Annotated in this window: 49 protein-coding genes and 1 tRNA gene (2 of these 50 running past the window's edge); 38 read left to right on the top strand and 12 right to left on the bottom strand. The window is 32.8% G+C overall.

The genetic code is table 11. The features are described 5' to 3' along the window. A protein-coding gene (locus tag Q0783_RS04715; RefSeq protein ID WP_298893676.1) for a zincin-like metallopeptidase toxin domain-containing protein crosses the window boundary here: on the bottom strand, positions 1–2,216 show its 5' portion. Its footprint begins 328 nt before the window's first position; the window shows 2,216 of its 2,544 coding nt (coding positions 1–2,216); its start codon is at positions 2,214–2,216; its stop codon lies beyond the left edge, outside the window. 137 nt (positions 2,217–2,353) lie between these two features. Beyond that, positions 2,354–6,082 carry a hypothetical protein gene (locus tag Q0783_RS04710; RefSeq protein WP_298893674.1) on the bottom strand — a complete coding sequence of 1,243 codons (3,729 nt, stop codon included), beginning with the start codon at positions 6,080–6,082 and terminating at the stop codon, positions 2,354–2,356. Positions 6,083–6,430: 348 nt separating this feature from the next. Between Q0783_RS04710 and Q0783_RS04705 the strand changes: the two genes are divergently transcribed. The 4 genes from Q0783_RS04705 to Q0783_RS04690 all read left to right on the top strand — a co-directional run bounded on the left by Q0783_RS04705 (position 6,431) and on the right by Q0783_RS04690 (position 10,171). After that, positions 6,431–7,240: a S24 family peptidase gene (locus Q0783_RS04705; RefSeq protein WP_298755565.1), complete on the top strand. Its 810-nt coding sequence runs from the start codon at positions 6,431–6,433 to the stop codon at positions 7,238–7,240. After that, positions 7,241–7,621: a ribonuclease P protein component gene (rnpA, locus tag Q0783_RS04700; protein ID WP_298893672.1), complete on the top strand. Its 381-nt coding sequence runs from the start codon at positions 7,241–7,243 to the stop codon at positions 7,619–7,621. Between the two features lie 12 nt (positions 7,622–7,633). Then, positions 7,634–9,268: a S41 family peptidase gene (locus Q0783_RS04695; protein ID WP_298893670.1), complete on the top strand. Its 1,635-nt coding sequence runs from the start codon at positions 7,634–7,636 to the stop codon at positions 9,266–9,268. 66 nt (positions 9,269–9,334) lie between these two features. Next, complete coding sequence (locus Q0783_RS04690; RefSeq protein ID WP_298755557.1) at positions 9,335–10,171, top strand: OmpA family protein; 837 nt, start codon at positions 9,335–9,337, stop codon at positions 10,169–10,171. Between the two features lie 46 nt (positions 10,172–10,217). Here Q0783_RS04690 and Q0783_RS18370 read toward each other — a convergent pair whose 3' ends face one another. The 3 genes from Q0783_RS18370 to rpiB are packed head-to-tail and all read right to left on the bottom strand — an operon-like array spanning position 10,218 to position 11,313. Continuing rightward, positions 10,218–10,421 (bottom strand): VOC family protein, encoded by a 204-nt coding sequence (locus Q0783_RS18370; RefSeq protein ID WP_366915432.1) that lies wholly within the window; start codon positions 10,419–10,421, stop codon positions 10,218–10,220. Position 10,422: 1 nt separating this feature from the next. Then, on the bottom strand, positions 10,423–10,869 hold the full coding sequence (locus Q0783_RS04680; RefSeq protein WP_298893666.1) for a GNAT family N-acetyltransferase: 447 nt from the start codon (positions 10,867–10,869) through the stop codon (positions 10,423–10,425). A 9-nt stretch (positions 10,870–10,878) separates the two neighbouring features. Then, the gene (rpiB, locus tag Q0783_RS04675; protein WP_298893663.1) at positions 10,879–11,313 is read right to left on the bottom strand and encodes a ribose 5-phosphate isomerase B; all 435 of its coding nucleotides are present in this window, start codon (positions 11,311–11,313) and stop codon (positions 10,879–10,881) included. A 714-nt stretch (positions 11,314–12,027) separates the two neighbouring features. Here rpiB and rnr point away from each other — a divergent pair. The 6 genes from rnr to Q0783_RS04645 all read left to right on the top strand — a co-directional run bounded on the left by rnr (position 12,028) and on the right by Q0783_RS04645 (position 17,497). Continuing rightward, entirely contained in the window at positions 12,028–14,214 is a 2,187-nt protein-coding gene (rnr, locus tag Q0783_RS04670; protein WP_298893661.1) for a ribonuclease R, read from the top strand. A 53-nt stretch (positions 14,215–14,267) separates the two neighbouring features. Continuing rightward, on the top strand, positions 14,268–14,561 hold the full coding sequence (locus Q0783_RS04665; protein ID WP_230934624.1) for a heavy metal-binding domain-containing protein: 294 nt from the start codon (positions 14,268–14,270) through the stop codon (positions 14,559–14,561). Between the two features lie 83 nt (positions 14,562–14,644). Next, complete coding sequence (locus tag Q0783_RS04660; RefSeq protein ID WP_298893659.1) at positions 14,645–15,319, top strand: head GIN domain-containing protein; 675 nt, start codon at positions 14,645–14,647, stop codon at positions 15,317–15,319. 65 nt (positions 15,320–15,384) lie between these two features. After that, the gene (locus Q0783_RS04655) at positions 15,385–16,071 is read left to right on the top strand and encodes a LysE family transporter (protein WP_230934622.1); all 687 of its coding nucleotides are present in this window, start codon (positions 15,385–15,387) and stop codon (positions 16,069–16,071) included. Between the two features lie 95 nt (positions 16,072–16,166). Then, the gene (locus tag Q0783_RS04650; protein WP_298893657.1) at positions 16,167–16,613 is read left to right on the top strand and encodes a hypothetical protein; all 447 of its coding nucleotides are present in this window, start codon (positions 16,167–16,169) and stop codon (positions 16,611–16,613) included. A gap of 14 nt (positions 16,614–16,627) precedes the next feature. Continuing rightward, the gene (locus Q0783_RS04645; protein ID WP_298893655.1) at positions 16,628–17,497 is read left to right on the top strand and encodes a hypothetical protein; all 870 of its coding nucleotides are present in this window, start codon (positions 16,628–16,630) and stop codon (positions 17,495–17,497) included. A 39-nt stretch (positions 17,498–17,536) separates the two neighbouring features. Here the strand turns inward: Q0783_RS04645 and Q0783_RS04640 are convergent. After that, a tRNA-Cys gene (locus Q0783_RS04640) sits at positions 17,537–17,607 on the bottom strand. Positions 17,608–17,675: 68 nt separating this feature from the next. Next, complete coding sequence (folB, locus tag Q0783_RS04635; RefSeq protein ID WP_298893653.1) at positions 17,676–18,038, bottom strand: dihydroneopterin aldolase; 363 nt, start codon at positions 18,036–18,038, stop codon at positions 17,676–17,678. A 111-nt stretch (positions 18,039–18,149) separates the two neighbouring features. Between folB and Q0783_RS04630 the strand changes: the two genes are divergently transcribed. From Q0783_RS04630 to Q0783_RS04615, 4 genes are all read left to right on the top strand, one after another. Next, positions 18,150–20,153, top strand: a complete 2,004-nt coding sequence (locus tag Q0783_RS04630; protein WP_298893651.1) for a glutamine--tRNA ligase/YqeY domain fusion protein — start codon at positions 18,150–18,152, stop codon at positions 20,151–20,153. An 88-nt stretch (positions 20,154–20,241) separates the two neighbouring features. Next, positions 20,242–20,733, top strand: coding sequence for a DUF1761 domain-containing protein (locus Q0783_RS04625; RefSeq protein ID WP_298755514.1), 492 nt, complete (start codon positions 20,242–20,244; stop codon positions 20,731–20,733). Between the two features lie 67 nt (positions 20,734–20,800). After that, positions 20,801–21,958, top strand: a complete 1,158-nt coding sequence (locus Q0783_RS04620) for a GNAT family N-acetyltransferase (RefSeq protein WP_298893649.1) — start codon at positions 20,801–20,803, stop codon at positions 21,956–21,958. Between the two features lie 59 nt (positions 21,959–22,017). Next, positions 22,018–22,518, top strand: a complete 501-nt coding sequence (locus Q0783_RS04615) for a hypothetical protein (RefSeq protein WP_298893647.1) — start codon at positions 22,018–22,020, stop codon at positions 22,516–22,518. Between the two features lie 61 nt (positions 22,519–22,579). Here the strand turns inward: Q0783_RS04615 and Q0783_RS04610 are convergent, their stop codons facing one another. Beyond that, positions 22,580–23,506, bottom strand: coding sequence for an SPFH domain-containing protein (locus Q0783_RS04610; protein WP_298893645.1), 927 nt, complete (start codon positions 23,504–23,506; stop codon positions 22,580–22,582). A 76-nt stretch (positions 23,507–23,582) separates the two neighbouring features. On the opposite strand from Q0783_RS04610, the gene Q0783_RS04605 reads away from it, so the two are divergent. Continuing rightward, positions 23,583–24,266, top strand: coding sequence for an outer membrane beta-barrel protein (locus Q0783_RS04605; RefSeq protein WP_298893643.1), 684 nt, complete (start codon positions 23,583–23,585; stop codon positions 24,264–24,266). 38 nt (positions 24,267–24,304) lie between these two features. On the opposite strand, the gene gltX is transcribed toward Q0783_RS04605, so the two are convergent. Both gltX and Q0783_RS04595 read right to left on the bottom strand, forming a co-directional pair. Then, complete coding sequence (gltX, locus tag Q0783_RS04600; RefSeq protein WP_298893641.1) at positions 24,305–25,816, bottom strand: glutamate--tRNA ligase; 1,512 nt, start codon at positions 25,814–25,816, stop codon at positions 24,305–24,307. A gap of 320 nt (positions 25,817–26,136) precedes the next feature. Next, positions 26,137–27,177, bottom strand: a complete 1,041-nt coding sequence (locus Q0783_RS04595; protein WP_298893639.1) for an alkane 1-monooxygenase — start codon at positions 27,175–27,177, stop codon at positions 26,137–26,139. 121 nt (positions 27,178–27,298) lie between these two features. Here Q0783_RS04595 and Q0783_RS04590 point away from each other — a divergent pair, with 121 nt between their 5' ends. From Q0783_RS04590 to Q0783_RS04525, 14 genes are all read left to right on the top strand, one after another. After that, on the top strand, positions 27,299–30,790 hold the full coding sequence (locus Q0783_RS04590; RefSeq protein WP_298893637.1) for a DUF4175 family protein: 3,492 nt from the start codon (positions 27,299–27,301) through the stop codon (positions 30,788–30,790). Then, on the top strand, positions 30,783–31,193 hold the full coding sequence (gene ybeY, locus Q0783_RS04585) for an rRNA maturation RNase YbeY (RefSeq protein ID WP_298893635.1): 411 nt from the start codon (positions 30,783–30,785) through the stop codon (positions 31,191–31,193). Before Q0783_RS04590 ends, ybeY begins: the two co-directional genes overlap by 8 nt. 77 nt (positions 31,194–31,270) lie before the next feature. Then, positions 31,271–33,142 (top strand): tRNA uridine-5-carboxymethylaminomethyl(34) synthesis enzyme MnmG, encoded by a 1,872-nt coding sequence (gene mnmG, locus Q0783_RS04580; RefSeq protein WP_298893633.1) that lies wholly within the window; start codon positions 31,271–31,273, stop codon positions 33,140–33,142. A gap of 57 nt (positions 33,143–33,199) precedes the next feature. Further along, a complete protein-coding gene (locus Q0783_RS04575; protein ID WP_298893631.1) occupies positions 33,200–34,060 on the top strand; it encodes a class I SAM-dependent methyltransferase in 861 nt (286 codons plus the stop codon). A 218-nt stretch (positions 34,061–34,278) separates the two neighbouring features. Next, entirely contained in the window at positions 34,279–34,797 is a 519-nt protein-coding gene (locus Q0783_RS04570) for an OmpH family outer membrane protein (protein WP_298893629.1), read from the top strand. Between the two features lie 384 nt (positions 34,798–35,181). Then, the gene (locus tag Q0783_RS04565; protein WP_298755480.1) at positions 35,182–35,697 is read left to right on the top strand and encodes an RNA polymerase sigma factor; all 516 of its coding nucleotides are present in this window, start codon (positions 35,182–35,184) and stop codon (positions 35,695–35,697) included. Between the two features lie 52 nt (positions 35,698–35,749). Beyond that, positions 35,750–36,661 (top strand): FecR family protein, encoded by a 912-nt coding sequence (locus Q0783_RS04560; protein WP_298893627.1) that lies wholly within the window; start codon positions 35,750–35,752, stop codon positions 36,659–36,661. Next, positions 36,658–39,024, top strand: a complete 2,367-nt coding sequence (locus Q0783_RS04555) for a TonB-dependent receptor plug domain-containing protein (protein WP_298893625.1) — start codon at positions 36,658–36,660, stop codon at positions 39,022–39,024. Before Q0783_RS04560 ends, Q0783_RS04555 begins: the two co-directional genes overlap by 4 nt. A gap of 213 nt (positions 39,025–39,237) precedes the next feature. Continuing rightward, positions 39,238–41,613: a TonB-dependent receptor gene (locus Q0783_RS04550; protein ID WP_298893623.1), complete on the top strand. Its 2,376-nt coding sequence runs from the start codon at positions 39,238–39,240 to the stop codon at positions 41,611–41,613. Positions 41,614–41,617: 4 nt separating this feature from the next. After that, a complete protein-coding gene (locus tag Q0783_RS04545) occupies positions 41,618–42,463 on the top strand; it encodes a DUF4249 domain-containing protein (protein ID WP_298893621.1) in 846 nt (281 codons plus the stop codon). Between the two features lie 102 nt (positions 42,464–42,565). Further along, positions 42,566–43,099, top strand: coding sequence for a sigma-70 family RNA polymerase sigma factor (locus Q0783_RS04540; RefSeq protein WP_298893619.1), 534 nt, complete (start codon positions 42,566–42,568; stop codon positions 43,097–43,099). Positions 43,100–43,101: 2 nt separating this feature from the next. Beyond that, positions 43,102–43,647, top strand: coding sequence for a hypothetical protein (locus Q0783_RS04535; protein WP_298893617.1), 546 nt, complete (start codon positions 43,102–43,104; stop codon positions 43,645–43,647). Further along, positions 43,625–44,713 carry a hypothetical protein gene (locus tag Q0783_RS04530; protein ID WP_298893612.1) on the top strand — a complete coding sequence of 363 codons (1,089 nt, stop codon included), beginning with the start codon at positions 43,625–43,627 and terminating at the stop codon, positions 44,711–44,713. The genes Q0783_RS04535 and Q0783_RS04530 overlap by 23 nt, the downstream gene beginning before the upstream one ends. A 20-nt stretch (positions 44,714–44,733) precedes the next feature. Beyond that, a complete protein-coding gene (locus Q0783_RS04525) occupies positions 44,734–45,405 on the top strand; it encodes a hypothetical protein (protein WP_298893610.1) in 672 nt (223 codons plus the stop codon). On the opposite strand, the gene Q0783_RS04520 is transcribed toward Q0783_RS04525, so the two are convergent. Then, a complete protein-coding gene (locus tag Q0783_RS04520; RefSeq protein ID WP_298893608.1) occupies positions 45,398–46,549 on the bottom strand; it encodes a DNA polymerase III subunit delta' in 1,152 nt (383 codons plus the stop codon). The two genes, Q0783_RS04525 and Q0783_RS04520, sit on opposite strands and share 8 nt — an antisense overlap. 193 nt (positions 46,550–46,742) lie before the next feature. Between Q0783_RS04520 and Q0783_RS04515 the strand changes: the two genes are divergently transcribed. The 4 genes from Q0783_RS04515 to Q0783_RS04500 all read left to right on the top strand — a co-directional run bounded on the left by Q0783_RS04515 (position 46,743) and on the right by Q0783_RS04500 (position 51,748). Continuing rightward, the gene (locus Q0783_RS04515) at positions 46,743–47,813 is read left to right on the top strand and encodes a DUF2652 domain-containing protein (RefSeq protein WP_298893606.1); all 1,071 of its coding nucleotides are present in this window, start codon (positions 46,743–46,745) and stop codon (positions 47,811–47,813) included. 14 nt (positions 47,814–47,827) lie between these two features. Continuing rightward, positions 47,828–49,015, top strand: a complete 1,188-nt coding sequence (locus Q0783_RS04510; protein ID WP_298893604.1) for a phosphoglycerate kinase — start codon at positions 47,828–47,830, stop codon at positions 49,013–49,015. Between the two features lie 136 nt (positions 49,016–49,151). Continuing rightward, entirely contained in the window at positions 49,152–50,753 is a 1,602-nt protein-coding gene (locus Q0783_RS04505) for a LysM peptidoglycan-binding domain-containing protein (RefSeq protein ID WP_298893603.1), read from the top strand. A 20-nt stretch (positions 50,754–50,773) separates the two neighbouring features. After that, positions 50,774–51,748: a DUF4837 family protein gene (locus Q0783_RS04500; protein WP_298893602.1), complete on the top strand. Its 975-nt coding sequence runs from the start codon at positions 50,774–50,776 to the stop codon at positions 51,746–51,748. A gap of 55 nt (positions 51,749–51,803) precedes the next feature. On the opposite strand, the gene tatA is transcribed toward Q0783_RS04500, so the two are convergent. Further along, positions 51,804–51,995: a twin-arginine translocase TatA/TatE family subunit gene (gene tatA / locus Q0783_RS04495; protein WP_298755457.1), complete on the bottom strand. Its 192-nt coding sequence runs from the start codon at positions 51,993–51,995 to the stop codon at positions 51,804–51,806. 115 nt (positions 51,996–52,110) lie between these two features. Here tatA and Q0783_RS04490 point away from each other — a divergent pair, with 115 nt between their 5' ends. The 5 genes in view from Q0783_RS04490 to rfbB are tightly spaced (at most 28 nt apart) and all read left to right on the top strand, a layout consistent with a single transcriptional unit that may run on beyond the window. Next, on the top strand, positions 52,111–52,977 hold the full coding sequence (locus tag Q0783_RS04490; protein WP_298893600.1) for a M23 family metallopeptidase: 867 nt from the start codon (positions 52,111–52,113) through the stop codon (positions 52,975–52,977). Continuing rightward, positions 52,977–54,479: a GH3 auxin-responsive promoter family protein gene (locus Q0783_RS04485; protein ID WP_298893599.1), complete on the top strand. Its 1,503-nt coding sequence runs from the start codon at positions 52,977–52,979 to the stop codon at positions 54,477–54,479. Before Q0783_RS04490 ends, Q0783_RS04485 begins: the two co-directional genes overlap by 1 nt. A 28-nt stretch (positions 54,480–54,507) precedes the next feature. Beyond that, positions 54,508–56,196: a hypothetical protein gene (locus tag Q0783_RS04480; RefSeq protein ID WP_298893597.1), complete on the top strand. Its 1,689-nt coding sequence runs from the start codon at positions 54,508–54,510 to the stop codon at positions 56,194–56,196. A gap of 8 nt (positions 56,197–56,204) precedes the next feature. After that, the gene (locus Q0783_RS04475; protein ID WP_298893595.1) at positions 56,205–57,260 is read left to right on the top strand and encodes a hypothetical protein; all 1,056 of its coding nucleotides are present in this window, start codon (positions 56,205–56,207) and stop codon (positions 57,258–57,260) included. Beyond that, positions 57,238–57,671, top strand: partial view of a dTDP-glucose 4,6-dehydratase gene (gene rfbB, locus Q0783_RS04470; RefSeq protein ID WP_298893593.1) — the start only. It continues 595 nt past the right edge of the window; the window shows 434 of its 1,029 coding nt (coding positions 1–434); it begins with the start codon at positions 57,238–57,240; its stop codon lies beyond the right edge, outside the window. The genes Q0783_RS04475 and rfbB overlap by 23 nt, the downstream gene beginning before the upstream one ends.

The following is a 57,671-nucleotide window of genomic DNA, read 5'->3' as shown; positions in this document are numbered from 1 at the left end:
GTTTTAAGCATTACGGGATTAAATAGCTTTGTAAGTTGTTTATTTTTTACTTTACCCAGTTTTGTAAGTTTCAAGTCATCTTCCAAGAAGAGTGTAATCCCTTTTTGTTTTAATGTCCCTTTTAATTTTCTTACCTGAGATGCCTTTAGTACTTTTCCTCCAAAATTACCCAACTTAGCTGGTTTTGCCAACAAATCTAGATCATCAATCAAACCATCTACATCCTCAACACCTTCTCGTGTAGCTCTTTCAACTAACTCATCTTCATATTTTAAAAGATCGTCTGCACTCTTACGTAAGCCACTCTTTATAGCTGCGGTAAGTTCACCTCCTAAAGATAGCATTTCTAACCAAAATAAAAAGGTACTGAGTTCTTTCCAAAAAGGCGATTTCTTTAAATCTGCCAGTTTTATCAACGCATTTACCGTGCCACTACTTATCTCAATAGCGCCAGAAGCTAAGCGTATCTTTGAAACCACACTGGCATACTTCCTTGCTTTATCAAATTTGTTAAACCTAGACGCCACTTTAGCGATCTTAGATAAATGCCTAAACTTAGCAATATTACCAACACCAGATAATGTGGTTATAATATCTACACCATATTCTATGCCAGTTACAACATTACTCCAAAAACTTTTATCTTCATTGGCTTTTAAGAAAAATGCTGGAATATACTTTGGTATTGGAATAGCGCTTTCTTGCTCGACATCTACAAGCATTAATGGATGGAAATAATGGTAGGTATAATTATTCTGTTCTTCTACTAATTGATTAATTGCCTTGCCTGCCCCAGGGTCAAACACGCTAATAACATTATCTACCCAAGTTTCATCCTCGGTCACATAAATATTGTTATTAGAAATAAAATCAAAATTCTTGTTGCTACTATAAAACCCTATGAATTTTTCGGATTTATAAGGTATTGGTAATGGACCATCGCTAGCTTTAAATAAAGTATTATCTAAATCTGTAAATGTACTTTTTGCCCATGTGTCGTATAAAAACCAAATTAAAGAGACAAAATTCTCGCCATCCATTCCTTTATAAAGTATAGAAAAACGTGTTTCTTTGTTTTCTCTTTCTTTAATAAGTTTTAGCAAAAATGCATCTGGACTGGAAGATGTTTCTAGCAACCCTTTAAGTAAGTGCAACACAATATCTTCTGTATCTAGACCTATGTTGTTTATTGAGCCTTCTAAAACTTTATCTAGAACAGTCCATAAGAAATCTTTATCTAATTTCTTAAAATGAAAGGTTGGTACATAGTACAAAACCTCTAATATTTTATTATTGTTTCTTGTATTCAATAAATCATCCACAAAACTTGTATAGTCGTCAAAAAAAGTTTGCCTCTCCCTAGTTACATCAAAGTCATCTAACTCGTTGAAATAATAAAATATAGTGGCATTCAAAAATAAAAGCTGCGCTCCAAAATGATTGAATTTTAGCTCTAAAACAGGATCTCCTAAAAAGCTATTGTTTGGCACTACTTTTTCATAATAGTTATATCTTATTTTTGTTTGTCTGCAGTTAAGATCAATTTTAGGGAAAAGATGCATTAAACCTGGTTTTTGATTCTTAATAAATTCAACCTTTCTTTTGGCTAAAGAAATATTATTATATGCTCTAGAATATCCTGTGGGATCTAGTTCTGCCCAAACCGTCTCAAGCTTTTCTCCAGAGTAACCTTCTGCATCCTTAAATTGAAAAGAATATTCTCCTGAAGGATTGTTTTTTAAATCTTTAGGATGGTATGTAATTTGTTCAGGTAATACCACCACTTCCTTTAAAGGTAAATAAATACACTTTTCTAACTCTGAACTGTAATAAAATGTATAACCCACTTTTACTTCTGTAAAAGACAAAGGGTTATTAACATGCCAATCTCCATAAGGTAGTTTCTTATATTGATAATGGTCTTCTCCATCTATTTCAATTGGTTTTCTTATATAATATTCTATTTCATCATTAGATATTGTTCTTAAATACAACCTTGAATAATACGCATTATAAAGGTGTTGTAATGTATAATAACCATCGTGGTTTCTTATCTTTTCCTTATCCACATAGATATAATCTTCCTCATGAAATGGAGCATTTAAATCAAAATCTTCTGTAATAATAATCGCAGGTCTATGCGTAGTTTTAGCCTCTCTTTCTTCATCTTGCCTCGTATATCTCAGATATTCAATTATTTTATTAAAATCACTCATGATTTTCTTTTTTATTGTTAAACATTCAGTTATAACAAACCTCACCCTACCCCTCTCTCAATGTCTTTGAGAGAGGGTTGGTTTTGGTATGCTGAAACAAGTTCAGCAGTAACAAAGGGGGTAAGGATGTTAAGTTATTAGGCTAATTCGTCTATAGCATTCTTGATAGATTGCATTGAGATTTGCGCTACAACTTGTCTTGGTGTGTCATCAGTATTTAACTGTAAATAACCATTAACGATATCTACATTTTCAATATGGCGTTCGCCATCACTTTCAGAAATACCAATAGCAGCATCGTTTAATTCAAACTGTTGCGATTGTGGTACCTCATCTGGATTTTCAAAATCAGAAAGATCATCAAGATACGGCAAGGCTTTATTGACGTTTAAACCAATACTTTGTGCCTGTAAGATGGTAAGAGCCGTTGGTACTCTGGTTGCCCAAGCTTTACCAAGTTTCTCACCTTCTGGCTGACGTAATTCTTCAACAAGAGATAAGTACAACTCATCTTCTATCACAGGAACTTCACCACCATTCCAGATTTGACCAGTTTGCATGTAATAACGAACTGCTTCTTCAAAACCTGGACGCACTGTTACAATCACTCTTGCCATACCTGCTTGCATGAAGTTTCTAAATAATGGATCGTTAGACTCATCATATTGGTATAAGCTTGTCCAATCTTGACGATTGCCCCAATAGTAAGGATACAAGTTGTAAGACATGATATCCCACTCAAAAGCTTGCTCCATAAACTTCACAAATGCCGCGTAGTTATCTAAGGCTTGATTTACATTAACCTCTAAATTACCAAAGGTTGCAGCTCCACCACCTGTAGTTGAAAATAAATTAGACTTTCCGTAGGTGTTTTGCGCACTTGGGTTTTGGTCTATTAAATAAGAAATGCAGTTTTTACGTAAGATCTTATTTTCAAACTCACGATAGAATCCTGGATTAGTCCCTTTAATCTCAATACCATTAGCTTTTTCTTCAGCTAACTTTTCATTGAAGGCTGCTAACGCATCTTCATAAGCATCAATAATTGCTTTGAAAGTTTCTTGTTTCCACTTATTCTCGTACTCGGTTGTTAACTCACATTTTACAGATGCAGATACATCGCCACTAATATGGTTTCCTAAAGTATAAGATACTGGAACCTCATTCACATAGTCATTAATACTTTGATTTAAAGTTAATGTTCGGCTTAAGAAACGTCCTGTGAATTTATCGGTAGCATTACCAATAGTTAATGATAATATATTTCCTTGGGTATCATAATCACTCGATGCATTAAAAATACCTGTAGCATAAAACGCTTTATATCCTTCAGGAATTTTAATTTTACCATTTCCTGAATTAGATTCGGTATGCGCTAATGAAGATCCTCCTGTTAGGTTAATATTAAACGATTCTCCAACAGAGATATACTGTTTAGGTTTTGCATTGTGTTCTACATTATACTTTCCTGCCCAATACTTTAATTTTGCATCGGTAAGCATTGTAAAATCTTTAAGGTTTTGAGTTGTAGACGTTCTTGGGTCTGTAGGTTCTATTAATCCATTTTCATTTTGGTTATTTGCGCCTCTCATTCCTAATTTATGTAATTTTCCTGGTTGAGGTACCATGAATTCAAACATCAAACGTTTACCATAGTTTATGATTTGGTTTTTAAAGACCTTATCGACCCAACGGAATACACCTACAACATGCTTATCACCTTTTCGGTTATCAAAACCATGTGCATTATTTTCTTCGAACTCTTCTACGATTTTTTCAATACGTTCTTCTTTAACTTTGGTTACAATTCTATCAAGTGCACGTTCAGTAATTTCTTTAGAGTTTGTAACAGCTTGTAGCGTACTTTGTTCTTTAGAATTATGTGTTGCATAATTAGCATTAGCAAATAATTGAAGACTATCTGTAGGGCTATAATTAACACCAGCCGAAGCACTAAAGTCTTTACTGTTTGCAATCACTTTTGATACTTCATTTTGCATTTCAAAACGCTCTGTAGATGTAGTATCTGTTAATTGCTCTCTTTCTGTTTCTGTAGAACTTGTAAGCGTATCTTCTTTACGACGTAAACGTCTTGTGCTACGCTCCTTAAACTCTCGCGCCATCACATTTTCGATATGAGCAACATCACCTTCAACATAACCTTGAGTAGATTGCTCTACTTTGTTATAATCGGCAATACCTAATTGTTTTACACCAAAACCACTAGGTACAAAAGGTGTTTCATTAGATGTGCCGGGGTTTGGAGGATTGTCATTATCATTTGGATCGACAATATCTCCAATCAAAACACCAGAAGTACATGTTCTTAGTACAAAATCTGGTGTGTTAAACGTTTTAACTACACCATTTGTAAATGTGATAGTACCAGAAAATGAGACTAATTGTGGTTGATCTGAATGGCGTGGTGATCCAATATCCATATTTCTTAAGAAAATAGTATTTCCTAATCTAATAACCGTATAAGAGACGTCACCATTATTGGTAAAGTCTTCGTCTGTACGCTCTAAAGTATAATCAAAGCTTGCGACTTGCCATGACGCATCAGGAACAACTATAGATAAATCTGCATTGTGAATAGTTGGTAAAAATAATTTTCTTACTGCCTTTGAACACAATTGAAAACTAAAATCAGACGACGTGTTTGTTGTATCTACGGGAACAACAACACCACCTATACTCACAAGTGTTGTATCTTCATCTTCAGTGTTTTCTACAATCGTATCGTCGTTTCCAGAAATGACATCTTGTATATGTCCATCAATATCTGTAAAACCTTCATAATCTTCTGCAAATGTATCAAATGAAGATTGCTCAATACGTTCCATAACACCTGGAGTTTCTCCAGAAGTTGAAGCCACCAAATCAGAAAGCGTTTCGAAACTTTCTGGGCTTAATTTAGATTGTAAATACTCGTAATCTAATTCTTTTTTGAACTCAAATGTAAATTCTGGTAACTCTGGTTCGGGTAATGAATCGGGTTGGTTACAAGGATCATTTGGATCATAATCAACATTTGGGTCTTTTATTCCGCACCATCTTTTCTTTTCATTTTCAATATCTATTGTGTATTGATCTAAAATAGGCTTAATCTGTTTTTGATAGTCTTTTTGAGCAGCCTCTAAAGCTTTAGACTTTTCTTTCTGATACGCCTTTTCAACACGCTTTAATTCTTTAGATAGTAACGCTAACTCTTGGTTGTGTAATTCTGCTTGGGCAATACGTTGCTGTCTTGCCATTGAACCTGTTGGAACCGACTTAACTGTTTGTGTATCTTTTGTTGCAATTTTCTTTTCTTGGCTTGCTTTGTCAATGTCACCATCTCCAAATAAAGCTTTTGGTAATACAACTTTAGCGTTGATTAAGTCTTTTAATTGGTCCTTATCGCCTTTATAATTAGAAAGCACATGATTAGCAATTAAAAGTTGAATAATTGTTTCTTTCGCGTAGAATGTTTCCTGCGTTAGTGTTTGATAAAATAAATTGTCCCATAACCTCCCTAGAACTTCACTCTCCCTAAGATTAGAAACACCTTCCATTAGCTTCAAAAGTTCATCTAGATTATAAGATAATCGGTTTTTTGCGATCCAAACGGATAATTCATATAGTTTGGTATCTATTTCTTTTATTCCATCCACTGATAATGGTTGAAATGAATTGGCGACCACTTTCATGGCTTGCCATTTTTCTGCAGCATCGGTTAAGGTCGCTGCAGCTGCATCAAATTCTCCTTTTTTAACAGCTGCATCTCTAAAAACAAACCCGTCTTGAGGTTTATTGTCATCTGTTAATTCAGGTGCTCTCATTGATACAAATCGAAAGAGCGTGTTTTTAATTTCTGTACTCATTTTTAATTTTTTAAAGTTTATACTTGTTTTATTAAGTTCAATTAAGAACTGTTATTGTTTCGCTTTTCTAACAGTTTACCTCAATTGTAAAGCCTTAATAACTAAGGCATAAACTTTCATCGTATTCCAACATTTTGTTGAATACGTAACCATCATAGATTTTAATAAGACGTCTTTGTGATTTAAAATCTGAAGAAAACGCTAATAAAATCACACAAATGTTTGATTTTTAACTAATTTTAGTATCTTAGCATTTAAATAGAGTACAAATATAAAACATTTTACAAATTAAAACAAACAAAATGCAAAATAATTTTGTAAAAAGTTAGATGTATTAATATTAAAATTATGGAACAGATCGACGAGAAAATCACCGCCATTATTAACCACTTTCATTTAAATAATTATGCGTTTTCTAAACGTATTGGTGTTACCGGAACTACTATAGATAGTATTGTTAATGGTAGACCTCAACAAGATGGTTCACGTAAAAAAACTAAGCCAGGTTATGATGTACTTTCTGCGATTATTGATGAGTTTGATATCAATCCTGATTATCTTTTCGGAAAAAGCAAGGTGATGTTAAAATCTGAGCTCCCAAACACTCCAACATATTCTGGAATGCCACAAGTAATTTCTACAACGCCTCAAGGTGAAGAAAATGTAGTTTATGTTCCTGCTAAAGCTAGGGCTGGATATTTGGATGGTTATGGCGATGCTGAATATATAGAAACCTTACCAGCATTTCATATGCCACAACTATCAAATGGCACGTTTAGATGTTTTGAGGTACAAGGTAATTCTATGGTGCGTACATTTTTTGATGGTGATATGGTTTTTGGACGTTATGTTGAAGACTTTAACGACATTAAAGACGGTCGTGTTTATGTAATTATTAGTAAAAATGATGGTGTTGTTTTAAAGCGTGTGATTAACCGTATTCAAGAACGTGGGAAATTGATTCTTAAAAGCGACAATAAAGATGGTAATTATCCAACATATACTATTAATGCCGAAGATATTATGGAGATTTGGTACGTTACAATGTTCGCTTCAAAGCAAATGCCAGAACCTGTAGATGTTTATGATAGACTCCATCAATTAGAAAGTCAAATTGTAGACCTACAACAACTCATTTCACAAAACTCTAAAAACTAGATGTCATTTTCTTATTCGAAAAAAGAAAAACTTAAAAGTAAAAAATTGATAGAGCAGTTGTTTTCTGAAGGAAAATCAATCTCTACTTATCCGTTGCGTCTCGTATATCTAGAAACAACATTTGACGAGGAGGCTATTCAATTTAAAACTGGAGTTTCTGTAAGCAAACGGTATTTTAAAAATGCTGTAGACAGAAATCGTATCAAACGCTTACTTAGAGAAGCCTATCGCCTTAATAAAGCTGAGTATTTTAACAACATTTTATCGTCTTATGCGTTAATGATTTTGTACATTGGTAAGGATGGAACGGATTTTGATTCCGTAGAAACAAAAATGAAAGAACTTTTAGATGCTTTTTCTAAAAAGGTGTCCCAACAATAAATGATTAAAATCATGAGAAAACTACTACACAAACGGATTTTAATTCCGCTACTAGCATTCACCATATTTTTTAGTGGAACCGCTTTTAAAAGCGATTTTTTCGAAATTGCTAAACAAATAGAAATATTTACAACGCTCTTTAAAGAGCTAAATATGAACTATGTAGATGAAACCAATCCTGGAGATCTCATGGATACCGCAATTAAGAGTATGCTTGCCGATCTAGATCCATACACTAATTATTACAATGAACAAGATGTTGAAGCATCACGAATAAATAATGCTGGTGACTATACAGGTATTGGCGCGAATGTGTTAACCTTAAAAGATAAATTAGTAATTGTTGAACCTTATAAAGATTATGCTGCTGATAAAGCTGGACTTAAAGCTGGTGACGAAATTATAAAGGTTGATAATGTTGTGGTTGCCGATTTTAAAGATGACGCAGGAAACCTACTCCAAGGTGCAGCTGGAACTTCTGTAAATGTGACTTACATCAGACAAGGAAAAACCGAAACAGCAACCATACAAAGAGAAGCTGTAGATATTCATGCTGTACCGCATTATTCTATGGTTAATGATAATATTGGATACATCGTACTTAGAAAGTTTAATGAAAAAACATCATCAGAAACTATTAGTGCGCTTCGTGCTTTAAAAAATCAAGGTGCAGAAAAGTTAATTTTAGATTTACGTGGTAATCCTGGAGGATTATTAAGAGAAGCGGTTAATGTGACTAATATTTTTGTTCCAAAGAACCAGCTTGTGGTGACGACAAAATCAAAGGTTAAAAAATATAATAAAACCTATTACACATCAAAAGAACCTATAGATACCGAAATTCCTTTAGTTGTACTTATTGATGGCGCTAGTGCTTCGGCAAGTGAGATTGTATCTGGAGCTTTACAAGATTTAGATCGTGCTGTGGTGGTGGGTGCTCGTAGTTTTGGAAAAGGTCTTGTACAACGACCTAAGCGACTTACTTATGGTACTCAAATGAAAATCACTATTTCAAGATATTATACACCTTCAGGACGTTGTATTCAAGCTCTTGATTATTGGAATCGCGATGAAAACGGAAATGCTACTCGTGTAAAACAAGAAAACTATAATGCCTTTAAAACTAAAAAAGGACGAACCGTTTATGATGGTGGAGGCGTGCAACCGGATTTAGAATTGGATGCTACAAAGTTGAGTACCATTACTAAAGCCATCATTAATGAAAACCTAATTTTTAAATATGCTACTGCGTATTATTACAAGAATTCTATAACAGATTTAGAAAATTTTAGTTTGACCGATTCAGATTTTAGTGATTTTAAAAATTTCCTAAATGCGAATAACTTTAACTTCGAAACACAAACAGAAAAGGCGTTTGCTAATGCACTTGCCGTTGCAAAAGAAGAACAATTAAATAATGAAATTAATTCTGATTATTCTGATTTAATTTCGGCTTTAGACCGTTATAAAAGTAAAGCGATTGATGATAATAAATCACAATTATTATCGCTATTATCTGATGAAATCGTGAAGCGTTATTTTTATCGTGAAGGTTTATATACTTATTATGTAGCCAATAATTTTGAAATTCAAAAGGGTGTTGAAATACTAAAAAACCCTTCAAATTATTTAAGTTACTTAGATTGATACAACGTTTAAATTTGACGAAAACGTTAAAAAAATCTATATTGTATTATCTGTAGACGTATGATGATGAAAAAAATACTGTTCATATCGCTCATTTTTACTCAATTTTTCTTTGCTCAAGAAGCGATGACTCATGAGGTATATTTTGAAACAGATAAGTATGATGTTCCTCCAACAGAACACTATCGTTTGCTCTTGTTTTTATCTGAAATAGAGACCTTGGATATTGAAAAAGTATCTATTTATGGATTTACAGATGACAGAGGAACAGATTCTTACAACTTGGTCCTATCACAAAACAGAGCTAATTCTATAAAGACTATTTTTTCTAATAATGAATTTGATGAATCCATCATAACAAATGTTGATGGAAAAGGAGAGGTGCTTCTCAAATTGGTAAAAGAGGAAGATATTCATAAAATTAGAGGTCTAAATAGAAAAGTTGAAGTTATTGTTCAGCCTTATAACCCACCTAGAGTTCAAAAAGTAGTTGAAGAAAAACCTAAGGTTGAAGAAATTATTAAAGGCGAATTAAAAGCAGGTGATAAGTTTACATTAGACAATATTTTATTTAAAACGGGATATAGTAAATTATTACCCGAATCAAAACCTACACTTGAAAATATTGCTAAAGCTTTAGTAGAACGAGAAGATATTTATTTCACAATTCAAGGCCATGTATGTTGCACTCAAAACAGTAGAGATGCTATAGATCGCAAAACTAAAAAACGTAATCTATCAGTGGCTAGGGCTAAATTTATTTATGATTATTTAGCCAAAAAAGGGGTGAGTAAAAGACGTATGAAATATGTAGGTATGCGTAGAAAATTTCCTTTAGGTGGTGAGCCAAAATTTGATCGTCGCGTTGAGATTCTCGTCACCTATGTTGGTGAAAATAATTAGTTATCTACAGACTTTCCAAAACATAAAATATAACCGTCTGGATCTTCTATCTCAAAATCCTTATTTCTATATTTTGTATCTTGAATTGGTTTTGTAATTGAAACATGATAGTCGCTCCACCCTTTTCTAGGATAGCGAATTTTGGGTCTTTTTTGTGCATCCAATTGATATCAAATCCTAATTTTTTAGTATAAAATTGTACAGATTCTAATACATTTTTGACAATAAATTGTGGTGCTATCGAGTTCATTTTATCCTTTATAAACCATACCAATATGCGGAATCCCATCTTCAAGGTACTCCTCTCCTACTTCATAAAATTCTAAAGTATTATAAAACCTCTTTAAGTAAGTTTGCGCCGATATTTTAATTTGAGTTTCATTGTAGTGAGATTTCACAGCTTCAATAGAAGATTTCATAATATCATAACCATATTTATGAGCTCTTTCTTTAACATCAACTACTACTCTACCAATACTTGCATATGTAAAATAATCACCTGGTTTAAACACTCTTGTATAAGCAACTACTTTACTATTTTTAAAACCAATAACATGTAATGCATTTTGATCTTTTCCATCTATATCTTGATACACACAATCTTGTTCCACGACAAATACCTCACTTCTCAACTGAAGTAAATCATATAATTCTTGAGTTGTTAACTCTTGGAAGGTTTTTACTTTTATCTCTAGCATAGATCTAGATTAGCAAGACACAGGAATTTTATCTACTCGTTTTTGATGACGACCGCCTTCAAATTCGGTATTTAAAAATGCATCTACGATTTGTATTGCTTGTTGTAAAGCTGTAAAACGCGCTGGAATACAACAAATATTAGCATTGTTATGTTGTCTTGTTAATTCGGTGATTTCCTTGGTCCAACAAATTCCTGCTCTAACTTTTTGATGCTTGTTGGCCGTCATCGCTACACCATTAGCGCTTCCGCAGATCAATATTCCGAAATCCACTTTATTATCAGCTACATCATTTGCTACAGGATGTACATAATCTGGATAGTCAACACTATCATTAGCATTTGTTCCGTAGTTATTAACCGTAAAACCTTTAGCTTCGAGGTGTTCTACAATAGCTTGTTTATATTGGGTTCCTGCGTGATCGTTACCTATTGAAATGGTCATAATTTTAGAGTGTTGTTTAAAACCTTAAAGTTAATAATTGCTTATAAATAAACCGAGGGATAAAACACATAGTTATTCATAATAGTTAAGTTTGATATGGACTTTATTTTCTTTAGAAGTAAACGTTGTTAACTTCTAAGGTGTTTACATTTCATTACTTGTTAATATCTTCTGCTAAGTATTTAAAACTTTTATTAGGATTATCTGAGAATTATTACAAACAAAAACCTAAATGTAATCACCTAAAAAGTTAGTCGTTTTTTTTAGTGAAGTTATCAGCATCAATTTCTTAAGATACCAACATGATTTTTATAAATACTTATTAAATTTTAGTTGTCAACATTGGTTATCAACAGCTGTTAATAGTATTATAAATTTCATTAAAAATGAGCATATTAAAGATAAACATCATGTTAATTAACTATTCATCGAATTGTATAAGTCACTAATCAAAATAAAGTCTAAAAAAGTTATACTAACTATTAACATCCTATAATAATCACCATTTTATTTTTAAATTTTTAAAAGAAAAAAGATGATATGTATATATATGTTGATAACAAGTCTTTTTCATTAATTTAACACTAAACAAACACGATTAAATAATTAAACCGTAGATTTGCAGAAACTTAATATCTTCACTCCTCCTATATTAAGTTTTTTAAAGACTGAATTCCTAACACTTTTAGGAAATGAAAATGATTACAAATTATAATGACAAAAAAGAAAAAAAGGAAATCCAATAAAGGGATTTCAAACCTTACAAATACAATTCTTAGTATTTTAAAAAAAGATAGAAACCAATCCTTTAACTATAAACAAATTGCTGCTAAGCTTGGTGTTAATGACGCCAGTAGTAGAAATCAAATTATAAAAACTTTAGCTAAACTAGCTGCAAAACAGGAAATAGAACAAATAGATCGTGGTAAGTTTAAAGCGATTATTAATACCGAATATCATATAGGTATTGTTGATATGGCGTCCAGAGGTTCTGGATATATTATTAGCGATGATTTTGATGAAGATATCTATATTGCTTCTAATAACATGAACAAAGCTTTAGATGGTGATGAAGTTGAATTTTATGCTTACAAACGTAGAAAACGAGGTAGAATAGAAGGTGAAGTCACAAATATTATTAAACGTGAAAAAAGTGAATATGTTGGTGTGATCCAAATCCATAAGAGCTATGCTTTTGTAATTCCTGATGGCAATAAAATGCATACCGATATTTTTGTGCCCATCAATAAAATTAATAAAGCTGAAGAAGGTGATAAAGTACTAGTTTCATTAGAAGATTGGCCAGAAAAAGCCGATTCTCCTTACGGACGAGTACTTAAAGTACTTGGTAAACCTGGAGAACATAGTACCGAAATTCACTCTATCCTTGCAGAGTATGGATTACCTAATGAGTTCCCTCACGAGGTTGAAGCTTATGCAAACCAATTAGATACATCTATTACTAAAGAAGAGATTGCCAAGCGTCGTGATATGCGACAAGATTTAACGTTTACCATAGATCCAAAAGATGCTAAAGATTTTGACGATGCTTTATCCTTTAAAATCTTAGATAATGGCTTATATGAAATAGGAATTCATATTGCAGATGTATCGCATTATTTACAAGAAGGTACGGTTTTAGATGATGAAGCTTATGAGCGCGCAACCTCGATATACTTAGTTGATCGTGTTGTACCAATGCTTCCTGAAATACTATCTAATGGTGCTTGTTCATTACGACCACATGAAGAAAAGTATACCTTTTCTGCAGTGTTTCAAATGAATGATAAAGCCGAAATTAAAGACCAATGGTTTGGTAGAACAGTTACCTATTCTGATGCACGTTTTGCTTATGAAGAAGCGCAATCAATTATAGAAACTAAAACAAATGCTATACCTAAAGAAGTGTCTTTAACTGGCAAACCTTATAAAGCAGATCAAGCGGTTGCAGATGCAGTTTTAAAACTAGATGAATTAGCCAAAATTATGCGTCGTAAACGTATGAGCACTGGTGCTATTTCTTTTGATAAAGTTGAAGTGAAATTTAATTTAGATGAAGATGCAAATCCTGTAGGAGTCTACTTTAAAACTAGTAAGGATGCAAATAAACTCATCGAGGAATTTATGTTGCTAGCAAATAAAAAGGTTGGTGAATTTATTGGAAAACAAAAGAAAACGTTTGTATATCGTATCCATGATGAACCAGATGATAGTAAATTAGCTGCCTTACAAAATGTAGTAGGACGATTTGGATATAAACTTAATTTTAAAGACCGAAAAAGTGTATCGTCATCGTTAAATAATTTATTGAAAGATGTACATGGAAAAAAGGAACAAAACTTAGTTGATACTTTAACGATTCGTACCATGAGTAAAGCCGAATATTCTACACATAATATTGGACATTACGGATTGGCATTTGATTACTACAGTCACTTTACGTCACCAATTAGACGATATCCTGATGTGATGGCACATCGCTTATTACAACATTATCTCGATGGTGGAAAATCGGTCAATGAAGAGGCTTATGAAGATAAATGCAACCATTCGAGTAATATGGAAAATTTAGCAACTAAAGCCGAACGAGATTCTATCAAATACATGCAAATTCGTTTTATGGAAGATCATAAAGATGAAGAATTTGTAGGTGTTATTTCTGGAGTAACAGATTGGGGAATTTATGTTGAAATCATATCAAATAAATGTGAAGGCATGGTGAGTATTCGTGATATGAAAGATGATCAATATGTTTTTGATGAAGATCATTATGCATTAATTGGTAAAAACACTAAGCTCATGTATCAACTAGGTGATGAGGTGGTTGTAAAAGTAAAAAACACCGATTTAGTTAAAAAACATTTAGATTTTACACTTATTGGAAAGCATGAAGATGCCTAGTTTTAAGATGTAACATTTCAGAATAAATAGACACTTATTGAAAAAATACAATTATGATTCTAACCACTACAAATTCTATTGAAGGTTTTAAAATACTTGAATATAAAGGAATTGTCACAGGAACATCTTCAGAATTAAAAACAAAGTTTTCTTTTAAAACAGAAAAAAATATGACGATCATTGAAGATTTAATGAATGAAGCTAAAGAACAAGCCTTTCAAAAAATGAAAACCAACGCTCAACAATTAAATGCTAATGCCGTCGTTGGAATAAGTGTTGATATTGAAACGGTTGGTGGTTCGTATTTCTTTGTATCTGTTACTGGAACAGCTGTTCATGTAGCTTAAATTTTGATAATACTGTAACAATTAACATTTAGTATCATCTTTAATACATCAATCACACGTAAGTATTATAAAAACACATCAAGATGAAAACTTTTCTTACCCTCACATTAGCTTTATTTACTTCACTATTAATTGCTCAAAATCCTAAAGAGAGAGCTGTTGGTGACTTTAATGAAGTTAAAGTTTATGACCTCATTACTGTTAATCTTGTTAAATCTGACGAATCAAAAGTAGAAATTACTGGAGATGATATAGAAGATGTAGTTGTAATCAATAAAGATGGTAAATTAAAGATCAGAATGAAAACCGATAAGAGTTTTAATGGTGATCGTACCTTCGTTTCAGTGCATTATACAACACTAGATGTTATTGATGGTAATGAAGGTGCTTTTATTACATCTAATGAGCTTATTAAGCAAAGTCAAATAGAATTAAAAGCACAAGAAGGCGCACATTTAAAAATAGGTTTAGATGTAGACCAAGTTGATATTAAAGCCGTATCTGGAGGTATTGTTGAAACTCGTGGTAAGGCTATTTCTCAAGCCATTACTTTAAATACTGGTGGTGTTTACGAAGGGAAAGCTTTCGAAACAAAAAACACTTCAGTAAATATAAAAGCTGCTGGAGAAGCCGATATTAATGCCTCTAAAACAGTAGATGCTAGAGTTATTGCTGGTGGTGATGTATATATCTACGGAAATCCACAAAATATTAAAGAAAAAACGACATTAGGCGGTCGAATTAAACGAATGAACTAATCTATTGCTCAAACTAGCTGAGTACGCGTCTTTTTTATTAGTTTTGTAGGAAAGCTATTTCCTATATGTTTGATGATATTTTAGCGGCTATTCCCTTCGGAATTATCCTTGCGTTCACAATTGGTCCAGTATTTTTTGTACTGCTCGAAACTAGTGCTACCAAAGGATTTAGAAGCGCTTTAATCTTTGATTTAGGTGTTATTTTAGCAGATATTGTCTTTATTTTATTAGCATTTTATAGTACCAATAACCTTATTGATAAAATAAAAGACGACCCAAATTTCCTAATTTTTGGAGGTATACTTTTAGCGGTTTATGGTTTTATTTCTTTTATAAAAACATCTAAGTCTTTTCGTTCAATTGTCAAAGAATATCATCGCGTTGAAATCCAAAAGAATGCCTACGGAAAGCTATTTATAAAAGGCTTCTTACTTAATTTTATAAATATTGGTGTGCTATTAGGTTGGCTAGGATTTATTGTTATTGGAAGCACTATTACCGAATCTGAAAACGGTGTGCTTATATTTATTATCACCATGTTAACAGTTTATTTTTTAACCGATTTAATTAAAATTGCACTCGCTAAACGATTAAAGAATAAACTAACTCCTCGTCTCATTTTTAAAACAAAAAAAATCATTGCCCTAGTGATTTTAGGTTTTGGAGTACTCTTATTAACACAAGGTTTGTTCCCTGAACTTTACGAAAAAAGTAAAGAGCAAATAGAGCGTGTTAATCCTATAGGTAATTAAATCAGGTTATAGTGCAAAATCCGACTAAAAAGATACTTACATTCCCACTTAGAATAGTATTAATACTTGTAATTTATAGTGTATTATTTAAAATAATGCACTGGCCCTATGCCAACCAATTATTATTGATAGGTAGTGTACTATTAATGCTTTTATATAGTATTCGGTTTCTATACAAAACGGAGAAAACACGTATTGATATTGTAAAATTAGGACTCGTTCTTGTATGGACAGTAAACCTTGTACTAAAAACATATCACATTACTTTTATAGCATATGCACTTGAATTAATTTTATTAATCTTCTTCATTTGGTGGTTTATTGAAGATGGACTCAATTATTTTACAAGTAGGCAACTTATAAACAATGGCTTTGTAAAATTCTTCTATTATGGGTTTTGTATTGTGACAATAGCATTAATCATATTTGGAGCATTATTTAAAATACAGCACTGGCCTTATGGCTCATTAATTTTGACATTCGGTTTTTTGTTATTAAGCATCATGCTTATAGTTGATTATTTTGTAATTAAACGATCTTAACACCTCATAATTTTATGAATAATGAAGATATTTTACTAAAGGAGCGTCTAAGGTTTTGCAAGAACTGTGTTCACAGGAAAAATAATTTACAAGTTGGTATACTCTGCGGATTAACTGATAAAAAACCTAATTTTGATGGCTTTTGTAAGGATTATGTTGAAGATAGTGCTCTATTAAAAAAAGAGAAAGAAAGAGATCGCATGAAGCTAAATAGAAGTTCTTCATGGATTACAGCGTCTGTAGTAATTTCTATTGTGTTGCTAGGTTTTAAAATAATACGATCAGTAGCAAGACATCAAAAGAATAATAACCCTCCTCAACAATCTCAATACGATAAATATTTTGAAGAACAGCAAGAAAGAGCATATCAAAGACGTCATCATGTGAATACGCTTAATTATTTAAGTGATAGATATAGAAATGCTCATTTCAGCAAAAAACTTATCGAAGACACAGTTGTTGTCTTAAATCAACGTATGAAACTTAATTTGCCTGATGGATTTCATTTATCCATTTCAGATAGCGATACAGATCTTCCTGTTAGAGCAACATCTCGAGGGTATTATTTTATTTATAACAAAATTGAAAAAGATAAAACTAAAAGCCTTTTCAACCAATGGAAAACATTTAGAAACCGTTTGATTAACCAATACCCTTCAAGTGAGTTAACAGTTAACAATATCGATTCTTCAACCGTTTCTGATAACATTGATAGAATAAACTTTGAAATTAAAAATAAAGTAGATCGTATCATTGGTGTTGCAAGAATTATAGATCACAACAACGAACGCTACTTTTTTCAGTTAGTATCAGATTCTAAAGGTGCAAACTATTCGCAACTATATCGATTCTTGAATTATTATGTTAAGATTGAAAAGCAATAGAAATAAAAAAACCTCCAAGTTAATACTTGAAGGTTTTAGAGGCATCTAGCGGATTCGAACCGCTGTACAAGGTTTTGCAGACCTCTGCCTAGCCACTCGGCCAAGATGCCTTGTTTATTATTACTCGTAAACGAGGAAGGCAAATGTATAAAAAATTACCATTTTACACTATAAACCCTTAGTTTTTTCGTCTTTTGGTCATTTTTATCGTTACGCTCTCTACATCTCCTCCAATTGGAGGATTGAGTTTACTTACACTTACAGTTGCTTTTTTTACTAATAAATCTTCTTTAAAAATACGATCCAATATACGCTGTGCAACAGTTTCCAATAATTTGGAGGGTTGCTGCATTTCTTCTTTTACTATTTTATTAAGTAATACATAATCTACTGTATCACTAAGCTTGTCAGTTACAGCTGAGGTTTTTAAATTAGCCTTAACCACAAGATCTACACGATAGTCACTTCCAATTTTAGTTTCTTCTTTTAAGCAACCATGATGAGCAAAAATGCGTATGTTTTCAACTTTTATTATTCCCAAAGTATTCTATTTTATAACAAATATAAGACGCAAATATCAATTATACATCGAATTCATTTTAGATGTTTATTTGATATATTATTTAATAACTTTGCCTATTATTTTAAAAGCATGTCTGAAGAAACTAAATCGCTCAATTTTATAGAGCATATCATAGAAGAAGATCTAGAAAATGGATTATCAAAAGATAAACTTCGTTTTCGCTTTCCACCAGAGCCAAACGGTTACTTGCATATTGGTCATACTAAGGCTATTGGTATTAGTTTTGGTTTAGGAGAAAAATACAATGCACCTGTAAATCTTCGTTTTGATGATACTAATCCAGCAAAGGAAGAACAGGAATATGTAGATGCGATCAAGCGCGATATCAAATGGCTTGGGTATGAATGGGCGAATGAACTTTATTCTTCAGATTATTTCCAAACACTTTACGACTGGGCGATTCAACTTATTAAAGATGGAAAAGCTTATGTAGACTCACAGTCCAGTGAAGCTATTGCTGAGCAAAAAGGAACACCAACTCAACCAGGTATTGAAGGGCCTTATCGCAATAGAAGCATTGAAGAGAATCTCGATTTATTTGAGCGTATGAAAAATGGCGAGTTTGATGAAGGTGAGCATATTCTTCGAGCTAAAATAGATATGCAACATCCTAATATGTTGATGCGAGATCCATTGATGTACCGTATTTTAAAAAAACATCACCACAGAACCGGCAACGACTGGTGTATTTATCCTATGTACGATTGGACACATGGTGAAAGTGATTATATCGAACAAATATCACACTCATTATGTTCTCTAGAATTTAAGCCCCATAGAGCGCTTTACGACTGGTTCAAGGAGCATGTATATGGTTATGCTTCAAAAGAGCTACCTATGCTTCCAAAACAACGAGAATTTGCGCGTTTAAACTTAAGCTACACAATTATGAGTAAGCGAAAGTTACTCAAATTAGTAGAAGAAGGAGTTGTTTCTGGATGGGATGATCCTAGAATGCCTACCATTTCTGGATTGAGACGTCGTGGATATACACCAAATTCTATTCGCCATTTCATTGAGCGCGTAGGTGTGGCTAAACGTGAAAATGTCATTGATGTATCTCTTCTAGAGTTTTGTATTCGCGAAGACTTAAATAAAACGGCTCCAAGAGTCATGGCTGTATTGGATCCTGTAAAATTAGTCGTTACCAATTATCCTGAAGATAAAGAAGAATGGCTAGAAGCCGAAAATAACCCTGAAGATGTAAGTGCTGGATCTAGAAAAGTACCATTTTCAAGAGAGTTGTATATTGAAAAAGCCGATTTTAAAGAAGAAGCTAGCAGTAAGTTCTTTAGACTAAAGTTAGGTAGTGAAGTACGATTAAAAAACGCATACATTATTAAAGGAGAACGAGTGATTAAGGATGCTGATGGTAACATTACCGAAATTCATTGTACGTATTCTACAGATACTGAAAAGAAAGTAAAAGGCACCTTACATTGGGTATCTATTAAGCATGCTATAAAAGCTGAGGTTAGAGAATATGACCGATTATTTATGGACGAAGCACCAGATAGTCACCAAGACAAAGATTATATGGAGTTTATTAATCCAAACTCTTTAAAAACTACAGAGGCTTATGTAGAACCAAGCTTAACCAATGCTAGTATTGGTGATCGTTTCCAGTTTCAGCGTATTGGTTATTTTAATGTTGATAATGATGCAACTCCAGAACATTTAGTATTTAATAAAACAGTTGGACTTAGAGACTCTTGGGCAAAACAAAAACCAAAACCTCAACACAATCAAAATAAGCCAAAACAACCTCAACAACAACGACCAGCAATTGAAGTGATTAAGCAGCTAGGTAAAAAATACACAAACTTACCTGAAGCGAAACAAGAAAAATCTAAAGCTGAAATTCTAAAACTTGCAGAAAACGTAAGCTATGAAGATTTACAACCACTTTTTAATACTGCAGCTAAAAAAGTAGGAACGCGTATTGCAACCATGTTGACACTTGGCGTCTTGCTTAAAAACGGACAAGAACGCAATGGTGATATCGAAGCGTTTATATCGAAAGCATTAGAAGATAAAAACGAATTATTGGTAACGGAAGCAAAAGCGATATAGAACCACATACAATAGTTTTAACAACCTCGAAGAAATACGCTTTGAGGTTTTTTTGTACATTTAGAGGACTAACTAAAATTTTAATATTATGGATACATTACCAATTTCCCCATTAGCAATACCTGTTGCAGCAGTTGCAGCATTGGTTATTGGAGCCATCTGGTATAACCCAAAAGTATTTGGGAATGCTTGGATGAGAGCTTCTGGGATGACAGAAGAAAAAATGAAAAGCGGCAATATGGCTGTGATTTTTGGCCTAGCCTTACTTTTTGCTGCTATGTTAGCGGTATTATTAATGCAATTCACTAATCACCAATGGGGAGCGCTAGGTATGATTGGTGGAGAACCAGAGGGAGCTAAAGCGTCTTTTGAAGCGTTTATGGCAGATTATGGTGATGCGTACCGAACATTCAAACATGGTGCGCTTCATGGTACTATTTTTGGAGTATTTGGTGCACTGCCTATAATTGGAACCATAGCTTTATTTGAACGAAAAAATGCTAAATACATTTTTATCAATTCTGGATATTGGATAGTGACTTTAGCTGTAATGGGAGCAATCCTGTGCGGATGGAACTAAAACTTTTATATAGATTTAACATAATTAAAGGCTGAGAATTGTAATTTTCGGCCTTTCTTTTTTTGCATTGACACACTTTAAACTATACAATTCGGTTGCAGATCTACCTGAGTCTTGGGATGAGCTTTTGGTTAACGATATTTTTTTAAAAACACCTTTTTTAAAAGCATTAGAGGCATCGTCACCAACAAATATTTCTAGTTATTTTTTAGCTGTATTTTCTTCGGAAAAGTTAGTGGGTATTGCCATTATTCAACGTGTTGAAATGTATTTAGATGATGTGTTTAGAAAGACGTCTAATCAATTTTTTAAACGCTGTGGAAAAATACTCATCTCCAAAATTGTTAAAGGAAACGCGCTTATCGTAGGTAATTTAATGCATACTGGACAACATGGTTTGTATTTTAATTCTGATGCTCTGTCTCAAGATGAATTTTTAAATACCATTTCCGAAGGAATTAAAGTGCTCACAAAAACAATTAGAGAGAAATTCAATAAAAAAATTAGAATTATAGGTTACAAAGATTATTTTGAAGATGATCCCATTCATCATAGTTCCTCTTTTTTCCAAAGCGAAAAGTTATATAAAGCGCAAGTGCAACCGAATATGATTTTTAATGTGCGAGATGATTGGAAAATACCTGAAGACTATATTAGTTCGTTTAACAAGAAGTATCGTAGACGCTATAAAACAGCACGAAAAAAAAGTGCTGCTATCACGCGTAAAGAATTAAACCTTGATAAGGTTAAGCAATCTTCTGATAGATTATATGAATTATACGAGTGTGTCTCTGATAACGCAGGTGTTAACTCCTTTAAATTACATAAGGATCACTTTTATAATTTAAAGCTTCAACTTAACGATAATTTCAAATTGTTTGGATACTTTTTGGAGGATCGTCTAGTCGGTTTTTACACATTGGTTTTGAACCACAAGAAACTTGAAACTTATTTTTTAGGTTATGATCAAGCACTGCAGCACCAACACCAAATGTATCTTAATATGCTATTTGACATGGCTTCTTTTGGTATTAATCATGAGTATAATGAAGTTATTTTTGCCAGAACAGCCATGGAAATTAAAAGCTCGGTAGGCGCAAAACCACATAACATGCATATTTATTTAAAGCATACCAATAATGTCATTGCAAATACGGTTTTAAAGTTAGTTGTAAAGTATGCCAACCCCATACGAGAGTGGGATGAACGACATCCGTTTAAATAATTAATGACTTGTGTGTTTGTAATTGACGTTTTTTCCGACTTAGTATAAAACGCAATACCATGAGAAAAGTAATCTTCATATTATGTCTTTTGCCATTAATTTCCTTTGGTCAAGAGATGAATAACGACAAATTAAACGAGATATATACCACACTTAGTGATTCAATTCAAGGTAATAATGGCGCTTGGCAATTTTTTGTCAATGATGTCCAATTAGCATCATTTACAGACACAAACCACAATAGAATGCGAATCATTTCACCTATTGTAGAAGCAAACACGTTAGATGACGACTTACTTAAAGCAGCTTTAGTAGCTAATTTTCATACAGCATTAGATGTAAAATATGCTGTTTCCGAAGGTATTCTTTGGGCTGTTTTTATTCATCCTTTAAAAGAATTGACTGATCACCAGGTTAAAGATGCTATAAGCCAAGTCTATCACGCTAATGTTAATTTTGGAACGACATTCGCTAGTACGTCTTTAACGTTTCCATGGGCAGGAAGTGAGACAAAAGAACCTGATAAAAAAAAGAAAGCGTCCAAGACTAAGAAGATTTAAATAAAAAACCTGAAAGCATATTATAGCCTTCAGGTTCTTTTTTATTTATAAAGATAGTTGATTACTCTTCTTTTTTCTTTTTAGCATTTTTCATTGCTTCACCAATTTGATTACTCGCTGTAAAGCTCGCCACCATATCATTAAGCATTTGGCTTCCGGCTTGTGGAGAGTTAGGTAACAAGATTAAGTTACTATTAGTTTCTTGACCTATAGACTGTAACGTGTCATAATGTTGAGTTACAACAATTAATGCTGAAGCCTCTTGAGAATTAATACCAACTTTATTTAGCACTTCTACAGATTCTTCTAAACCACGTGCAATTTCACGACGTTGATCTGCAATACCCTGTCCTTGTAAGCGCTTACTTTCTGCTTCTGCTTTCGCTTTTTCTACAATTAAGATACGCGCAGCATCTCCTTCAAATTGTGCTGCAATTTTTTCACGCTCAGACGCATTAATTCTGTTCATAGCCGCTTTTACTTGCGAATCTGGATCTATATCAGTTACTAAGGTTTTAATAATATCATAACCATATTCAATCATAGCATCATTAAGCTCTGATTTTACTGCAATAGCAATATCATCTTTACGTACAAAAACGTCGTCTAATTTCATTTTAGGCACTTCGGCACGTACTACATCAAACACGTAAGATGTGATTTGGTCATGAGGATAATCCAGTTTATAAAAGGCATCGTAAACCTTGTCTCTTATTACTTTGTATTGTACAGATACTTTTAAACGTACAAATACATCATCTAAGGTTTTGGTCTCGATGATCACATCTAATTGCTGAATTTTTAAACTCAGTTTTCCTGCAATACGATCAACTAAAGGAATTTTAAGTTGTAAGCCAGAATGTCTTATGCTTTGATATTTACCAAATCGCTCTATAATAGCAGCAGTTTGCTGTTTCACAATAAAGAAAGCTGAAATTATTACAATTACTGAAAAAAAGATGATTGGTATAAAAATATAATTTTCCATATGAAGTTTTTAATGGTTAGATAAAATAATGAATTACTAATTTAAGTTATATTTGCCCAAATCACACACTAAACACATGCAAAAAAAGCAGTTTATTTTATTAGTAGCGTTTTGTATAGGTTTTGTTACACTATCTGTGGCACAACCTAAGAACTACAATATTAGAAATGGAATAGGGGTTATTGGAGGTTTAACACAATATGATATTAAAACTGATAATTTCGCTACCAAAAGTGGAAATGGGTTTATTGGCGGTATGATTGCCACAGTTGATCTTCCTCATAAATGGTATACCGTAAGTTATGGCTTGCAGTTTTCTCAAAACTCATTTGAAATTACAGGAAGACCATCTGCTGCTACTGTGACTCAAGAACAAGTGGAGTACGAGCTTAAAGCGGTACAACTTGCCTTTTTATTTCATGCAAAGTTATTGGGTGATTACCTTACTATAGATTTAGGGCCACAACTACAGTACAATAGTGAACTGGAACTAAAAGATGACAGTCAAAGCAACTATGTCATCAATGGTTTTGATGCCTTATTAGCTGAAGATATTACACCAATTTCACAGTTTAATGTCAATGGTGTTGTAGGTGCATCTGCTGGTATAGGAAACTTTAAGTTGAGAGCGACTTATAGTTATGGATTCACCAATATATTCAATAAACTGAATGACCAAAACTTAAATGTAGGCGGTAATGCCGATCGCTTTGAAGGGAATCAAAGTATGCTATCGTTTGCTTTGATGATTACGTTTTAAGCTCAGATCTTTTGGAGTCTATAAATAAGTTTGAAAGCTTATGTTGTTGCAATCAGGCTATCAATACGCTTCAGTGTTTCAGCTTTTCCGATCATGTAAATAATATCAAATACATCTGGACCCTGTAAAGCACCAACAAGCGCTAAACGCAATGGCATCATTACCTTTCCAAAACCAATGTCATTAGATGTGATCCATCCTTTTATTGAATTTTGAAGGTTCTCTACTGTGAAATCATCAACACTATCAACTAATTCTTTTACCGTGTTAAGAATAGTTGTTGTTCCTTCTTTTATAGCTTTCTTAGATGCTTTTTCGTCGTATACCGAAGGCGCTACAAAAAAGAAGTGACTTAGATCCCAAAAATCACTTACAAACGTAGCACGTTCTTTTACTAAAGCGATAACCATTTCAATATATTGGGTATCTATCTGAGATAATTCTGATTTCGATTTCTGAAATGCCAAAGCCAAATCATGATTGTCTTGATCTTGCATATAATGATGGTTAAACCACTTTATTTTATCAGGATCAAATCGTGCTCCAGCTTTATTAACACGTTCTAATTCAAATGCATTGATTAATTCGTCTAAAGAAAATATTTCTTGTTCTGTACCTGGATTCCAGCCTAAAAACGCAAGGAAGTTCACCATAGCTTCGGCAAAATAACCATCTTCTTTATAACCTCTTGAGAGATCATCAGTTTTAGGATCTCTCCACTCTAATGGAAATACAGGAAACCCTAATTTATCGCCATCACGTTTACTTAGTTTCCCTTTTCCGGTTGGTTTCAAGATCAATGGCAAATGTGCAAACTGAGGCGCTTCCCAACCAAAAGCTGCATACAATTGAAAGTGTAATGCTAATGACGGCAACCATTCTTCGCCACGAATCACGTGTGAGATTTCCATAAGGTGATCATCTACAATGTTGGCCAAATGGTATGTAGGCATGCCATCACTTTTAAATAAAACCTTATCATCTAAAACATTGGTGTCAATTTTAATATCACCACGAATACTATCTTTTAAATGCAAGGTTTCATCTTGAGGAGATTTAAATCGAATCACATAATCCTCATCTGCATCTAATTTTGTTTGGACTTCATCTTCAGAAAGCGATAAAGAATTATTCAGTTTTAATCGGTTGTGCCAATTATAAATAAAGGTTTTGCCTTTAGCTTCATGGTCTTTTCTGTGAAAATCCAATTTTTCAGCAGTATCAAATGCATAATAAGCATGGCCTTTTGCAATCAATTCATCTGCATATTGCTTGTACAAATGTTTACGTTCGCTTTGTCTGTATGGTCCAAATTTTTCGTTTTTCCCAACACCTTCGTCAAAAGGAATTCCACACCAATTTAAAGATTCAACAATATAATTTTCGGCACCTTCAACATAACGATTTTGATCGGTGTCTTCTATACGAAGTACAAATGTGCCATTATGTTTTTTGGCAAATAAATAATTAAAAAGCGCAGTTCTAACGCCTCCAATATGTAAAGGTCCTGTTGGGCTTGGCGCAAAACGCACACGAACGGGTTTGGTCATTATCTGTTATTTAAAGCCGCAAAGATAGATTGATAAGATTAGAGAACAAAGAAAATAGAGTAGAGCCTTTGTTTTTATTTTGAAAAAATGAAGCTATTGTATTAGTTTATTTATTTTTGTTTAATGAAAAAACTAATACCATATATCTTAGCTAGTGTAGGATACATCTCGTTTTTTTTATCGATTATATTTTTGTTGTTTTTTATAGGTAAATATATAACAGACAAACACTTAGATTTAAATAATTTGTATGGTTTTATAATAGCACTATGCATTTCCATATCATTTATTTACATAGCTAAAAGACTGTTTTAACTAACTTAGATAATCATTTCCTTTGGCACACGCTTGTTCATTATTTTAAACCATAACGGCGGAAGCATTGCTAATACCATTGATGTTGGATAACCATATGGCATTTGCGGACTCTCATCGTGACAGTCTAAGGTTTGATACTTTTTTGATGATTTAAAATGATGATCGCTATGTCTTGTGAGTTCATACAACACAATTCTCCCTATCACATGGTTAGAATTCCATGAATGCATTTCTTTGACGCGCTCATAACGACCAGATTTGGTTTTTAAACGCATTAAACCGTAATGTTCAATATAGTTAACCGTTTCAAGCAATAAAAACCCAACAACAGCAGCAGCAAAAGCAAATAATAGTCCGAGAACACCAAACACATAAAACATAACAACTAAATAGCAGACTTGAAAGATGATATACCAAAGCATATCGTTTTTTACTGAAAAAACCTTTTGATGGTTATTTTTTAATAATGTTCTCTGAATTCGCCACGCACTTAGATATTGCCTAAAAATTGAAGTTACCCAAAATGAATACACCGTTTGATTATATCTTGCGGTTGCTGGGTCTTCTGGTGTTGCTGCGTGCAAATGATGTCCAAAATTGTGTTCGATATAAAAATGCATGTATTGAGATGGTAGAAGCAAGGCTTTACCAATAAAACGTTCATTTGTGGCTTGTCTGTGGCCCAATTCGTGAGCAACGTTTATTCCATTTACACCTAGCACAATACCTACAGATAAGATTACTCCAACAAGTTCATAAGTTTCAATGACACTAAAAGATGCCACATAGGCGCCATAGAATACCAAACTATAAACCACGGGAAGGTTAAGATATAATAGCCAATCAAATAGTTTGCGCTTTAATTTACTATCAGCTTCCTCAGAATTCAAATTATAAGTATCTACTGGAAATATGAGCTCTAAAACGGGAATAATAACAAAAGCATAAACAGGTGTTAAGTACACTAAAGTTCCTTTAAAATAAAGACTTATTAAGGCAACAATTGGTATAGAAAAAGCAGCTAGGTATTTGAGGTCTTTCATTTAAATTTGGTTTTAAGTTGGTCTCTATTTTAACACAACTCCTCGAAATTAACAGAATCTTACCAAATTTAGGCATTTACCGTTTAAAATAAAATTGTAGATTAGTGAGTTAATTATCAGTATGGCAAGTAATTTTAATCAAATACAAGGTAAATTAGAACAATTCATCAAGCGTTATTATACGAATGAATTACTTAAAGGTGCGATTTTATTTTTTGCAATCGGACTTTTATATCTTATTGTCACCTTACTTATTGAATATTTTTTATGGCTAAGTCCTACGGCAAGAACCATTTTGTTTTGGGTCTTTATTGCTGTGGAAATAGCTCTATTTGCTAAGTTTATTGCATTTCCTCTAGCGAAATTGTTCAAGCTTCAAAAAGGAATCGATTATGAAGAAGCGTCTCAAATTATTGGGAACCATTTTCCAGAAGTGAATGATAAACTATTAAATGTACTTCAGTTAAACCAAAATAGTCAACAATCGGAATTATTGGAAGCTAGTATTGAGCAGAAATCTGCTGAGTTGAGCCCAATCCCATTCAAACTAGCTATTAACTTTAAGAAAAACGCCAAATATTTAAAATATGCTGCGATTCCTGTCGCTATTTTACTTCTGTCCTTCTTAACAGGTAAAATAGACTGGTTTAGTGATAGCTATGAACGTGTTGTGAACTATAATACGGCGTATGAGCCTCCAGCACCATTTCAGTTTTTTGTGGTTAATGAAGATTTAAAAGCCATAGAGAATAAAGACTTTAAAGTAGTTGTCAATACTGCAGGAGACATCATCCCAGAAAACGCACAAATTCATTTTAATGGACAGTCGTTTTTTATGCAACAAAAAGCACCTGGTCAGTTTGAATATGTATTTGCACAACCAAAAGAGGCTTTATCTTTTAGCTTATCAGCAAATGATGTGCTATCAAAAAATTACAATTTAGACATTATTAAAGTGCCTACATTGGTCAATTTTGAAATGGTATTAGATTACCCAGCCTATACCAAAAAACAAGATGAGGTTTTAAAAAGCACCGGGAGTTCCACTATTCCTGAAGGCACTAATGTTACATGGAGGGTAAACACTAAGTCTACAGATGAGGTTGTCTTTTACTCTAAAGATACAACAACATTTAAGTCTATTTCCGAAGGGAAGTTTGAAACTACAAAACGTATTTTTAGTAATACAGATTATAGCATAAGTACGAGTAACGAACAATTAAAAGACTATGAAAACCTTGCTTTTTCTATTAATGTCATCAAGGATAGTTATCCTGAAATGAATGTGAAAATGGAAAAAGATTCTCTAGACAATCAAACCCTGTACTTTTTTGGACAGGTAAGTGATGATTATGGGTTGAGTAAACTTCAAATGGTGTATTACCCAAGTAATAACCCTGAAGCAAAGTCGTATGAAGTCATGAGTGTTTCTAAATCTACTTTTGATGAATTTGTAAGCGCTTTTCCAAATCAACTAAACCTTGAAGAAGGAGTAGACTACGAACTCTATTTTCAAGTATTTGATAATGATGCGTTACATAGATATAAGAGCTCGAAAAGCTCGGTTTTTAGTTATAGAAAGCTAACTAAAGATGAAGAGGAGCAAAAGCAATTGGAAGAACAAAATGAAACGATAAAAGACATAAGCAACACGTTTGATAAACTTAAAGAGCAAGACAAACAGCTTAAAGAATTGTCTAAGACACAAAAAGAAAAGAAAGAACTCAATTTTAATGACAAGAAAAAGTTTGAGAATTTCATCAAGCGTCAAAAAGAGCAGGAGCAATTGATGCAAAACTTCAATAAAAAACTGAAAGAAAATATTGAAGAGTTTCAAAATGAAGATAAAGAGAAAGATCAGTTTAAAGAAGATTTACAAAAGCGACTAGAAGAGAATGAACAACAACTCAAAAAGGATGAAAAACTTTTAGAGGAGCTGGAGAAGATGAAGGATAAAATCAACAAGGAAGAATTCACTCAGAAACTTGAGCAGTTAGCTAAACAAAACAAAAATAAGGAGAAGAGTCTAAAACAACTTTTAGAACTCACAAAACGCTTTTATGTAGCCAAGAAAGCCGAGAAATTAATGAAAGAACTCGAAGAGCTTGCCGAAGAACAAGAGAAGTTATCTGAAGAAACCAAAGAAAATAATACCAAAGAAGAACAAGAAAAGCTCAACGAGAAGTTTGAAGATTTCCAGAAGGAAATGGAGGATCTAGAAAAGGAAAATAATGAGCTCCAAAAACCAATGGATTTACCTCAAGATAAACCAACTGAGGAGTCTATTAAACAAGATCAGCAAGAGGCCACTGATGCCTTAGAAAAGCAAGAGGAAAAAGACGCCCAAGAGCAGCAAGAGCAACAAGGGGAAAAACAAGAACAAGGAGAGCCTAAAGATAAGCAAGACCCACAAGAGCCTCAGGGACCACAAGATGCCCAACAGAAGGCTAAGAAAAAGCAAAAGCAAGCGGCACAAAAAATGAAAGAGATGAGCCAAAAAATGGCGCAAGGCATGCAGATGGGTGGTGGCGAACAAATGCAAGAAGATATTGACGTGCTGCGACAAATACTAGACAATTTGGTGCTATTTTCTTTTGATCAAGAAAACTTAATGAATCAATTTAAAAGCATAGAAGTTAACCATAATGAGTATGGCAAATTCTTAAGAAAACAATACAACTTAAGAGAACATTTTGAGCATGTTGATGATAGCCTATTTGCATTATCATTACGACAGCCAGCAATATCTGAGCAAGTCAATGCACAAATTACCAGCGTGTTTTATAATATAGATAAGTCTATGGCTCAATTGTCTGAAAATCAGATATATCAAGGCATTTCTTCACAACAATACACGATTACGTCTACTAATGAATTAGCTAGCTTTTTAAGCGATGTTTTAGATAACATGAACATGCAAATGAATCCTTCAATGGGTCAAGGACAAGGACAAGGCGAGCAGCTTCCAGATATTATTATGAGTCAAGAAGAACTTAATAAGAAAATGGAAGAAGGCATGAAAAAAGGCCAAAAAGGAAAGAAACCCAAAGAGGGCGAAAATGGTCAAGAAGGTGAAGGCCAGAAAGAACAAAATGGAGAGAATGGCAATCCAAAAGATGGAGATAAAGGGAAGGATGGTAAAGACGGGAAAAAACAAGGCGAAGGTGAGGGTCAAGGTGAAGGCGAAGGAAATAGTGAAGACACTAATGGTGAACTTTATGAAATCTACCAAAGACAACAACAATTACGTCAAGCTTTAGAGAATAAATTAGGCAAGGAAGGCAAAAAAGGTTTTGGAGGCGAATTATTGAAGCAAATGGAAGAGATAGAGTTGGATCTAATTAATAAAGGTTTTACCAATCAAACGCTTCAAAAGATGATGGAATTGCAGCATCAATTACTTAAGCTAGAGAACGCGACTTTTATGCAAGGCCAAGATAATAAACGAAAATCTGAAACAAATAATAAAACATACGATAATAAAATTCCTAACCAAATACCTAAGGCTAAAGAATATTTTAATACTACTGAAATTTTAAACCGCCAAGCATTACCTTTGCAACAAGTTTACAAAAAGAAAGTTCAAGAGTATTTTAAAAAGGCTAATGATTAGTTTTAACTACGAGACCAATTTCAAGTTAGAGGAAGAAGCAGAGATTTCAGATTGGATATCACAAACTATTTTAGAAGAAAATCGCAGAGAAGGTGACATTAATTATATCTTCTGTGATGATGAGTATCTACATAAATTAAATGTAGAATATCTTAATCATGATACACTCACCGACATTATCAGCTTTGACTATTCTGTCGGAAAAGAACTACACGGAGATATTTATATTTCTGTTGAGAGGGTCGCCGATAACGCCAAAGATTTTAATGTGGATTTCTTCGAAGAATTATCTCGAGTTGTTATTCATGGTATACTTCATTATTGTGGCTATCAAGATAAAACAGATGAAGATGCCGAGCTTATGAGATCAAAGGAAAACTACTACTTAACGACACGTCATTAGTATATTAGGAATTCGGCGTATATTTGCAAACTGAATTTTTGAATATTAATGTTCCACGTGGAACAATACAGAAGATTATGTTCAACGAAGTATATGATGTCATAGTTGTTGGCGCAGGACATGCAGGAAGTGAAGCTGCAGCTGCTGCTGCTAATATGGGAAGTAAAACCCTGCTTATTACAATGAATTTGCAAAACATTGCGCAAATGTCATGTAACCCAGCTATGGGAGGAATTGCCAAAGGGCAAATCGTTAGAGAGATTGATGCGCTTGGTGGTTATAGCGGGATTGTAAGTGATACGTCTGCTATTCAATTTAAAATGCTTAATAAATCTAAAGGACCAGCTATGTGGAGTCCGAGAGTCCAAAGTGATAGAATGCGTTTTGCTGAAGACTGGCGATTACTTTTAGAGCAGACTCAAAACTTAGATTTTTATCAGGAAATGGTATCTGGTTTAATTGTAGAAAACCACAAAGTCGTTGGAGTAAAAACATCGCTTGGTTTAGAAATTAAAGCAAAAACAGTTGTGCTTACTAATGGTACTTTCTTAAATGGCTTGATTCATATTGGTGATAAAAATTTTGGAGGAGGAAGAGCTGGAGAAAGAGCTGCTACCGGAATTACGGAACAATTGATTAATCTCGGATTTGACTCTGGTAGAATGAAAACAGGCACACCTCCTCGTGTAGATGGTCGTTCTTTAGATTATTCTAAAATGATCGAGCAACCAGGAGATGATCAACCTGAAAAATTCTCGTACTTAGAAAACATAAAACCATTAACAGAACAGCGTTCGTGTCATATGACTTATACAAGCCCTGAAGTTCATGATTTACTTCGCGAAGGGTTTGATCGTTCGCCAATGTTTAATGGAAGAATTCAAAGTACTGGGCCACGATATTGTCCGTCTATTGAAGACAAGATTAATCGTTTTGCCGATAAGGATAGACATCAATTATTTGTGGAGCCTGAGGGTTGGAATACTGTTGAGGTTTATGTGAATGGATTCTCTACATCACTTCCAGAAGATGTTCAGTTTAAAGCGTTAAAATCTGTCGTAGGTTTTGAAAATGTGAAATTTTTTAGACCGGGTTATGCAATAGAATATGATTATTTTCCGCCAACACAATTGAAGCACACTTTAGAAACTAAATTAGTTGATGGATTGTTTTTTGCTGGGCAAATTAATGGAACAACTGGATATGAAGAAGCTGCTTCTCAAGGATTGATGGCAGGAATTAATGCTGCGTTGAAAGTTCAGGAAAAGGATGAATTCATATTAAAAAGGAACGAAGCTTATATAGGCGTTTTGGTTGATGATTTAATCACTAAAGGAACTGAAGAGCCTTATCGAATGTTTACATCGAGGGCAGAATACAGAACTTTATTGCGACAGGATAATGCTGATTTTAGACTAACACCAAAAGGATATAAACTTGGTTTAGCGAGTGAGATCCGATTGAGGAGAATGGAAGAAAAGCAAACACAATCTGATAATTTCGTCAACTTTTTTAGACAAACTAGTGTTAAGCCTGAGGAGGCAAATCCTGTATTAGAAGCAAAAAATTCATCGTTGGTAAAACAATCTGACAAGATGTTTAAACTGTTTTCTAGACCCAATATAACTACTGAAGATATGCGTCGTTTTGAAGCTGTTGAGAATTATATTCAAGAGCATAATCTTGACAGAGAAGCAATCGAACAAACCGAAATACAAATCAAATATTCTGGATATATAGAAAAAGAAAAGAACAATGCAGATAAACTTAATAGGTTAGAAGATGTGAAAATCCCGACAAATTTTGACTATACAAAATTGAAATCTATGAGTACAGAAGCTATTCAGAAATTAACAAAAATTCAACCCGTTACGATTTCTCAGGCTTCGCGAATAAGTGGAGTTTCTCCTGCAGATGTTTCGGTGTTGTTAGTATATTTGGGTCGATAAAAACACGATTTTATATAATATGTTTCACGTGGAACATTTTAAAACCAATCTTTTTTTGTGATAACTAAACCTGAAGATAAGGCCTATTTGAATGTTAAAGATTATTCTGTTTCAGGAGAAGAGTTTCAGTTGATTTATAATACTGAAATGGATATGCTTGAAACATTTCCTCAACCATCTAAAGATACATTAGGTAGTTATTATGATAGTGAAGATTATATTTCACACACAGATTCTAAACGAAATATATTTGAAAAGGTCTATCACTTTGTAAAATCAATTGCTCTTAAACGGAAACTAAAATTGATTAATTCATTTCATTTAAAAGGAAATACTTTATTAGATGTTGGATGTGGGACAGGCGATTTTTTAAAAGTTGTAAAAGATAAAGGTTGGGATGTTTTTGGAATTGAACCAAATGAAAATGCAAGAGCAATTGCTAATCAAAAAGCAGGAGATACTGTTTTTGAAATCTCGCATTTGTCAATGTTTGAACCTGAAACTTTTGATGTGATTTCACTTTGGCATGTCCTTGAACATTTACCACAATTAGAAAACCATATCGCAATTTTTGAAAGATTATTAAAACCAGAAGGACGATTAATTATCGCTGTTCCAAATTTTAAAAGTTACGATGCTATATATTATAAAAATTATTGGGCGGCTTTTGATGTGCCTAGACATTTATGGCATTTTTCTCAAAAAGCGATTTCAAGATTAGTGGCTCAAAAAAACATGGAAGTTGTAAAAACAGTTCCAATGCTATTTGATGCCTATTATGTATCCTTACTTTCTGAAAAATATAAGAAAGGGTTTATGAACCCAATCAATGCGTTTTGGAATGGTTGGCGTTCAAATAGTAAAGCAAGACGTACAGGAGAGTACTCTTCACTAATATATGTGATAAAAAAGAGCTAAAACACATTTTTATGCGATTTAAGAGCTTTTTACCACTTAAGACATATAATTGGGTTTCTTAGAAGTTTATAGAATTAAAACAGCTGTTTTAGGAGTTGATTTTTTATAGCTTTTAGAAATGCATAAATAGAATTCTATAAATATTATTTATAGTTCTATTTTTTACCAAAAAACTCATCCACTTTCATACATTTGCAAAAAATTAAATAAAATTAAAAATGAAAAAAATAGTTAGTGTCTTAGTTTTTGTACTTGCATTAGTATCATGTCAAGATCAACAAAAAATAGCGTTTATAGATAATGGTGAAGTTATTAACGCGTATCAAGAAAAAATAGATATCGAAACAAAGTATAAATTGAAAGATGAAGACTTCAAGAAGAGAGCAGATAGTATTGGACAAGCATTTCAATTAGAGGTTCAGAATTTTCAACTAGGCGCAACAAAACTTTCGGAAAGAAAACAACAGGAGCAAGGTCAAGCTTTAGGACAAAAACAACAATTACTTCAGCAACAACTGCAAAGAGAACAACAAAACTTAACCAACCAATTTAATGTAGAAATGGATTCTGTAGTAAATCGCGTTGAAGACTTTGTTTCTGCATATGGTAAGACTAATGGTTATAGCTTTATTTTAGGAAGAAACGAAGCAGGAAGTGTTTTATATGGCACAGAAGCGAATGATATTACTAAGATAATTATAGAAGCTATCAATACAGATTATAAAAACAAACAATAAACGTAAGCTATTGTTATTCAGGGTTATAAACAAGAAAAGAGAGGTGATATCACCTCTCTTTTTGTTAAAAAAGGATAACTAACTAATTAATTCATAACAATTTTTCCAACTCTAAATACGTGTTTCCTTTTTCATTCTAACCAAAAGACTATGTTGTCGATACCATAAAAATGGATTTATATATGATTAGCAAACTTGAGACTATTAAAAACCAGTAGCAAAAAACTAGCGGTTATTAATATTAAACAGTTTAAAAAACAAACACCCTACTTTTTTTTTCAATTTTATTTAGAAAGGTTTGAGGAATTTAATTTGTTTAAAGAGTAAAGCCCTCGTTTTTTAAGTATTTTTTTATAGTTTTAGATCCAATTCTTTTTTAGATATATGGCGACAATTAAGAACTCATCTATGTGTGATGAAAAAACCTACGAGTTATTTTTCAAAACACATTCTAAAGTCTTTAGGAATTACATTTACTATAAGTGTGGCGATATTCAGCAAGCAGAAGATATTGTTCAAGATACCTTTATTAAGCTATGGAAAAATTGTGCAAAAGTGGCTCTTAAAAAAGCAAAGTCTTACATGTTTACATTAGCTAACAATGCATTTTTAAATCAGGTTGCTCACAAAAAAGTGGTTTTAGAGTATCAAAAAACGATTATGAGGCAGCAAACTAACGAGAGTCCTGAGTTTATTTTAGAAGAAAAAGAGTTTCTATTAAAACTAAACAAAGCCATTGCAGATTTGCCAGAAAAGCAACGTGTTGTTTTCTTATTAAGTCGAATAGATAAGAAAAAATACAGAGAAATTTCAGAATTGTTAGGTATATCGATTAAAGCGGTCGAAAAACGGATGAGTCAAGCCCTAGATACATTGAGAAAAAAAATAAGTAATATATAAAGTAGGGTAAAACACAGTATAGCGGTTTTACTAAAGTAAGAAGAATTTTAAAATGGAGAACGATATTACAAATGGAGAAATTATTAGGAAATGGCTTGAAGGCGAATTATCTCAAGAAGAGATAGAAGCGCTCAAGTCTTCTAATGTCTATGATGATTATAAAAAAATCATAGATGCTACTAATAATTTAAATGTACCTGACTATGATATTGAAAAGGAATATGTCAAAATACAACAGCTAAGAACTCATAAAAAAGCAGCAGCTAAACAGATAAAAAACTGGATGTATGCAGCAGCAGCAGTTTTAGTAGTAACCTTAGGGTATTTTTATTTTACCGACACTTCAACAAGCTATCAAACAGGTTTTGGAGAACAATTAGCGATAACCTTACCAGATAACTCTAAAGTAAGATTAAATGCAAATTCGAGTATAGAATTTAATGAGGGTAATTGGGAAGAAGAAAGGGCTCTAAAACTTGTAGGTGAAGGCTTTTTTGAAGTTGAAAAAGGAAGTACATTTTTAGTAACAACTAACGAAGGTACGGTTGAGGTTTTAGGAACAGAGTTTAATGTGGCCGTTCAACCTAACTTTTTTGAAGTACAATGTTTAGAAGGAAAAGTAAAGGCATCTGATTTCAAACAAAAACAAGCCTTACTAACCCAAGGCAAAGGCTTTAGGTCTGTTAACGGTGTGATTCAAGAGTGGAACTTTAATAATAAAAAGCCATCATGGATTCTGGGGGAGAGTAGTTTTAATGATTCGCCATTAACACAAGTTCTAATTGCTTTTCAAAACCAATACAATGTAACTTTTGAAACTAAGGGTATTGATAAAAATCAACGCTTTACCGGAAGTTTTACACATGACGATATTAACACTGCTTTAGAAACTTTATTTGATGCTATGGAAATTTCATATACTTTTGAGGAAGAACAAAAGATTGTTCTTTTTAAAAGCGAATGAGATATAAATTTCTAATAATTATACTATTGCTTTCGTTTACAGTATGTTCTCAAGAATTAACCTCTGTAAACTATAACAAAACACCTCTAGAAGATGTATTAAAAGACATTGAGGTGAAGTATGCCGTAAAGTTTTCGTTCAATACAAAACTTTTAAAAAATCAATTTATAACTTTAAATAACGATGAAATTGATTTAAATAGCATACTTGAAGCTATTACCAAACAATCTAGGGTTAGTTTCAAAAAAATCACAGATCGATATTATACCATAAGGGCTAATAACTCTAGCATATCTAATCTTCAAGAGTTAGATGAGGTACTTCTTACAGAGTATCCCACTATAGGAATCAATAAAAAAAGTGATGGATCCATTTCTGTTTCACCAGATAAATTAGCCATATTACCTGGTTTAATTGAACCAGACGTATTACAAAGCCTTCAAATTTTACCTGGATTGCAAAGTCCAGATGAAACCGCTGCTGGTTTGTATATTAGAGGCGCAACACCTGATCAAAATTTAGTGCTTTGGGATGGCATAAAAATGTATTATTCTGGACATTTCTTTGGTATATTATCTGCATTTAATCCCTATGTAACAAATGAGGTTAACCTCACAAAAAATGGAACTAGAGCACGTTATGGAAACGCATTGTCTGGTGTTATTGATATTACGTCTACACCAGATGTGCCTAAAGAACTAAAAGTAGGTTTTGGTTCTAATTTAACCCATGCCGATTTTTATGTTAAAGCTCCTGTAACAAATAAAATAGGACTTGTTGTGTCTGCAAGACGATCATTTACTGATGTTTTTGAAACCATAACTTTTAGTAATTTTTCTGATCGTGTATTTCAAGATATAAGATCATATATTGATGAAAACGAACTAAACTCGAGTGTCGACAATACATTTTATTTTGCAGATTATACGGCTAAAATTATCGCTGAGCTTTCTCCAAAAGATAAGCTAACATTTAGCACATTATACACAAATAATGATTTGGATTATGAGTTTAGATTTGAAGATGATGTTGAGACGTCTAGGGATAGATTAGATATAAAAAACAGAGGAGCTAGTTTAACATGGAATAGAACATTAAATGAAAAGGTGACTTTTAAAACTGAAGCTTTTTTCTCAAATTTTGAATTAGACTATTCTGGTGAGAAAACGTTTTTTGGGTTTTTTGAAGAAGGGGAAAAAAGAAATGATATCAAAGAGATAGGCGCTTCTATAGAAACTAATATTAAGCTTAACGAAACACACGCTATAAATGCTGGGTATCAGTTTTCTTCAAATGATGTGAGTTATTCATTATATAGCTTTCAAGAGCTGTTTGATCTTGTGCCTTTTGAAGAATCTTTATCACTAATTAACAATACGCACACACTCTACTCCGAATACCAATACAATAGTGATAAGTTTGAGGCTATTGCTGGCGTTAGAGCAACAAACTATTCCGTTGCCGATAACATGTATCTAGAACCAAGGTTGACCTTAAAAACCAAACTAACAAATGACATTAAACTAAAAGCTGCTTTCGAAGCAAAGACTCAGGCCGTAAGTCAGGTGATAGAATTTCAATCTTCAAATTTAGGGTTCGGTCTAGAGAATCAGGTATGGACTTTAGCTTCAGGTGATAGTATTCCTATTCAAAGAAGCAGACAGTTTTCAGCAGGTTTTGAATTTCAGAAAAACAAATGGAATATTGATGTTGAAGCCTATTATAGAAACATAAAAGGAATTACAACTAATACTAGAGGATTTAGAGATGTATCGTTTTTCTATACCACAGGAAGTACTGAAGCCTTTGGAGTAGATGTATTAGTTAATAAAAAAATTGGTAATTACAGAACTTGGATTGCCTATTCTTTTTTAAATAATGATATCACTATTCAAGAGTTAAACTTTGATACGTTTGAATTTAATAACGACATGACGTATCCTGGAAATTATGACATCACTCATAATTTTAGCTGGTCTCATGCTTATAATTTTAAAAACCTCGAGGTTTCTTTAGGGTGGAGAATTAGAACAGGTAGACCTTACACAGAGCTTGAATCGATCACTTCAGATGAAGAATTTATATTTTTCAATTTTGGTGATGTTAATGAAGAGCGATTGCCAACCTACCATAGATTAGATTTTTCCTCTACATACAAGTTTAAATTTTCAAAAGATGGCAGATGGAAGGGTAAAGTAGGTATTTCTGTTATCAATTTATATGATAGAGAAAATGTGCTGTTTCGTCAATTCTTTTTAGGTGACCCTTTAGATGATAGTAATACGCCAGATTATGAAGTGATTCAATCTGATTTCTTTTCATTTGGAATAACACCAAACCTTGTGTTTAGAGTAGAGTTTTAATAATCTTATTCGATTTTAATAGGTTATTTATCGCCCTAAACATTCACAAAAACTTCTTATTATTACTTTTTTACACTTTAAAAACAGCCACATTCTTCGTTATGTGAGCTGAAAATAAAAATTAATTTGACTTAATTTTTTATTACATGCAACCCTTAAAGTTTTGTGTTGTCTATAGTATTACATCATCAATCAAAAAACGAACAGATTAATATGAAACACATTATTTTGGGCTTTTGCCTATTACTAAATGCATTTTTATTTGCCCAAGAAAAATTTACGATAAGAGGGACTATTAAAGATGTTAAAAATGGAGAAACATTATTTGGAGCCTCAGTTTTTTTAAAAGGAACAACCAATGGATCAATGACTAACGAATACGGTTTTTATTCTATTACAGCCCCAAAAGGAAACTATACCTTAGTTGTATCCTATTTAGGCTATGAAGAAATGTCTAAAGAAATAAAACTAACCCTAGACCAGACCCTAAATTTTGAAGTTAAAGAATTATCTACAGAGTTAGATGAAATTATTATAACTGCAGAAGAGCCCGAAAGAGTAAGTATTAAGAAGCCTCAAATGAGTGTTTCTAAACTTAATGCTTCAACAATTAAACAAATACCAGCTGTACTTGGTGAAGTAGATGTTGTTAAGGCAATACAGATGTTGCCAGGAGTAACAAATGGAGGAGAAGGAACAGCTGGTTTTAACGTTAGAGGTGGTGCAGTTGACCAAAATCTTGTACTACTGGATGAAGCAATTATTTATAATACCTCTCATTTCTTTGGATTCTTTTCGGTTTTTAATACAGATGCGATTAAAGATGTTAAACTATATAAAGGAGATATCCCATCAAAGTTTGGGGGACGGGTTTCATCTGTTTTAGATGTTCGTCAAAAAGATGGAAACAGTAAACAATTTGGATTAACAGGAGGGATTGGACTTATATCAAGCAGGTTGGCGGCTGAGGCGCCTATTTTTAAAGACAAAGGATCTTTTCTGGTTGCAGGAAGAGCATCATATGCACATCTGTTTTTGCCGGCTTTTGAAGATTTAAAAGATGATAAAATTTCTTTTTATGACTTAAACCTAAAGACAAACTATGAGCTAAATAAGAATAATAGAATTTACCTTTCGGGATATTTTGGTAGAGATGTATTTGACCTTTCTAAAATAGTTAAAAACAGATATGGTAACGCCTCAGGAAACTTAAGATGGAATCATGTTTTTAACGATAAATTGTTTTCTAATTTATCATTAATTTATAGCAAGTACGACTATCAAATAATTCTTGATTTTATAAAGCTAGATTGGAAAGCTAATATCAAAAATTACAACCTAAAATATGATTTTGGATATTATGTAAATGAAAAATTAAAACTAGACTTTGGGTTTAGCGGAATCTTATACAATTTAAATCCTGGAGAGGTAAAACCAACGTCAGAAAGCTCTCCAATTAACTATTTAAAACTTGAACAAAAGCGCGCTTTTGAAAGCGGAATTTATGTAAGTGCAGAGCAAAAAATCACCAATAGATTAACCGCACAATATGGGTTAAGATTTAGTAGATTTTCAAGACTTGGAGGGCAGAATATAACTAATTATCAAAATAATCAACCAGTAGTTTATAATGATGTATTAGGAATATATGAAGAAGGTGAAACTTCAGGAGAAACCTTTTTCAAAAAAAGCGAGAGCATAAAAACATTTAACAATCTTGAGCCAAGACTTGGACTCTCATATCAGTTAAATGAAGTTTCATCAGTTAAAATGAGTTATACTAGAGCAGCTCAATATTTACATTTACTATCAAATACATCGGCGGTTACTCCTTTAGATGTTTGGGCTCCGAGTGGAAAATATATCAAACCGCAGTTATCAAATCAATATGCAGTAGGCTACTACAAGAACTTTAGAGATAATAAATATTCGTTAGAAGTTGAAACCTACTTTAAGACAGTCAAAAATAGAATAGATTATGTTGACGGATCTAATTTGATTGGAACTAATACAATCGAAACAGAAATACTTAATGGAGAAATGAGAGCCTATGGTTTAGAAGTGCTGTTAAGAAAAAACAAAGGAAAGTTTACAGGATGGTTTGCCTATACATTATCAAAGGCAGAGCAAAGAACATTGGGAGGTGCCGCTGGTGGCCCAGGAATAAATAATGGCAATTGGTATAATACGCCATATGATAGAACACATGATATTTCTATTACAGGAATTTATAAACTAAATGATAAGTGGAGCTTTAGTGGTAACTTTGCTTTTCAAACAGGTCGTCCAGTTACATATCCTAATGGACAATACCAATATGAAGGTTTATCAATAGCAAGCTATTCTGGTAGAAATGAAAGTAGGTTACCATCATATCATCGCTTAGATATTTCAGCAACTTATCGACCAAACAACAAACCAGATAAACGATGGAAAGGTGAGTGGGTGTTTGGATTATATAATGTTTATAATCGCAAAAATGCCGCATCAATCTCATTTCTTCAAAACTCTGATACAGGTAGAAATGAAGCTACAAGAACTGCAATTTTCGGACTTATTCCTTCAGTAACATATAATTTTAAATTTTAAAACAATGAAAACATTAGTAAAATCACTTCTATGTTTAATCTTAATTGTTCTCACATCTTGTGAGGATGTAATTAATGTAGATGTACCAACAGCTCCTGAACGATTAGTTATAGAAGCATCTTTAGATTGGCAGAAAGGAACGGCAGGTAATAATCAAATAATAAAATTAAGCACATCAACACCTTACTTTAATACGACAATTAACAATAATGTTACTGGTGCATCTGTTAGTGTAACAAATCTAAACTCTAATCAAGTATTTAATTTTATAGATCAAGATAATGGACAATACACAGTGTCAAACTTTGTTCCAATAATTGGAGACGCCTATGAGTTAGAAGTTATCTATAATGGAGAAACATATATTGCTAATGAAGTTATGATATCTGTTCCAGAAATAACTAACATAGAACAATCTCTTGATGGCGGATTTGACGACGAAGCTTTGGATGTTACAATTTTTTGGAATGATCCAGAAGATGAAGAGAACTACTATTTTATAAAGTTTATTGAAGAAGGTGATTTGTTTCCAATCCTAGAGGACGAATCCGACGAGTTTTCAAATGGAAATCAAATGGATGAGTTTTTTGAAAAAGAAAATGACGACGACGGAAACGAAGAAGCTTTTGCGCCAGGTGATGTAGTAGATATTAGTTTATATGGTATTTCTGAAGGCCATTATAATTATATTCAACTATTAATTGAACAATATGATAGTGCTGGTGATCCATTTAGTTCAACACCAGCAGAGATAAAAGGAAACTGTATCAATCCTGCAAACCCTGATCGCTATGCTTTTGGGTATTTTAGATTGGCCGAATTTGATACTATAAATTATACATTTGAATAATTAAAACATACATTTTTTTTAAAGGCATGCAACCTTCAATAACTTTAGTTGTCTTTTAATGTATAAAGGCGTTGTAAGGTTGCATGTTATATATTAAAAATAGTGAATCACTCTATACTTTCAACACATAAGGACCTCATAGAGAGGAGTAAGTTAGGAGATCGTAAAATGCAATACAAACTGTATTCTCTTTACGTTGACGCTATGTTTAATGTTAGTATGCGAATAGTAAAAATAAAAGAAGATGCTGAAGATGTTGTTCAAGATAGTTTTACCGATGCATTTAGAAACCTAGAAACATTCAAATACCAAAGTACTTTTGGGGCTTGGTTAAAACGTATTGTAATTAATAAAAGTATTAATTATTTAAAGGTAAAACGGATTTCTTTAGTTGCAATGGAAGAACAAGATTATTGGATTTCAGAGCCTGAAGAGATTAAAGAAGAACAATTAGATATTAGCAAAATAAAAGAAGCAATCAATACCCTCCCTAAAGGTTATCAAACCATAATAAACCTTTATTTGATTGAGGGATATGATCATAATGAAATTGGAGATATTTTAGAAATAAGTGTTTCAACATCTAAGTCTCAATACCATAGAGCTAAGAAGAAATTGATTGAATTAATACAATGAAAATGATGGATGAGTTAGAAAAATTTATTATTGAGAATAAAAGCAGCTTTGAAGACCATAAAGTAGATGAAGTAGACAAACTTAAGCTTTGGGGGATTATTTCAAATCAGTTGCCTGAAAAAGTAAATAAGGTAATTCCGTTTTGGAAAAAAACGTCATTTAGAATTGCCGCTAGTATTGTTATCATATTAGGATGTTCATTTTTACTGCTTGAGTTCAATCATAACAGTTATGAAAATAGTATTGTTAATCAAGAGTTACATGATATTGACAGCCATTATAAGTCAATCGTAAACAATCAAATTCAGCTTATTAAAAATAGCCCAAATCTAACGAGTAAAGACCAGAAAGAATTTATGCTTTTAGTTGATGATTTAGATGAAGAATATAATAGCCTTAAAATAGAACTTAAAGAAGAAATTAATAATCAAAAAATTATTGAAGCGATAATTAATAATTACAGAAAGAAAATACAATTAATGGAAGATCTTCTAGAACGATCTTATCCTACTAAAACTAATATTGATGATGGCGAACTTATTTTATAAAAACCTCGTAAGATGCTTTATAATAGTATTTTCATTTAGTGCTGTAGGACAAAATAAAGCTACTAAAGAAATCAAAAGCACACATGAATTTTTTAGTAACGGAACTTTGTCATTAGAAAACAAATATGGAAATGTTTTTATTTATGGATGGGACAAAGAAAGTATTGATATAACTGTTTCTATTGAAACACAAAGAAAAACACAAGACGACGCTAAAGAGCTTTTAAACAGAATAACCTCAAATATTACAGCAACCAACAAACAAGTTATTATTCGGTCAGAAATTGAAAAAAAAGGAAAAGGGTTTTTAAATAAATATTTAAGCAAAATTGACCCTTTTAAAAATGACAAAACAAGCACGAGTATAAATTATACAATTTACCTCCCAAAATCTGCTGCTATAGAAATCAATAATAAATACGGTGATTTAATAATTACCGACTGGGATGGAAAACTAGATGCTAATGTAGAGCATGGTGATATTAGAACCATAGAGAGTATATCTAATTCTAGTATATCTATTAAATACGGAAAATTAAAAGCTAGAACACTAGTGCAATCAAAAATTGAATCAAAAGATGCGACAATAAATATTGATACGAGTGAAAATTTGAAAATAAATAGCGTAGGATCTGAAATAGAATTAGACAAAATCGAACAGTTAGAGCTACATTCTAACAAGGATAATATTGAAATTAACACTTTAAACAATGGGTTTGGGACAATTAAGTACGCAACAGTTGTGATAAATAACTTAACTAAAGCAAATTTAGAATTATACCTGGCAGAACTTCGAATTTTAAACCTCGCAACCCATACACCAAGTCTAAATATTAATCAAGAAATCTCAGATGTATATATCAACATAACAAATACCAATTTTGATTTTAGCGCTCAATTAGAACAAGGTGTTTTAAGAATCCCTAAAACGATGAAAAACATCAACAGCAGTATGATAGACAATAAAAATAAAATCAGAAATATAATAGCTACATATGGTGATGGACAAAAAGGAACTTTTGTATTTACAGGCTTAAAAGGCATTATCATATTAAAAGAATTATAACAAATAATCAACATATACTAATGAATAAATTAATCTTAACTACCGCTGTTTTTGTCATCAGCAATATTATGTTTGCACAAACTAATGACCAAGAAGAGTATATAGAATTTGATGACAGAAAGAATGTTGTTCATGGTGTTTACTTGGGTTTTGGAGGGCACTATGGAAGAATGGATAATCAAGACACTTTTTTAGGCACACTCAAGCTAGCTTATGTTGCAAACCGTAAATTAGAAATTGGATTTGCATTTACTGGATTTTACAATGATAGACCCAATACACAACCCAATTTATTTGATGGAGACAAGGTGCTTTTAATAGGTGGTTATGGAGGTTTTCATATTGAACCCATTTTGTTCGGTGACCGCTTTATTAGTATCTCTTTTCCAATGTTAATAGGTGGAGGAATAGTGACTTATAGAGGAATTGAAACCTTAGAAAATGAAGATATTGAGCTCGAAGAAGAAGATTTTGATGATTTTTTTATTGTTGAACCAGGTGTAAATATATTATACAATTTCAGTCGGTATACTCAATTGGAAACAGGATTTAGATACCGGTTTACAAGTAATTATAATTTATCCCCTTTTAAAGGCAAAGATAATCTTAATGGATTTTCTGTAGTTGTCGGACTTAAAATTGGGATATTTAATATGGGGAGAAAGAAAAAAATCAAAGACAACTTTAATTAGGCTTTTTGTGAAGCAACCTTGTCAATTTAATTGATAAATCGGTAAGGATAATTTTAGAATTTCCATTACGCTCAATATGATAGATCGCATCCTGAAGTTCATTTGAAATATCCATGATGTTATTACCATGAACAAAAGGCGCAAACTTTTCTAATTTAAATCCTGTTTTAGGTTCCATAAAAACCAATTCATCAGCATTGTAATTTAGCAATAACGCCTGTCTAAAAAAATCAAGACAAAAATTCAAGAACTGTTTTTGTGTTTCGCGTCCAGTTTTAGCAATAGTCTCACTCCAAGAAATTAAATCATGAATTGCGCTTTTGTTTCCTTTTGCTTTAAATGCAGATCTAATCCAAAACACAAACCATTCTTCAAACTGTGTGTCTTCACTATCACTATAAACAATATCACAGGCCTTATTATAGTTTCCATTGGCTTGATGAGCTATTTTAATAGCATCGGGTTCTGGAATTTGATAGTTTTTAATCAACGCCTCTTTAATAACTTCTTCAGCTAAAGGCGGAAAATGTAAAACTTGACAACGTGATCTAATAGTGTTTATAATTTGCTCTTCATCTTCAGCGATTAAAATGAATATTGTTTTATTTGGTGGCTCTTCAATAAGCTTCAAAAGTTTATTAGCGGCAGAAGTATTCATTTTTTCAGCCATCCATATCAACATCACTTTGTAACCACCTTCATAAGATTTTAGAGACAGCGCTTTAACGATGTCTTGAGCTTCATCAACACCAATTTGACCTTGCTTATTGTCGATACCTAACAAACGATACCAATCAAATAAGTTTCCGTAAGGCTGCCTGTCTATTAATTGCCTCCATTCTTCTAAAAAATGACTAGAAACAGGATGGCTTTTTACTTTATCATTTGTTGCTACTGGAAAAGCAAAATGTAAATCTGGATGCGATAAATTTTTAAACTTTATATTACAAGCTTCATTACCTTCAATGTTCTCTCCATTAGTATTTTTACACAATAAATATTGAGCATAAGCTATTGCCATTGCTAAAGTTCCAGAACCTTCTGGACCAACAAATAATTGCGCATGTGGAACACGTCCAAAATCGGCACTTTTGGTCAGATGATTTTTTATGTGTTCTTGGCCTAAAATTTCAGAGAATAACATGAAGCAAACCTACATATTTTTTTTAAATCTTTAATAGGTTTATTAATATCTATGAAGGTTCTCTTTTACTCGTTAGAACAATTGAAAAAAATAAGACCTAGACTCTTTTTGGTTTTAACATAATATTGTAAGCTTAAAAAGATAAATCAGCTTATTTTTATGAATAGAAAAAAAGCCGCTTATAGATTAAAAAATGACTCAAAACGCTATTCTTTTTATTCCAGATATCTCTGGATTTACTGAGTTTGTTCATAATACAGATATTTACCACAGTCGTCATATCATTTCTGAGCTTCTTGAGCTGTTGATCGATAGCATTAGTATGGATCTAAAATTGGCAGAAATTGAAGGAGACGCTTTGTTTTTATATAAACTTGAAGATGAGGTGAATTTAAATGATGTGAATAAGCAAATCGAGCAAATGTATTTAGCATTTCATTCGCATTTAAAACGCTATGACTACCAGCGTATTTGTAATTGTGGAGCCTGTTCTTCTGCATATAATTTAACACTTAAATTTATCGTGCATTATGGGGAGATTGAGTTTATTAAAATTAAAGACAGTAAAAAACCGTATGGTAGCAATGTGATTAAGGTACATAGATTACTTAAAAATGAAGTGCCATTAGAAGAATATGCGATGTTTACAGAATCTTTAATACCGAGTAGCTATAAGACGTCTCCAAATACCTTAACTGGAATTTATGATTTTGGAAGCATTAACTTTGCTTATGAACCATTAGCGCATCTAAAGGATCAATTACCAGAAATAAAACCAATTCCTGATGACATCCCAAAGCATAAATTATTTGATAGTACTGAAATAATTCAAATACCCATTCTAGAGCTTTATGAGGTTATCAGTAATTTCGATTATAGACTGTTATGGGTTAAAGGCGTAGACAAATTAGAATACGAAAAGAACAAGGTCAATAGGTCTGGGCTTAAGCACCAATGTTTAATTAATAAAAAACGCGTAGAACAAACTACAGTAAAAAAAGAGGTTGAACCCAATCAATTAGTATATGGAGAATCCACTCAAGAAATTCCATTTACAAAACGTGTACATGTTTATTACGTGTTGGAAGAATTAGAAAAAGGATTTACTAAGCTAAATATTGAGGTTTTTGTAGATTTTAAACCTTTTGGAATAATAATGAAGCCATTCATGAAAAAAAACTTCCAAAAAATTATTTCAGAAAATATTAAAGAACTTATTTTGCTAATCGATTCTGGATTTACAACAGAGCAAACTAACAACTAAAACATCTTAAACAAGTGAAAACGTTAAACGATTTTAATTTTGAAGATAAAAAGGCATTAATACGAGTAGACTTTAATGTGCCTTTAGATGATGATTTTCAAGTCACAGATGCTACAAGAATTATATCTGCTAAACCTACTATTATAAAGGTTTTGGAAGATGGAGGAAGTTGCATTTTAATGTCACATTTAGGACGACCTAAAGGCGTTCAAGAGGAGTTTTCATTAAGACATATTTTGAGTAAGGTAGAAGATATTTTAGGCGTGTCTATAAAGTTTGCTGAAAATTGTGTTGGCCCTATTGCTCAAGAAGCATCAGATAATTTAAAACCAGGAGAAATATTATTATTAGAAAACCTCCGTTTTCACGAAGAAGAAAAACTAGGAGATCAAAACTTCGCTAAATCCTTATCAAAGCTAGGAGATATTTATATTAATGATGCATTTGGCACAGCGCATAGAGCACATGCTTCAACGACGATTGTTGCACAATTCTTTCCAGACACAAAATGCTTTGGTCATTTACTTGCTCAAGAAATTGAAAGCATTGAAAAGGTAATGAAAACAGGAGAGAAACCTGTACTCGCTGTGCTTGGTGGCGCTAAAGTGTCATCTAAAATCACAATTATTGAAAACATACTTGATAAGGTAGACCACCTAATTATTGGTGGCGGAATGACCTTCACCTTTATAAAAGCACAAGGTGGGACTATTGGTGATTCTATTTGTGAAGATGATAAAATGGATTTGGCAATAGAGATTATGAAACAAGCCAAAGAGAAAAATGTTCAAATTCACTTACCTGTAGATGTTTTAGCAGCAAACGCATTTAGCAACGATGCCGATACTCAAATTTTGGACGTTACTGAAATACCTAATGGATGGCAAGGTTTAGATGCTGGACCAAAATCTAAAACACTATTTCATGATGTGGTTATGCAATGTAAAACCATTTTATGGAATGGACCCTTAGGTGTTTTTGAAATGGAGAATTTTGCTAAAGGAACGATTGCTCTTGGAGACTCTATAGCAGAGGCTACAAAAAATGGTGCATTTTCACTTGTTGGAGGAGGAGACTCCGTTGCTGCCGTAAAACAATTTGGTTTTGAAGACAAGGTGAGTTATGTAAGTACAGGAGGAGGTGCAATGTTAGAAAGTCTTGAAGGGAAAACACTTCCGGGTATTGCTGCTATTTTAGAATAAATGGTTGTATGTAGCAATTTCACTACCTCAGAAGAATCCTACAAGACGCGTTAAATTGTCTAATTAAACTTTCATTTTAACCAAAAAAATACGATTTTAGCTGACCTATCGTTTTAGATAGATAAATAGTTAACCCATGAAACCAAAACTAATATCCCTAACGTTTGGTATTTTGTTATGCTGTTTTTTTGGATTTAGTCAAGACTCAATTCCAAAGACAACCAAAGTTAAAAGGCTAACAGAATCTGAATTTATAGAAGGCGAAACCTACGTCGTCGATACCATTATTGATGGTAAAACCTACTTTAGAAAACATCTTGGTATAAAACCAGTAGCAGACTCTGTCGCTGTTAGAAAGCTGGAAGACCAGAAGCTTGCCGCAGAGATTGATGAGAAATGGCTTGAAGAACTATATAGCAATAACTTATTTGATACCATATACAAATCTGTTTCAGAATTAAAATACGACCCTGTAGATTATCCAGAACTAACTACCGACACTTTAAAAGCAAGGTTAAAGCGACTCAATGCAAGAACACCTTTCAATATTGAATACAATCCGTCTTTAGAAAGTGTTATAAAATCGTATTTGAAACATCGTCGTAACTCAATGTCTCGATTGATGTCGTTAAGCCACTACTATTTTCCATTATTTGAAGAGTCTTTAGACAATTATGACATTCCTTTAGAAGTAAAATACTTGGCCATTGTAGAGTCTGCTTTAAAGCCTAGAGCAAGATCTAGAGTTGGTGCTACAGGATTGTGGCAATTTATGTTTGGAACAGGTAAAGAATATGGTCTTAATGTAAGTAGTTATGTTGATGAACGAAGCGATCCAATAAAATCTACAGAAGCAGCTAGTAAATACCTTGCTCGACTGTACAAAATCTTTGGTGACTGGGATTTAGCTTTGGCTGCTTATAATTCGGGACCAGGAAATGTTACTAAAGCCATTCGTCGTTCTGGAGGGTATGAAAATTATTGGAATATAAGACCACACCTTCCACGCGAAACAGCTGGTTATCTTCCAGCATTTTTGGCCACCATGTACATTTTTGAGTTTGCCGAAGAGCATGGTTTTAAGGTTGAAAGACCCAAATACCACTATGTCGAAACAGACACGATTCATGTCAAAAAAATGATAACACTCGATCAGGTTTCAGAGTTGGTTGATGTTCCAATGGAGCAATTACAGTTTTTGAATCCGTCATACAAGCTTGATATTATTCCGTATATAAAAGGAGAGAACTATACGTTGAGATTACCAAGAGAAGCAGTAGGTAAGTTCGTTACTAATGAAAAGCAGATCTATGCTTTTGTAGAAGAAGAGTTAAGTAAAAGAGAAAAGCCGTTACCCCAATTTTTTGATTCAAACAGCAAAATTAGGTATCGTGTTAGATCTGGAGATTATCTTGGAAAAATTGCGAGGAAATATGGTGTTAGAGTTAGCCAAATTAAAAGATGGAACGGTCTCAGAAGTAATAATTTAAGAATAGGTCAACGACTAACTATTTATCCTAGAAAACCATCTACGTCTTCTGGCAATAAGGTCTCGTCAAGTAAGCCAAAAAAAGTAATAAATTCTGAAGGCAAATCTACTTACAGAGTGCAAAAAGGAGATTCGCTTTGGAGTATTTCTCAAAAATTTCCAGGAGTTTCTGTTCAAAATATTAAAGATTGGAACGATATTAGCAGTAACAAATTAAAAATAGGAATGACGCTTGTAGTATCCAAGTAAGCGTAATAAACTTTAAAGACATGATAAAAAAAGCATTAAGCCTGCTGTTAGTTATTACTTTATTTAATTCTTGTGAGGATGAAAACCAGAAACGTTTCGTTGGTAAATCATCTGGAAATATTAATAGTGTTGTTGTTGTTTCAGACAATCTTTTGTGGGATGGCAAAGTTGGAGATGCTATTAGAGATGTACTAGCAGCTCCAGTAGAAGGACTATCTAATGAAGAGCCTCAATTCACAATGAGCCAAATGCCTACACAAGTGTTTTCTGGGTTTGCAAAAAAAAATAGGACAGTTTTAAAAATAGAAAAAGGAAAAGAAGCCGCGACCAAAATAGCAAAAGATGCTTATGCGACTCCACAAACAATGGTCGTTATTTCAGGACAAACTAATGCAGAAATCATAGCAGAAATTAAAGCAAACGCTCCAAAAATTGTAGATGCTTTCAAAAAAACTGAAATTACCGAAAGACAACGTAGAACATCTAAATCCTTATTTAATGATGCTCAATTAGAGAAACAACTCGGTGTTTCACTTAAATTCCCATCGGCTTACAGAATTGCTAAATCTGATGGCGATTTTTTCTGGATTAGAAGAGATATTGAAACGGGTAATGTAGATTTAATGGTTTATGAAGTCCCTTTGTCGTCCATAAGAAAAGGCGACAGTACGGTTTTAGATGTTATTAAAGTGAGAGACTCGATTGGAAAAATTCATATCGAAGGCGCTCTTGAAGGTTCTTTTATGGGAACCGATCAACATTTCACACCTTTTATAAGTGAAGCCATTGTAGATAACAAGCCAGCTTTTGAGACTAAAGGGCTATGGGATTTAAAAAATGCCTTTATGTCTGGACCATTTATCAACTATGCAATAGAAGACAAAGTGAATGATAGATATGTTGTTATTGAAGGTTATGTTTTTGCACCTTCAGTACAAAAGAGAGATTATGTTTTTGAACTCGAGTCCATTATAAAATCATTACGAATAAAATAAATAAAAAAAAAGCCAACATCAAATGTTGGCTTTTTTTTTATTAATAGAGATTTTACTATTCTTTTTTATCTGCAGTAGATGAGTTATCATCTTCTTTACTAGCGTCTTTAAATTCTTTAATACCGCTTCCTAGACCTCTCATAAGTTCAGGAATTTTCTTTCCTCCAAATAAAAGTAATACAACCACAACGATCAATATGATTGAACCGTATCCTGGCATTCCTAAAAAAATTGAACTTGATATCATAATATATTATTTTGAACTGCAAATTTAATAATTAAACTTCAAACAAAACGTTTAAATTTAAACTTTAAGACCCATCCCACTAACTTGGAGTAATTTTATTTAATTTTGTAGTCTTATGGCCAAAAAAAATAAAGAAAAAAAATTTTCAAAAAAATTACTTCACAAGTATCGTTTAGTTGTTTTAAATGAAGATACTTTTGAAGAACGTTTTGCTATAAAATTAACACGACTCAATGTATTTGTTATTTTATCTTTAGGCACCATTTTATTGATAGCTGGTACTATTTTTTTAATAGCATTTACATCTTTGAAAGAGTATATACCAGGCTATTCTTCTACAGCTCTTAAAAAACAAGCAACAGTTTTAAATTATAAAACCGATTCGCTACAACAAGTTATTAATCTCAATGAACAGTATTATACGTCAATAAAAAAAGTACTTACAGGAGATGTTAGTACAGTTGAATTTAATAGAGACTCCATTATTGACGCCTCTACAATAGACCCTAACGATTTAGATTTGGTTCCAACAAAGGAAGATTCCATATTAAGAGACTTAGTTGATAAAGAAGATAAGTATAATGTATTTGAATCTAATATTTCGTCCTCAAATTTTGTCTTATTTCCACCAGTAAACGGTACCATTTCCGAAGGTTACAATTTAAGGGAAAAGCACTTTGCAGTTGATGTGGTTGTAGCAAAAGACACACCAGTAAAAGCCACTGCTGATGGTACAGTAATTTTCGCTGAATGGACAGCAGAGACAGGTTATGTGGTTATTATTGAGCATAGTTACGAACTCATTTCAGTATATAAACACAATGCTTCAATCACTAAACAACAAGGAGATTTGGTGAAATCTGGTGAAGTTATTGCTATGGCAGGAAATACAGGAGAGCTAACCACAGGGCCTCATTTGCATTTTGAGCTATGGCAAAAAGGATATCCGGTAAATCCGACTCAATTTATAGATTTTAATTAATGATATCATTAAAGCCTAAACTAGCAAAACTATTTGCAAAAAATGTTAGGAAGACCATTTTAAAATGGTCAAGCAAACCTATTGAAACTCAAAAAAAAGTCTTTCAGAAATTAATAAAAGAAGCAAGTCATACTAAGTTTGGTAAAGACCACGACTTTAAATCTATAAACACACATCAAGATTTTATAGAGCGTGTTCCTATTAGAGATTATGAAGCCTTAAAACCTTATGTAGATAAGGTGGTGGCTGGTGAAGAAGATGTGCTTTGGAAAGGGAAACCGCTTTACTTTGCCAAAACCTCAGGGACAACATCGGGAGCAAAATATATTCCGTTAACAAAGGAGAGTATGCCAACTCATGTTGAAGCTGCTCGCAATGCTATTTTGATGTACATTGCCGAAACAGGAAATAGTAAGTTTGTTAATGGAAAGATGATTTTTTTGCAAGGCAGCCCTGTTTTAGAGGAGAAAAACGGGATTCAACTTGGACGCCTTTCAGGAATTGTAGCGCATTACGTTCCTAAATATCTTCAAAAAAACAGAATGCCCTCACTAGAAACAAATTGTATAGATGACTGGGAAACCAAAGTAGAAGCTATTGTAGAAGAAACCTTACCAGAAAATATGACGGTAATTTCAGGAATACCATCTTGGGTGCAAATGTATTTTGAGAAAATCCAGCACAAAACAGGACAAAAAGTTGGAGATGTTTTTAAAAACTTCAACCTATTCATTTTTGGTGGTGTTAATTACGAACCCTACAGATCTAAATTTGAAAATCTCATCGGAAAAAAAGTAGACAGTATAGAACTATACCCAGCAAGTGAAGGTTTTTTTGCTTTTCAAGACAGACAAAACGAAAAAGGAATGTTACTACAATTAAACTCTGGAATGTTTTATGAGTTTATAGAAGCGGATACATTCTTTGATGAAAACCCTAAACGAATCACAATTGCAGATGTAGAAGTTGGTGTCAATTATGTTATGATTATATCTACCAACGCAGGGCTTTGGGCTTACAATATTGGAGATACAGTCGAGTTTACATCGACCAAACCTTACAGAGTTATAGTATCTGGAAGAATAAAACATTTTATTTCAGCATTTGGAGAACATGTTATAGGGAAGGAGGTTGAGCAGGCACTTCAAGAGGCTATAGCATCATCATTAATTAGTGTTACTGAATTTACTGTTGCACCTCAAATTAATCCTAACTCTGGATTACCGTTTCATGAATGGTTTATCGAGTTTGAAAATGAACCTGAAAACCTGTCGGATCTTGCCAATAAAATAGATAAGTCTTTACAAGAACAAAACAGTTATTATTATGATCTTATCGTTGGAAAAGTACTTCAACCACTAAAGGTGACGACTGTACAAAAAAACGGATTCCAAGATTATATGAAATCCATTGGAAAATTAGGTGGACAAAATAAGATTCCGAGACTATCAAACGATAGAAAAATTGCAGATGCTTTATACGTTCAAAAATTAACTAAATAGTGCTATATTTGTGCGCAAACCTATGCGTATGAGTAAAAAGAAACATCATGAAAGAACGAGAGCCCAAGAGAGCTCGAATGCTATTGAAAGAATGTATGTTACGATGAGACACTTGTTTAATCGTGGTTTTTATAAACCTATGGGAGTATCGGGAGAGACTCTTAGAGAATCCCTATTGTTATTACGACCTGAAATATATGGTTCTATTGCCGAAGAAAAAGCCGAATTAGAAGGCTTGTTATATGTGATCGATCGACTCCCTGAAGGTATTGAAGAATGTACATTTATTAATCTTACTAGCGATGAAGGTTATGGAAGCTCACATTTCAAACCTATTATACCTCCTAAAAGGCGTCGTAATTGTTATCGAATAGATGACGAACAGATGAATATTGAGATTACTAGAGGACGATCTGAAATTTATGATATCCTTACTCACTTAACATTTTTATTTGTAGAGTCTCACAAAATAAGTAAGCGTGTTTTAATAAACGAAGATGGTGCTACGACTCGAGATTGGGTTAAACTTGAAAAAGCAGTACTTTCTAAAAAGAAATTGACACAACAAGAACGTGAAATTGCGATCACTCATACTGCAAATATTTTAGGAAGAACATTTCAAGAATTAACAAATGCACATGCATTATTTACTACTAAAATAAAGCCAGAACGACTACTTCATATCGTATATTGGTTAGGAAAACTTGCTATCGAAGAAGTGATTAATAACAATAAGAGAACTGTGACGTTTAGTCCTGTATTGAGAGAACGGCTAGGGCATCACATTCATGGTGAAATTTGGGCAGATAATATAAAAGAGGTGCTACACCAAAACAATCTTTTACGTAGACCAATTCATGTGATAAGTGCTAATATGCATAGTGTAATGAATTCAATATTTGCACCAATAGCACTTAAAAACTTAACGGCTAAAAAAGATATATTTGAAGTCTATGAGGCAATAAGCCAAAAAGAAAATGAAACCTTACGCAATAAAATCAGTAAAGAAGCGTTGCAGAGAGGAATGACGTATATTAAAGATACTTCAGGAACCAACATTGACGTTCAGATTTTTGATACGGAAAAAATAGATTTTTCAAAAACAGATATCGAAATTGGAGATTCATTTAAAAATGAAGAAAAACCTGTGATATTTGTAATGGACTATGCTTTTGGAGAGCAGGCCTACGAAACTATAGATGAATTATTGAAACCTTATAAAGTTGATGGAGACAAAGTACATCTTAATGTAGAGTCGGTTTCTATCATGGGGAAAGCAGGTATTTTAGAAGGAGGGAAAGGCGATATTATGATCCCATCTGCGCACATATTCGAGGGGACTGCAGATAATTACCCATTTGAAAACGAATTATGCAAGACCGATCTTGAAGGCCAAGGTGTTGATGTTTATGAAGGCGCAATGATTACAGTATTAGGAACCTCTCTTCAGAACAAGGAAATTTTAAAGTTCTTTTACAATTCAACTTGGAATGTCATCGGACTTGAAATGGAAGGAGCACATTATCAAAAAGCTATTCAAGCAGCTTCTAAAGTTAGAGGAAGTATCAATCCAGATGTTAAAGTAAGATATGCTTACTATGCTAGTGACAACCCTCTAGAAACAGGGAGTACATTAGCCTCTGGAGGTTTAGGCACATCAGGTGTAAGACCAACGTATTTAATAACAAGAAAAATATTACAACAGATATTTAAATAATTACAGATATGAGTGAAAATTTACCTAATAATAATCCTAACGAAGAAGTTGATTTAGGGGTTTTATTCAACGCAATTGGAAATTTCTTTAATAAGATATTTGGTTTTATATCAGGAATCTTAAAAGCTGTTTATTCATCAATTATTTATCTAATTAAAGCAGTTATAGAAAACTTTAAATTGATTTCTATTGTGATTTTGGCTGCTTTGTTAATTGGTTTTGGCTTAGAAAAAATGAAAGAACCAGTGTTTTACTCTGAAATGCTTGTTAAGCCTTATTTTAACTCAAAATATCAATTGGTTTCTAATATTGATTATTACAACTCTTTGTTGGATAGTGAGAACTATTCTAGTTTAGCCAACATATTTGATATTTCTGAAGAGGATATAAAAACAATCAAAAAGTTTGAAATTGATATTGGTCCCGAAACCGAAAATCAATTAATACAGGAATATGATGAATATGCCAAATCAATAGATAGTGTTCGAGCACAAGATGTAAGTTTTGAAGACTTCGTTGAAAATAGAGATTTATATTCTAGTGATGTTTATAGTATCAAAGTAGAATCTAGCAAAAGAGATATTTTTAAAAACCTATCAAACGGTTTCAATACAACATTTAACAATGAGTATTCAAAAAAACTCATGCGTGTTAGAGACTCGACAATAGCCATTAAAAAAGCAACTTATATAAGCGACTTAGAAAAAATAGATTCTTTGCAAGCTGTCTATTTGGGAATTTTAAAACAGGAGTCAGAAAATGGTTCTATGGCCATTGGAGTTGAAGGTCTCCTGCCATTAACACAAGAACGTACTAAAACAAAAGAATACGATTTATTTATAAATGAAATGGCAATAAGGGATTCTATTAGAGTATTAGATGAGCTTAAAATTGAAGAAAGTGTATATTATGATGTCATCACAAATTTTTCAGAAATTGGATTGGTTTCAAACGACATACAAAAGCGATATACTTTAATTTTACCTGGATTAGCTATCATTATTTTATTTCTAATGTATTTTGCTATTAAAGTAATAAAATATGCAAAAGAATATGAAGGATAAAACAATCTTAATTACTGGAGGCGCAGGTTTTATTGGGTCTAATTTTATTCCGTATTTTTTAGAAAGTTACAACACTGTAAAAGTTATAAATTTAGACAAGCTCACTTACGCAGGTGAGCTTTCTAATTTAAAAGAGATTTCTACGCATGATAACTATATGTTCGTTAAAGGTGATATATGTGATAGAGATTTAATAGAAAGCCTTTTTAAAACACATGATTTTGATGCCGTTATTCATTTTGCGGCAGAGTCTCATGTAGACAATTCTATTGAAAAGCCTGACGAATTTATAAAAACCAATATCATTGGAACATTCAATCTTTTAGATGTAGCGAAAAAACACTGGATGGAAGGTTCTCATCAATTTAAAGAAGGATGTGAGTCTAAGCGTTTTCATCATATTTCTACCGA

The sequence above is a fragment of the uncultured Psychroserpens sp. genome (genome assembly GCF_947500255.1).
GTDB lineage: Bacteria > Bacteroidota > Bacteroidia > Flavobacteriales > Flavobacteriaceae > Psychroserpens.
Note: the sequence above shows the minus strand (reverse complement) of the source record. Positions and strands in the feature narration are given on the sequence as shown.

Coding starts and splice junctions, on each gene's coding strand:
- Q0783_RS04710 (WP_298893674.1), bottom strand. CDS start 6,082: ATGAGTACAGAAATTAAAAACACGCTCTTTCGATTTGTATCAATGAGA.
- Q0783_RS04705 (WP_298755565.1), top strand. CDS start 6,431: ATGGAACAGATCGACGAGAAAATCACCGCCATTATTAACCACTTTCAT.
- rnpA (WP_298893672.1), top strand. CDS start 7,241: ATGTCATTTTCTTATTCGAAAAAAGAAAAACTTAAAAGTAAAAAATTG.
- Q0783_RS04695 (WP_298893670.1), top strand. CDS start 7,634: ATGAGAAAACTACTACACAAACGGATTTTAATTCCGCTACTAGCATTC.
- Q0783_RS04690 (WP_298755557.1), top strand. CDS start 9,335: ATGAAAAAAATACTGTTCATATCGCTCATTTTTACTCAATTTTTCTTT.
- Q0783_RS18370 (WP_366915432.1), bottom strand. CDS start 10,421: ATGAACTCGATAGCACCACAATTTATTGTCAAAAATGTATTAGAATCT.
- Q0783_RS04680 (WP_298893666.1), bottom strand. CDS start 10,869: ATGCTAGAGATAAAAGTAAAAACCTTCCAAGAGTTAACAACTCAAGAA.
- rpiB (WP_298893663.1), bottom strand. CDS start 11,313: ATGACCATTTCAATAGGTAACGATCACGCAGGAACCCAATATAAACAA.
- rnr (WP_298893661.1), top strand. CDS start 12,028: ATGACAAAAAAGAAAAAAAGGAAATCCAATAAAGGGATTTCAAACCTT.
- Q0783_RS04665 (WP_230934624.1), top strand. CDS start 14,268: ATGATTCTAACCACTACAAATTCTATTGAAGGTTTTAAAATACTTGAA.
- Q0783_RS04660 (WP_298893659.1), top strand. CDS start 14,645: ATGAAAACTTTTCTTACCCTCACATTAGCTTTATTTACTTCACTATTA.
- Q0783_RS04655 (WP_230934622.1), top strand. CDS start 15,385: ATGTTTGATGATATTTTAGCGGCTATTCCCTTCGGAATTATCCTTGCG.
- Q0783_RS04650 (WP_298893657.1), top strand. CDS start 16,167: ATGCACTGGCCCTATGCCAACCAATTATTATTGATAGGTAGTGTACTA.
- Q0783_RS04645 (WP_298893655.1), top strand. CDS start 16,628: ATGAATAATGAAGATATTTTACTAAAGGAGCGTCTAAGGTTTTGCAAG.
- Q0783_RS04630 (WP_298893651.1), top strand. CDS start 18,150: ATGTCTGAAGAAACTAAATCGCTCAATTTTATAGAGCATATCATAGAA.
- Q0783_RS04625 (WP_298755514.1), top strand. CDS start 20,242: ATGGATACATTACCAATTTCCCCATTAGCAATACCTGTTGCAGCAGTT.
- Q0783_RS04615 (WP_298893647.1), top strand. CDS start 22,018: ATGAGAAAAGTAATCTTCATATTATGTCTTTTGCCATTAATTTCCTTT.
- Q0783_RS04610 (WP_298893645.1), bottom strand. CDS start 23,506: ATGGAAAATTATATTTTTATACCAATCATCTTTTTTTCAGTAATTGTA.
- Q0783_RS04605 (WP_298893643.1), top strand. CDS start 23,583: ATGCAAAAAAAGCAGTTTATTTTATTAGTAGCGTTTTGTATAGGTTTT.
- gltX (WP_298893641.1), bottom strand. CDS start 25,816: ATGACCAAACCCGTTCGTGTGCGTTTTGCGCCAAGCCCAACAGGACCT.
- Q0783_RS04595 (WP_298893639.1), bottom strand. CDS start 27,177: ATGAAAGACCTCAAATACCTAGCTGCTTTTTCTATACCAATTGTTGCC.
- Q0783_RS04590 (WP_298893637.1), top strand. CDS start 27,299: ATGGCAAGTAATTTTAATCAAATACAAGGTAAATTAGAACAATTCATC.
- ybeY (WP_298893635.1), top strand. CDS start 30,783: ATGATTAGTTTTAACTACGAGACCAATTTCAAGTTAGAGGAAGAAGCA.
- mnmG (WP_298893633.1), top strand. CDS start 31,271: ATGTTCAACGAAGTATATGATGTCATAGTTGTTGGCGCAGGACATGCA.
- Q0783_RS04570 (WP_298893629.1), top strand. CDS start 34,279: ATGAAAAAAATAGTTAGTGTCTTAGTTTTTGTACTTGCATTAGTATCA.
- Q0783_RS04565 (WP_298755480.1), top strand. CDS start 35,182: ATGGCGACAATTAAGAACTCATCTATGTGTGATGAAAAAACCTACGAG.
- Q0783_RS04560 (WP_298893627.1), top strand. CDS start 35,750: ATGGAGAACGATATTACAAATGGAGAAATTATTAGGAAATGGCTTGAA.
- Q0783_RS04555 (WP_298893625.1), top strand. CDS start 36,658: ATGAGATATAAATTTCTAATAATTATACTATTGCTTTCGTTTACAGTA.
- Q0783_RS04550 (WP_298893623.1), top strand. CDS start 39,238: ATGAAACACATTATTTTGGGCTTTTGCCTATTACTAAATGCATTTTTA.
- Q0783_RS04545 (WP_298893621.1), top strand. CDS start 41,618: ATGAAAACATTAGTAAAATCACTTCTATGTTTAATCTTAATTGTTCTC.
- Q0783_RS04535 (WP_298893617.1), top strand. CDS start 43,102: ATGATGGATGAGTTAGAAAAATTTATTATTGAGAATAAAAGCAGCTTT.
- Q0783_RS04530 (WP_298893612.1), top strand. CDS start 43,625: ATGATGGCGAACTTATTTTATAAAAACCTCGTAAGATGCTTTATAATA.
- Q0783_RS04525 (WP_298893610.1), top strand. CDS start 44,734: ATGAATAAATTAATCTTAACTACCGCTGTTTTTGTCATCAGCAATATT.
- Q0783_RS04520 (WP_298893608.1), bottom strand. CDS start 46,549: ATGTTATTCTCTGAAATTTTAGGCCAAGAACACATAAAAAATCATCTG.
- Q0783_RS04515 (WP_298893606.1), top strand. CDS start 46,743: ATGACTCAAAACGCTATTCTTTTTATTCCAGATATCTCTGGATTTACT.
- Q0783_RS04505 (WP_298893603.1), top strand. CDS start 49,152: ATGAAACCAAAACTAATATCCCTAACGTTTGGTATTTTGTTATGCTGT.
- Q0783_RS04500 (WP_298893602.1), top strand. CDS start 50,774: ATGATAAAAAAAGCATTAAGCCTGCTGTTAGTTATTACTTTATTTAAT.
- tatA (WP_298755457.1), bottom strand. CDS start 51,995: ATGATATCAAGTTCAATTTTTTTAGGAATGCCAGGATACGGTTCAATC.
- Q0783_RS04490 (WP_298893600.1), top strand. CDS start 52,111: ATGGCCAAAAAAAATAAAGAAAAAAAATTTTCAAAAAAATTACTTCAC.
- Q0783_RS04485 (WP_298893599.1), top strand. CDS start 52,977: ATGATATCATTAAAGCCTAAACTAGCAAAACTATTTGCAAAAAATGTT.
- Q0783_RS04480 (WP_298893597.1), top strand. CDS start 54,508: ATGAGTAAAAAGAAACATCATGAAAGAACGAGAGCCCAAGAGAGCTCG.
- Q0783_RS04475 (WP_298893595.1), top strand. CDS start 56,205: ATGAGTGAAAATTTACCTAATAATAATCCTAACGAAGAAGTTGATTTA.